This window comes from Paenibacillus sp. LjRoot153 (assembly GCF_964253085.1).
Lineage (GTDB): Bacteria > Bacillota > Bacilli > Paenibacillales > NBRC-103111 > Paenibacillus_E.
Genome location: NZ_CAXUQH020000001.1, coordinates 207,501 through 265,171, shown reverse-complemented (window position 1 = coordinate 265,171; position 57,671 = coordinate 207,501). Strand labels below are relative to the sequence as shown.

The 57,671-nt window shown below is 46.6% G+C and carries 54 protein-coding genes, 2 rRNA genes, 1 pseudogene and 1 riboswitch (2 of these 58 cut by a window edge); of the genes and pseudogenes, 4 read left to right on the top strand and 53 right to left on the bottom strand.

The annotated features are described in order from the left end of the window. From ACSQ8P_RS01145 to ACSQ8P_RS00955, 39 genes and pseudogenes are all read right to left on the bottom strand, one after another. Positions 1-183 carry the 5' end (the start) of a peptidyl-prolyl cis-trans isomerase gene (locus ACSQ8P_RS01145; RefSeq protein ID WP_436233534.1) on the bottom strand. Its footprint begins 768 nt before the window's first position, so 183 of the gene's 951 nt are visible here — the first part of the coding sequence; its start codon is at positions 181-183; the stop codon falls past the left edge of the window. A gap of 74 nt (positions 184-257) precedes the next feature. Next, a complete protein-coding gene (gene hslO / locus ACSQ8P_RS01140; RefSeq protein WP_436233533.1) occupies positions 258-1,124 on the bottom strand; it encodes an Hsp33 family molecular chaperone HslO in 867 nt (288 codons plus the stop codon). 23 nt (positions 1,125-1,147) lie between these two features. Further along, a complete protein-coding gene (locus ACSQ8P_RS01135; protein ID WP_056617913.1) occupies positions 1,148-1,912 on the bottom strand; it encodes a type III pantothenate kinase in 765 nt (254 codons plus the stop codon). After that, positions 1,909-2,778 (bottom strand): carboxylating nicotinate-nucleotide diphosphorylase, encoded by an 870-nt coding sequence (gene nadC / locus ACSQ8P_RS01130; protein WP_436233532.1) that lies wholly within the window; start codon positions 2,776-2,778, stop codon positions 1,909-1,911. Before nadC ends, ACSQ8P_RS01135 begins: the two co-directional genes overlap by 4 nt. Position 2,779: 1 nt before the next feature. Then, complete coding sequence (nadB, locus tag ACSQ8P_RS01125; protein WP_436233531.1) at positions 2,780-4,390, bottom strand: L-aspartate oxidase; 1,611 nt, start codon at positions 4,388-4,390, stop codon at positions 2,780-2,782. A 223-nt stretch (positions 4,391-4,613) separates the two neighbouring features. Next, positions 4,614-5,552: a quinolinate synthase NadA gene (gene nadA / locus ACSQ8P_RS01120; RefSeq protein ID WP_056617922.1), complete on the bottom strand. Its 939-nt coding sequence runs from the start codon at positions 5,550-5,552 to the stop codon at positions 4,614-4,616. Positions 5,553-5,754: 202 nt separating this feature from the next. Beyond that, positions 5,755-7,716 carry an ATP-dependent zinc metalloprotease FtsH gene (gene ftsH, locus ACSQ8P_RS01115; protein ID WP_436233530.1) on the bottom strand — a complete coding sequence of 654 codons (1,962 nt, stop codon included), beginning with the start codon at positions 7,714-7,716 and terminating at the stop codon, positions 5,755-5,757. A gap of 97 nt (positions 7,717-7,813) precedes the next feature. Further along, positions 7,814-8,353, bottom strand: coding sequence for a hypoxanthine phosphoribosyltransferase (gene hpt, locus ACSQ8P_RS01110; RefSeq protein ID WP_436233529.1), 540 nt, complete (start codon positions 8,351-8,353; stop codon positions 7,814-7,816). Positions 8,354-8,414: 61 nt separating this feature from the next. Beyond that, complete coding sequence (gene tilS / locus ACSQ8P_RS01105; protein WP_436233528.1) at positions 8,415-9,842, bottom strand: tRNA lysidine(34) synthetase TilS; 1,428 nt, start codon at positions 9,840-9,842, stop codon at positions 8,415-8,417. A 33-nt stretch (positions 9,843-9,875) separates the two neighbouring features. Continuing rightward, entirely contained in the window at positions 9,876-10,781 is a 906-nt protein-coding gene (locus ACSQ8P_RS01100) for a protein kinase domain-containing protein (protein ID WP_436233527.1), read from the bottom strand. After that, positions 10,765-11,487: a vWA domain-containing protein gene (locus ACSQ8P_RS01095; protein WP_057313332.1), complete on the bottom strand. Its 723-nt coding sequence runs from the start codon at positions 11,485-11,487 to the stop codon at positions 10,765-10,767. The genes ACSQ8P_RS01100 and ACSQ8P_RS01095 overlap by 17 nt, the downstream gene beginning before the upstream one ends. 205 nt (positions 11,488-11,692) lie before the next feature. Beyond that, positions 11,693-14,974 (bottom strand): collagen binding domain-containing protein, encoded by a 3,282-nt coding sequence (locus ACSQ8P_RS01090; protein ID WP_436233526.1) that lies wholly within the window; start codon positions 14,972-14,974, stop codon positions 11,693-11,695. 157 nt (positions 14,975-15,131) lie between these two features. Next, positions 15,132-15,869, bottom strand: a complete 738-nt coding sequence (locus tag ACSQ8P_RS01085; RefSeq protein WP_436233525.1) for a class D sortase — start codon at positions 15,867-15,869, stop codon at positions 15,132-15,134. Between the two features lie 68 nt (positions 15,870-15,937). Further along, positions 15,938-18,430 carry a stage II sporulation protein E gene (spoIIE, locus tag ACSQ8P_RS01080; protein WP_436233524.1) on the bottom strand — a complete coding sequence of 831 codons (2,493 nt, stop codon included), beginning with the start codon at positions 18,428-18,430 and terminating at the stop codon, positions 15,938-15,940. 331 nt (positions 18,431-18,761) lie between these two features. Next, on the bottom strand, positions 18,762-19,361 hold the full coding sequence (locus tag ACSQ8P_RS01075; RefSeq protein ID WP_057313299.1) for a S1 domain-containing RNA-binding protein: 600 nt from the start codon (positions 19,359-19,361) through the stop codon (positions 18,762-18,764). A 108-nt stretch (positions 19,362-19,469) separates the two neighbouring features. Then, positions 19,470-19,793 (bottom strand): FtsB family cell division protein, encoded by a 324-nt coding sequence (locus ACSQ8P_RS01070; protein ID WP_056617947.1) that lies wholly within the window; start codon positions 19,791-19,793, stop codon positions 19,470-19,472. 15 nt (positions 19,794-19,808) lie between these two features. Beyond that, the gene (gene yabQ / locus ACSQ8P_RS01065; protein ID WP_436233523.1) at positions 19,809-20,384 is read right to left on the bottom strand and encodes a spore cortex biosynthesis protein YabQ; all 576 of its coding nucleotides are present in this window, start codon (positions 20,382-20,384) and stop codon (positions 19,809-19,811) included. Further along, positions 20,381-20,668 (bottom strand): sporulation protein YabP, encoded by a 288-nt coding sequence (yabP, locus tag ACSQ8P_RS01060; RefSeq protein ID WP_056617955.1) that lies wholly within the window; start codon positions 20,666-20,668, stop codon positions 20,381-20,383. Before yabP ends, yabQ begins: the two co-directional genes overlap by 4 nt. 139 nt (positions 20,669-20,807) lie before the next feature. Then, positions 20,808-21,071 carry an RNA-binding S4 domain-containing protein gene (locus ACSQ8P_RS01055; protein ID WP_056617957.1) on the bottom strand — a complete coding sequence of 88 codons (264 nt, stop codon included), beginning with the start codon at positions 21,069-21,071 and terminating at the stop codon, positions 20,808-20,810. Continuing rightward, on the bottom strand, positions 21,071-21,343 hold the full coding sequence (locus ACSQ8P_RS01050) for an HU family DNA-binding protein (RefSeq protein ID WP_028557378.1): 273 nt from the start codon (positions 21,341-21,343) through the stop codon (positions 21,071-21,073). The genes ACSQ8P_RS01055 and ACSQ8P_RS01050 overlap by 1 nt, the downstream gene beginning before the upstream one ends. A 119-nt stretch (positions 21,344-21,462) precedes the next feature. Then, positions 21,463-22,989 carry a nucleoside triphosphate pyrophosphohydrolase gene (gene mazG, locus ACSQ8P_RS01045; RefSeq protein ID WP_436233522.1) on the bottom strand — a complete coding sequence of 509 codons (1,527 nt, stop codon included), beginning with the start codon at positions 22,987-22,989 and terminating at the stop codon, positions 21,463-21,465. Positions 22,990-23,238: 249 nt separating this feature from the next. Beyond that, positions 23,239-25,011 (bottom strand): putative polysaccharide biosynthesis protein, encoded by a 1,773-nt coding sequence (locus ACSQ8P_RS01040; protein WP_436233521.1) that lies wholly within the window; start codon positions 25,009-25,011, stop codon positions 23,239-23,241. A 134-nt stretch (positions 25,012-25,145) separates the two neighbouring features. Beyond that, complete coding sequence (spoVT, locus tag ACSQ8P_RS01035) at positions 25,146-25,688, bottom strand: stage V sporulation protein T (protein WP_056617966.1); 543 nt, start codon at positions 25,686-25,688, stop codon at positions 25,146-25,148. Positions 25,689-25,932: 244 nt separating this feature from the next. Continuing rightward, positions 25,933-27,036: a foldase protein PrsA gene (locus ACSQ8P_RS01030; protein ID WP_436233520.1), complete on the bottom strand. Its 1,104-nt coding sequence runs from the start codon at positions 27,034-27,036 to the stop codon at positions 25,933-25,935. Further along, on the bottom strand, positions 27,023-30,544 hold the full coding sequence (gene mfd / locus ACSQ8P_RS01025) for a transcription-repair coupling factor (protein ID WP_436233519.1): 3,522 nt from the start codon (positions 30,542-30,544) through the stop codon (positions 27,023-27,025). Before mfd ends, ACSQ8P_RS01030 begins: the two co-directional genes overlap by 14 nt. 74 nt (positions 30,545-30,618) lie before the next feature. Next, a complete protein-coding gene (locus ACSQ8P_RS01020; RefSeq protein WP_310502535.1) occupies positions 30,619-30,846 on the bottom strand; it encodes an anti-sigma-F factor Fin family protein in 228 nt (75 codons plus the stop codon). Between the two features lie 135 nt (positions 30,847-30,981). After that, a complete protein-coding gene (pth, locus tag ACSQ8P_RS01015) occupies positions 30,982-31,542 on the bottom strand; it encodes an aminoacyl-tRNA hydrolase (RefSeq protein ID WP_436239426.1) in 561 nt (186 codons plus the stop codon). 169 nt (positions 31,543-31,711) lie between these two features. Further along, complete coding sequence (locus tag ACSQ8P_RS01010; protein ID WP_436233518.1) at positions 31,712-31,933, bottom strand: hypothetical protein; 222 nt, start codon at positions 31,931-31,933, stop codon at positions 31,712-31,714. 255 nt (positions 31,934-32,188) lie between these two features. Continuing rightward, complete coding sequence (gene glmU / locus ACSQ8P_RS01005) at positions 32,189-33,586, bottom strand: bifunctional UDP-N-acetylglucosamine diphosphorylase/glucosamine-1-phosphate N-acetyltransferase GlmU (RefSeq protein ID WP_436233517.1); 1,398 nt, start codon at positions 33,584-33,586, stop codon at positions 32,189-32,191. A 132-nt stretch (positions 33,587-33,718) separates the two neighbouring features. Further along, positions 33,719-34,003, bottom strand: coding sequence for a septation regulator SpoVG (spoVG, locus tag ACSQ8P_RS01000; protein WP_028557369.1), 285 nt, complete (start codon positions 34,001-34,003; stop codon positions 33,719-33,721). Between the two features lie 118 nt (positions 34,004-34,121). Beyond that, positions 34,122-34,505: a RidA family protein gene (locus ACSQ8P_RS00995; protein WP_436233516.1), complete on the bottom strand. Its 384-nt coding sequence runs from the start codon at positions 34,503-34,505 to the stop codon at positions 34,122-34,124. Between the two features lie 15 nt (positions 34,506-34,520). Next, positions 34,521-35,345, bottom strand: a complete 825-nt coding sequence (gene purR / locus ACSQ8P_RS00990; RefSeq protein WP_056617995.1) for a pur operon repressor — start codon at positions 35,343-35,345, stop codon at positions 34,521-34,523. A gap of 195 nt (positions 35,346-35,540) precedes the next feature. Next, entirely contained in the window at positions 35,541-36,395 is an 855-nt protein-coding gene (gene ispE / locus ACSQ8P_RS00985; protein WP_436233515.1) for a 4-(cytidine 5'-diphospho)-2-C-methyl-D-erythritol kinase, read from the bottom strand. Positions 36,396-36,689: 294 nt separating this feature from the next. Continuing rightward, positions 36,690-36,860 (bottom strand): annotated as a pseudogene (locus ACSQ8P_RS00980) (small, acid-soluble spore protein, alpha/beta type); the annotation flags it as partial. Between the two features lie 180 nt (positions 36,861-37,040). Further along, complete coding sequence (gene veg / locus ACSQ8P_RS00975; protein ID WP_028557365.1) at positions 37,041-37,316, bottom strand: biofilm formation stimulator Veg; 276 nt, start codon at positions 37,314-37,316, stop codon at positions 37,041-37,043. Between the two features lie 473 nt (positions 37,317-37,789). Continuing rightward, positions 37,790-38,671: a sporulation peptidase YabG gene (yabG, locus tag ACSQ8P_RS00970; protein ID WP_436233514.1), complete on the bottom strand. Its 882-nt coding sequence runs from the start codon at positions 38,669-38,671 to the stop codon at positions 37,790-37,792. Between the two features lie 56 nt (positions 38,672-38,727). Next, positions 38,728-39,636 carry a 16S rRNA (adenine(1518)-N(6)/adenine(1519)-N(6))-dimethyltransferase RsmA gene (gene rsmA / locus ACSQ8P_RS00965; protein WP_436233513.1) on the bottom strand — a complete coding sequence of 303 codons (909 nt, stop codon included), beginning with the start codon at positions 39,634-39,636 and terminating at the stop codon, positions 38,728-38,730. A 51-nt stretch (positions 39,637-39,687) separates the two neighbouring features. Then, positions 39,688-40,221, bottom strand: a complete 534-nt coding sequence (rnmV, locus tag ACSQ8P_RS00960) for a ribonuclease M5 (protein WP_436239425.1) — start codon at positions 40,219-40,221, stop codon at positions 39,688-39,690. 117 nt (positions 40,222-40,338) lie between these two features. Then, positions 40,339-41,478, bottom strand: a complete 1,140-nt coding sequence (locus ACSQ8P_RS00955) for a ubiquitin-like domain-containing protein (protein ID WP_436233512.1) — start codon at positions 41,476-41,478, stop codon at positions 40,339-40,341. Positions 41,479-41,760: 282 nt separating this feature from the next. Then, positions 41,761-41,954: riboswitch (cyclic di-AMP (ydaO/yuaA leader) on the bottom strand. Between the two features lie 283 nt (positions 41,955-42,237). Here ACSQ8P_RS00955 and ACSQ8P_RS00950 point away from each other — a divergent pair. Next, entirely contained in the window at positions 42,238-42,981 is a 744-nt protein-coding gene (locus ACSQ8P_RS00950; protein WP_436233511.1) for an ABC transporter ATP-binding protein, read from the top strand. Continuing rightward, complete coding sequence (locus tag ACSQ8P_RS00945) at positions 42,978-44,228, top strand: ABC transporter permease (RefSeq protein WP_436233510.1); 1,251 nt, start codon at positions 42,978-42,980, stop codon at positions 44,226-44,228. Before ACSQ8P_RS00950 ends, ACSQ8P_RS00945 begins: the two co-directional genes overlap by 4 nt. Here the strand turns inward: ACSQ8P_RS00945 and ACSQ8P_RS00940 are convergent. Further along, positions 44,211-44,978, bottom strand: a complete 768-nt coding sequence (locus ACSQ8P_RS00940) for a TatD family hydrolase (RefSeq protein WP_436233509.1) — start codon at positions 44,976-44,978, stop codon at positions 44,211-44,213. The genes ACSQ8P_RS00945 and ACSQ8P_RS00940 overlap by 18 nt on opposite strands. A gap of 70 nt (positions 44,979-45,048) precedes the next feature. Further along, complete coding sequence (locus ACSQ8P_RS00935) at positions 45,049-46,326, bottom strand: HD domain-containing protein (RefSeq protein ID WP_436233508.1); 1,278 nt, start codon at positions 46,324-46,326, stop codon at positions 45,049-45,051. Positions 46,327-46,694: 368 nt separating this feature from the next. Here ACSQ8P_RS00935 and ACSQ8P_RS00930 point away from each other — a divergent pair, with 368 nt between their 5' ends. After that, positions 46,695-46,949, top strand: a complete 255-nt coding sequence (locus tag ACSQ8P_RS00930; protein WP_028609554.1) for an AbrB/MazE/SpoVT family DNA-binding domain-containing protein — start codon at positions 46,695-46,697, stop codon at positions 46,947-46,949. A 241-nt stretch (positions 46,950-47,190) separates the two neighbouring features. Here the strand turns inward: ACSQ8P_RS00930 and rsmI are convergent, their stop codons facing one another. The 10 genes from rsmI to ACSQ8P_RS00880 all read right to left on the bottom strand — a co-directional run bounded on the left by rsmI (position 47,191) and on the right by ACSQ8P_RS00880 (position 54,533). After that, a complete protein-coding gene (rsmI, locus tag ACSQ8P_RS00925) occupies positions 47,191-48,078 on the bottom strand; it encodes a 16S rRNA (cytidine(1402)-2'-O)-methyltransferase (RefSeq protein WP_436233507.1) in 888 nt (295 codons plus the stop codon). A gap of 45 nt (positions 48,079-48,123) precedes the next feature. Continuing rightward, positions 48,124-48,885 (bottom strand): tRNA1(Val) (adenine(37)-N6)-methyltransferase, encoded by a 762-nt coding sequence (locus tag ACSQ8P_RS00920; RefSeq protein ID WP_436233506.1) that lies wholly within the window; start codon positions 48,883-48,885, stop codon positions 48,124-48,126. A gap of 72 nt (positions 48,886-48,957) precedes the next feature. Further along, complete coding sequence (yabA, locus tag ACSQ8P_RS00915; protein WP_436233505.1) at positions 48,958-49,302, bottom strand: DNA replication initiation control protein YabA; 345 nt, start codon at positions 49,300-49,302, stop codon at positions 48,958-48,960. A gap of 60 nt (positions 49,303-49,362) precedes the next feature. Next, the gene (locus tag ACSQ8P_RS00910) at positions 49,363-50,166 is read right to left on the bottom strand and encodes a PSP1 domain-containing protein (RefSeq protein ID WP_436233504.1); all 804 of its coding nucleotides are present in this window, start codon (positions 50,164-50,166) and stop codon (positions 49,363-49,365) included. Between the two features lies 1 nt (position 50,167). Then, the gene (holB, locus tag ACSQ8P_RS00905; RefSeq protein WP_171629537.1) at positions 50,168-51,145 is read right to left on the bottom strand and encodes a DNA polymerase III subunit delta'; all 978 of its coding nucleotides are present in this window, start codon (positions 51,143-51,145) and stop codon (positions 50,168-50,170) included. Between the two features lie 31 nt (positions 51,146-51,176). Then, positions 51,177-51,623, bottom strand: coding sequence for a YaaR family protein (locus tag ACSQ8P_RS00900; RefSeq protein WP_436233503.1), 447 nt, complete (start codon positions 51,621-51,623; stop codon positions 51,177-51,179). 33 nt (positions 51,624-51,656) lie between these two features. Beyond that, the gene (locus ACSQ8P_RS00895; RefSeq protein WP_056618038.1) at positions 51,657-51,986 is read right to left on the bottom strand and encodes a cyclic-di-AMP receptor; all 330 of its coding nucleotides are present in this window, start codon (positions 51,984-51,986) and stop codon (positions 51,657-51,659) included. 45 nt (positions 51,987-52,031) lie between these two features. After that, complete coding sequence (gene tmk / locus ACSQ8P_RS00890; RefSeq protein ID WP_436233502.1) at positions 52,032-52,688, bottom strand: dTMP kinase; 657 nt, start codon at positions 52,686-52,688, stop codon at positions 52,032-52,034. A gap of 21 nt (positions 52,689-52,709) precedes the next feature. Continuing rightward, positions 52,710-54,221, bottom strand: coding sequence for an aminotransferase class I/II-fold pyridoxal phosphate-dependent enzyme (locus ACSQ8P_RS00885; RefSeq protein WP_436233501.1), 1,512 nt, complete (start codon positions 54,219-54,221; stop codon positions 52,710-52,712). Positions 54,222-54,332: 111 nt separating this feature from the next. Continuing rightward, the gene (locus tag ACSQ8P_RS00880) at positions 54,333-54,533 is read right to left on the bottom strand and encodes a sigma factor G inhibitor Gin (RefSeq protein WP_436233500.1); all 201 of its coding nucleotides are present in this window, start codon (positions 54,531-54,533) and stop codon (positions 54,333-54,335) included. Between the two features lie 135 nt (positions 54,534-54,668). On the opposite strand from ACSQ8P_RS00880, the gene ACSQ8P_RS00875 reads away from it, so the two are divergent. After that, positions 54,669-55,196, top strand: a complete 528-nt coding sequence (locus ACSQ8P_RS00875; RefSeq protein ID WP_436233499.1) for a hypothetical protein — start codon at positions 54,669-54,671, stop codon at positions 55,194-55,196. A gap of 195 nt (positions 55,197-55,391) precedes the next feature. Here ACSQ8P_RS00875 and rrf read toward each other — a convergent pair. After that, positions 55,392-55,508: ribosomal RNA gene (gene rrf / locus ACSQ8P_RS00870) — 5S ribosomal RNA — on the bottom strand. Between the two features lie 138 nt (positions 55,509-55,646). Beyond that, positions 55,647-57,671: ribosomal RNA gene (locus tag ACSQ8P_RS00865) — 23S ribosomal RNA — on the bottom strand (it continues 892 nt past the right edge of the window).

Below are 57,671 nucleotides of genomic sequence, written 5' to 3'. Positions count from 1 at the left end.
AATTTCACGATTCCCAATTTTGGCGATAACTCGTGTATGCTTCTTCTCACCCTGCTGTTCAGGCTCCGGTGATTGTCTTGGTTCTGATTGGTTGATGGCATGACTGATCAGCAAGGATGCGAGCACGAGAATACATATCGCCATCGCGATGATGACTCCCCACAATCGCTTTACATTGCGCATCCTATTTCCCTCTTTTACTTCCATATTGCTGCTTGCACCTGTGTTCACTAGCTAAATCAAGCAGATTACCATGCTTACAGATCAATCATCCGTTGTAAATCTTCTCCTTCATACCGATAAGCTTCATTACAGAAATGACAGATGACTTCTGCAACTCCCTCTTCTTCCAGCATTTCTTGAAGCTCTTTTTTACCCAACGAAATCAGTGTAGATTCCACTTTCTCCCTGCTGCATTTACATCTGAACATGACGTCCATCTCGTCAAGCTTACGGAAGGAGGGAAGTACGGTTTGTAGAATTTCTTCTAAATTCAGTCCTCCGCCTAACATGTTCGTGAAAGTCGGGATTTGGCCTAACATCGCTTCAATCTCATCAATCTCACTATTCGTCAAACCTGGAAGCAACTGAATCACAAATCCCCCAGAAGCAATGATCGTATGGTCTTTATTCACCAAAACGCCAAGCGCAACAGCCGAAGGCGTTTGTTCAGACTTAGCAAAATAGTACGTAAAATCTTCTGCCAACTCACCTGAAATTAAAGGAACGCTTCCTTTATACGGCTCTTTCATGCCTAGATCTTTCGTTATGTATAAAAAACCGTCTGTGCCCACGGCAGCAGCAACATCTAATTTACCATTCTCTTTGAGCGGCGGATCTACCGAAGGATTATCTACGTATCCACGTACTTCACCCTTCGCATTCGCATCAACCACGATTTGCCCGATCGGGCCATCCCCTTTGACTTGCACAATGAGATGTTCCTCTCCCTTGAGCATAGCAGCTATAAGAAGAGCCGCCGCGGCTGTTCTTCCTAAGGCAGCTGTCGCTGTTGGTGTTGTTTGATGCCTTTGACTAAGCTCTTCCGTTAGGAGAGTCGTCTGAACAGCGAACGCACGTACGCGTCCATCTAGCGCTGTTCCTCGAATTAAATAATCAGTCATGTCCATGTCCTTCCTTATACAGCCTAAACATTTTTCTCATAAATCATTTGTAAACCTTGTAAGGTAAGCAATGGGTTGACGACTTGAATCGTCCGTGACTCACTGGAAATAAGCTCAGCTAATCCACCCGTGGCGATAACTGTAGGATTTACATTAAACTCTTGAATGACCCGTCCAACGATCCCATCAACCTGACCAACATACCCATAAATAATTCCTGCTTGCATCGCCGCAACGGTATTCCGACCGACAACACTTTTAGGCTTAACCAGCTCAATGCGGGGCAACTTCGCCGCTTTCTGATACAACGCCTCGGTGGAGATCCCAATACCAGGCGCAATGGCGCATCCCACTAGTTGTCCTGAGGAATCAATGTAATCGTAGGTTGTAGCTGTTCCGAAATCGACGATAATACACGGAGCTCCATATAGCTCCAACGCCGCTACCGCATTCACGATGCGATCTGCGCCAACTTCCTTCGGATTGTCCACACGAACGTTCAATCCTGTTTTGATTCCTGGTCCTACGATAAACGGCGCCCTTTTCAAGTAGTGTAAGCAGAGGTTCTCCATCGCATTCATCAACGGGGGCACAACAGAAGAAATAATGACACCTTCTACTTGCGCAAAGGAAATACCCGAGTGTTGGAACAAACTGTGCAGCTGCATGCCATATTCATCTACGGTAGCCGACCGATTCGTGCTTACCCGCCAATGATGCAAGAGCGTACGCTCTTGGTAGAGACCAAGCACAATGTTCGTATTCCCGACATCGATAACGAGAATCATCGTACTGTCTCCTTCCGCTCATTCAGATCTAGTGAAATATCGAGCGCTGCTACCGAGTACGTCAGTCGTCCAACAGAAATCACGTCTACACCCGTTTCTGCCATTGCTTTAATTGTTTGCGGGGTGACGGAACCTGACCCTTCTACTACAATATGCGGCGCTTTGCTTTTAATTATCGAAACTGCTTCTTTCATTTGAACTGGAGCCATATTGTCCAACATGATGATATCAGCACCCGCTTGAAGCGCTTCATGCAGCTGCTCGAAATTCTCAACTTCCACCTCGATCTTCATCGTGTGGGGAATGTTCTGACGAGCTGCTTGAACCGCTTGGGTAATGCCACCAGAGCCTTTAATATGATTATCTTTGATCATAACCGCATCATAGAGACCGAAACGATGATTATAACCTCCACCAACGCGCACCGCATATTTCTCGAGCAATCTGTGTCCAGGCGTTGTTTTGCGTGTGTCAACCAGTCTGGTGGGCAAGCCTTCTAATGCAACCACAAATTCATGCGTCTTCGTGGCGATCCCCGACAATCGTTGCATCAAATTCAGACTTAACCGCTCGCCCAATAGGATGCTTCGTGTATTGCCTTCCACTTCAGCTAGTATGGTCCCTTTATGAACAGACGATCCTTCGACCACTTTTGTTTCAAAACGAAGAGAAGCATCGACCACAGCAAAAACCTCCTGTGCGATGCGAAGCCCACAAACGATTCCATCTTCTTTGACGTGGATAATCCCTTTGGATACTTGTTCCAAAGGGATTGTTGTCAGAGTCGTGACATCGCCAGTGCCGATATCTTCTTCTAGCCAAAGGCGAATTTGCTTCCGAACTAATTCCATATTTATTTCTAACATGCTAGATCCACTCCTCAATCCTATCTTCCCCGCGTTGAAAAACTATATGCTTCCTCCATACCAAGTCATCCCGATCAGGGAAATCTTCTCGATAGTGACCACCGCGACTTTCCTCTCGGGTCAATGCCGCTGTCGTTGTTAACAGAGCTACGTTAAGCAAATTAGCAAACTCATACTCTTCGCGTTTGGTCATCAATGAATCAAAGATCGACAATTGTCTCGCCAGTTCCTCATAACCCTTTTGCAAGCCTTTGGCAGAGCGCTTGAGACCTGCGTAGCGGAGCATGACTTTCTGAAGCTTCAACTTTTTCTCTACAACGGCTTGATTTGGGATCTCCGTCCGAGGGGCTTCGGAAGCCGAACGGATCTGAATATCCCCTTGAAGGGCAGGCAACTCTTGGATTCGTTCAATAATTCGACGTCCGAATACGATGGCTTCCGATAACGAGTTGCTCGCTAGACGATTTGCACCATGTACACCTGTAGATGAAACTTCACCACATGCAAATAGGCGACGAACCTTGGTTTCTCCGTATAGATCCGTTTTTACGCCACCCATCATATAGTGCGCTGCTGGGGCAACTGGAATCCAATCGGTGCTCATATCAAGCCCATAATTCAGGCAATATTCATATATCGTTGGGAAGCGATGTTTAATCAATTCTTCTGATTCGTGCGTAATGTCAATGTAGACAAAGGTTGATTTACAGTTCTCCATCTCGTCAACAATGGCACGCGCAACAACGTCCCTTGGCGCTAGCTCTAATTGTGGATGATAGCGCTCCATGAAGCGCTCTCCTTTGATGTTGCGCAAATAGGCGCCTTCACCCCGCACCGCTTCGGAGATCAGAAACCGCGGTGCACCTGGGTAGCATAGCGCTGTTGGGTGGAATTGAATGAATTCCACATCCTGAATTTGCGCGCCAGCGCGGTGGGCAATCGCAATCCCATCACCTGTAGCGATGTCCGGGTTCGTTGTGTAACGGAACAGCTGTCCCGCGCCACCGGAGCAAAGGATTGTGGCGTTGCCGCGCACAAACACACGCTGTCCGTTAGGCTTCTGCACGAGTGCGCCATAACATTCGCCGTCTTGGGTAATCAGGTCGATCACAAAGTGGTCATCCCAGATTTCAATATTCGGATCTTGCTTTGTACGTTCTGAAAGAGCCCTGACAATTTCCGCACCAGTCGCATCGCCATTGGAGTGCAAAATTCGACGCTGACTATGCGCTCCTTCCTTCGTCAAAGCAAATTCACCATTCTCTAGATCAAACTGGGTTCCCATTCGGATCAAATCTTGAACGCCTTCAGGTCCTTCATGTACAAGAACATCAACGGCATCTGTCGAACAGAGTCCTGCACCTGCAATCACAGTATCCTGACGATGATATTCCGGTGAATCTTCGTCTGAGATAACAGCAGCAATCCCACCTTGCGCATAGCGTGTGTTGCTATCCAGGAGGGATTTCTTCGTAATCATGAGCACTTTCTTATTCTCGCTGGCACGAAGTGCCGCGAATAATCCTGCTATACCTGCTCCAATAACAATTACATCGGTATGTATATGAGGAATAGAATCTAAATCAACATCTACGAGATATCTAGGAATCATGACGGTTCACCTGTTCTTCACCATTAATACCTCGTAAAGTAACGTCAGTTCGTCCACAATTTACTTATGGATCGATTCTAGCCTTACTTCACGAGGGCACCTATTCAACGAGATGAAATAAACGGCTACACTGTCCTCTAAGGACGAGTGCGTTTATCCAAAAATATAGCCGTTGTATTATGTGAAACATATACTTTCTACTATTTCAAGAGAGTAGCGCATGCTACTTAACTTGTAACATGCGCTCCAAGGACAATCTTGCTTTATCTGCTACGTCTTCTGGTACATAAATCTCTGGTTGCATCGTCTCAAGACACTTCACGATTTTCTTCAAATTGTTCACCTTCATATTAGGGCAAACCAAGTACTTCGTAGCAAAATGAAATTTCTTATTAGGGCTATCTAGACGCAACTGATAACCAGTTCCATCTTCCGTCCCTACGATAAACTCCTGGCAGTCGGACTCTTTGCAATATTTAATAATCGCTGTCGTGCTACCCACAAAGTCCCCGAGCTTAACTACTTCTGGGCGACATTCAGGATGAACAACGAATTGTGCATTCGGATATTGCGCTCTCATTTCTTCCACATCTTTAACAGTAAGCATATCATGCGTGTTGCAATAGCCTTCCCAGATGATCACTTTTTTGCTTGTGAATTTTGATACATAGTCACCTAAATTTTTATCCGGCACCCAGATAATTTCATCTGAATCGACGGAATTAATGACATTGATCGCATTCGCGGACGTACAACAAATATCGGTTTCGGACTTCACATCAGCCGACGTATTAATATAAGCAACGACTTTGGCATTCGGATGCTGGCGTTTAAGGGCGCGTAGACCTTCAACATTAACCATATCTGCCATCGGGCAACCAGCCCGTTCGTCTGGAATAATTACAGTTTTATTGGGTGCAAGAATCTTTGCGCTCTCCCCCATAAAATGAACACCACAGAATACGATGACATCCGCATCGGTTTGCGCCGCCTTCTGAGCAAGCAAAAAGGAATCTCCTCGAAAATCCGCTACCTCTTGAACTTCGTCACGCTGATAATAGTGAGCAAGAATAATGGCATTCCGTTCTTTCTTCAATTGCAACAGTCGTTCTTTGAGCTCGCGGTTTTGTTCCGCTTTGCGCTCTAATGCTAAGGCTTCCATGGTGCTTCCTCCCCTATCTGGGACGTAAGAATCGTCTCAATCGTCTATCTAAAAGTAGTATGATCTAAAAGCAATAAAATTAGAGATTTACAACTAATTTACACATTCTCATATCGCCTGTCAATGCGCAAATACATTGAAAAAACTCGGAATTCCGCGCACACTGGATGTGTACAACGGATTTCCGAGTTCGCATTGCAACTTACTCTTCTGTTTGATCCGGTTTAATCTCTTTAACTTCTTTATCTTTGTCAAACTCCAGCTTATTGCTTTCGCTAGCTTGGCTTTGACCTTGAATAGTAACCTTCACATCTTCCTCATCGGTGCTAGCGTTAAGCTTGCCTTTTTCCAAGAGTTCGATAATTTCGTCTTTATCCAACGTTTCTTTCTCTAGCAATGTTTTGGCAACGAGGTGGATCTGATCCGCATGCTCCGTAAGAATCGCGCGTGCACGTTCGTAGCACGTACGTATAAAGCTTTGCATTTCCTGATCAATCTCATAAGCAATTGCATCACTATAATTCTGCTCGTGTCCAATATCGCGGCCCAAGAAAACTTGACCTTGGGAGCTGCCGAACTGCATCGGTCCAAGCTTATCGCTCATCCCGTATTCCATAATCATGCGACGAACGATTCCCGTTGCTTTCTGGAAGTCGCTGTATGCGCCTGTACCAATTTCTCCGATGAACAATTCCTCGGAAACACGACCGCCCAGGAGTCCAGTTACTTTATCCAGAAGCTCGTTCTTCGTTTGCATCATGCGATCTTCGCCTTCTTTAGGCAGCATCATCACATATCCGCCAGCGCGTCCGCGAGGTACGATCGTAACCTTGTGAACCATGTCTGCATTCTCCGCATGATAACCGATAATCGCGTGTCCCGCTTCGTGGTACGCTACGATACGTTTCTCAGCATCGGAGATGATACGGCTTTTCTTCTGAGTACCTACGATAATACGGTCAAATGCTTCTTCAACTTCCGCCATCGAAATATCTTTACGATTACGACGAGCTGCAATCAAAGCTGCTTCATTTAACAAGTTCTCAAGATCAGCACCCGTAAATCCAGTTGTATAACGTGAAAGTGAATCTAGCTTCACATCTTTAGCAAGCGGCTTGTTACGCGCATGAACTTTCAATACAGCTTCACGGCCTTTGATATCCGGTCGATCTACTGTGATTTGACGGTCGAAACGGCCTGGACGCAATAAGGCAGGGTCTAGAATATCAGGGCGGTTGGTTGCTGCTACGATGATAATACCTTCGTTCGCACCAAATCCGTCCATTTCAACAAGTAATTGGTTGAGTGTTTGCTCACGCTCGTCATGTCCGCCGCCTAAACCAGCGCCACGTTGACGACCAACCGCATCGATTTCATCGATAAAGATAATACAAGGTGAATTCTTCTTCGCATTCTCGAACAAGTCACGAACACGGGATGCGCCGACACCGACGAACATCTCAACAAAGTCAGAACCGGAGATACTGAAGAAAGGAACGCCTGCTTCACCGGCAACAGCACGAGCAAGTAGCGTTTTACCTGTCCCTGGAGGACCATTCAATAGAACACCCTTAGGAATTCTAGCGCCAACTGCTGCGAATTTGCGAGGATCCTTAAGGAACTCAACAACTTCGATCAATTCTTGCTTCTCTTCATCCGCACCTGCCACATCTTCAAATGTGACACGTTTCTTCTCCTCGTTATATAGGCGCGCACGGCTCTTGCCGAAGTTCATCACTTTACCGCCGCCGCCTTGCGCTTGATTCAATAAGAAGAAGAACAAAATGAAGATAATGACGAATGGAATAATGGACGTAAGAAAGCTAATCCAAACGCTATCGCGTTCCATCGGTCCGTACTCTTCCGAAGGTACGCCGTTCGCTTCAATCATTTGTACAACTAACGGCTCGTAAGGAGCATGTGTTTCGAAGCTCTTCTTATCCGCGCCATTAGGCGGGTTAATATACTTACCCTTAATCGAATAGGTATACCCATCGAACTTTAACACTACGGACTCTACATTTTTGTTTACAACCGCTTGTCGGAATTTATCGTAAGTGATTAACTCCTTCTGTTCATTCTGGGTACTGATGAAATGAACGATCCCCACGGTAACCAAAAATATAAGCAAATAAAAGCCGGTATTCCGGATAATTCGATTCATAACGAGCCTCCTCTCAAACGGCACACAATTATTATTTTACCACACCCCGGTAAAGCGCTACAACATTACTGCCTTAGTGCGCCTGCGGAACGTGACACTAGCTCGAATAGATCTCTGGTTTCAATATGCCGATAAATGGAAGGTTACGATACTTCTCTGCATAATCCAGACCATATCCGACAACGAACTCATCTGGTAGCACATAACCCGCATAATCAGGTTCAAGTTCTACCGTTCTGCGTGCCGGTTTATTAAACAGCGCAACAACCGAGATTGTCTTAGCATTGCGACGTTCTAGCACATCTATCAGATAACTTAGCGTTAAGCCACTATCGATAATATCTTCCACGATCAGAATATGACGTCCTTCTACGGGTACATCAAGATCTTTGATAATCTTAACAACTCCCGAGGATTTCGTGGATTGACCGTAACTGGATACCGCCATAAAATCAATTTCCAAAGGTACTCTCATTTGCTTCACAAGATCCGCCATGAAAATAAAAGCGCCCTTCAGCACACAAATAACCAATGGATTCTTACCTTCGTAATCAGTGGAAAGCAATTCCCCTAATTCTTTAATCTTGCCTTGAATTTGTTCTTCACTGTAAAGTACTTCTTGAATGTCGCTGTACAAGGATGAACCCCCTAGATTATATTATGAATCCTTATAAATTTACATTCTAGAAGAACGAAATTTACGTATGTTCCTGCAGCACTAGCTTCATATGAAGCACACGTTCTGTGTCTGGTCCGACCAAAGCGTGTTTGGACCTACGAAAACCAGCAATCCAGAGAATTCGTCCGGATGCGTCGACCAGTAGTGGGATAACCTCACGCCGAGTTGGCGGCATTTTGGCATCAATGAACATATCCTTTACCTTTTTGGACCCGTTTAAACCAAGTGGTTCCAATCGGTCTCCCGATCTGCGGCTTCTTAAACAAAGCGGCAATTCTACTTGGTCTACATCCAAAAAAACGTCGCCATTATGGTCTGGTGATGAAGCAGCTTGCTCATACGAGCTTAAAGGCATCCATGAGTAGATCAATTTAGCGTTCATGTCCGGCAGGTCCAGCTCATTTGAGGCTAACCGGATCTCATAAGCATAAGGCTTAGGATCTGGCGCAAAGGTCTGAAATTGAATAGATCCATATTCTCTCACAATATAAATCTGTTCATCCACTTGGAGGACTTGATTCGACATCTGATCTTTAACCATTAACTCACGTACGCGCTCAATCCGTGTAAATACCAGCCGTTCCCTTTCCAAACAAAGACAGTTTAATATTAATTTAATCAAACGCCTTTGTAAAGCAACGTGAAGCTCGGCGAAATCACACCGATTCAAGCGGCAGATGTTCGCCTGAAATGTCACGATTCGGCGAAAAACCTTATCGGTTTCTGCGTCCAAATAATCATTCTCAGCTTGCATCACATCCGTCAATCGATTGAGTGACTCTGGAAGTTGTTCATTATACTGTTTCAGCATCGGCATAAGATCTAGCCGAATCCGATTGCGGAAATACTTCCGCAGCTCATTGCTGCTGTCCTTACAATAGGCAATTTCATGCTGAGCGCAATAATTCACAATATCTGATTTGTATATACGTAAAAAAGGACGAATCAGTTCCACTTTTTTTTCGCGCCTGCGTTCCGGCATGCCAACTAGTCCTGACGGGCCTGTCCCACGCAAGATTCGCATCAACATCGTTTCAGCTTGATCATCGGCATGATGGGCCAACGCGATCCGTTGTGCACCATACTGGTCAGCGACTTGATGGAGAAATTCATATCTTTTCTCACGCGCTGCCACTTGCCCATTTAAAGAAGCTTCCTCTATATAAGCAGGTACATCGATAACACCAATTTCACAAGGAAGCGCCAGCCCTGCCGCAAGCTCCTTAACGAAATCCGCTTCCGCATCCGATTCGATGCCCCTGAATTGATGATTCACATGGGCAACAACGATCGTCCACTGGTGGGTATCTGCAAGACGAAAAAGGACATGCAACAGCGCCACTGAATCAGGTCCCCCTGAAACCGCGACGACAATCACATCCCCTGCATCTGCAAGCTTTTCTTCCTCAATTCGTCGTTCCACTCTGGCAACAAGATCCGTTTCCATCTCGCATTCCTTTCGGCCTTTTCTAACCCTGCTCTACCAATACATATAAATCGTTGCTCCAAAAATAAAGATAGATGCAGCAAAGCATATTTTAAGCCATGGCATTCTCAGCGTCGACGGTGCGACCTTCTTACCTGCAATCAGCTTTTTCCATTCCATAATCGCTTCTTCCGACGTACTAAACTCGCCGCGTAGGGCTTTATTCAGAAAAGGTGCCAACTGAGCAGCAACTGGATTTTCCCGCATAATTGACGTTAATTGATCTAACTCCCGGTTTTGAGGGAGTGTTTTGATAAAGCCAGCGAAGCGTTTGCGGTGATCTAGTGTTTTTAATAGTAAAATGGCAAATGAGAATAGATCGTAGCTTTCCTCCGCAACCCGCTCCCCCATATTCCAGAACCCGCGATCGTAGACTTCTGTTAATTGTTTAATCGCTCGTCCCTTGGGTGATACGCCTCCGAAATCAATGAGATCCACATCGCCATAGTTAGATACAATCATATTCTCAACCTTCAAATCTCCGAATACATACCCGCTCCTGTGGATTTCAGTGAGCTTCCGCAAAAGGTTCGTGCCTATCACAAATATCCAGTCTTGTCCGCGCTTATGTATAAAATCAGTTAGAGTCAAACCCTCAATATATCGCATGACATAGAAGGAAATCCCCTTTCCTTGAATCATCATATCATCTGAATCAATCAAAAAGTTCTTAAATGAATTCTCTTTCATTGAAATTGCAAGTAAGGAATTGATCTCTGACTGATGGTCAACCGTTTCATATCCTGCTTTAAGCGCAAATCTAGCGTTTCCCCTTCTTACAAGAGCAACAATTCCATTGGAGCCTGCACCTAATAAGCGTTCGACCACATACACATGGCCATTCCACTTCCCTTTAATTACAGCCCCCGGGCGAAAGGCCTCATCATACCACGTAGTCACTCAGCATCCCTTCCTCAGTCGTCTTTGGTGAGAAAGGCTTTTCTGTCACGAACTGCAACGTTTGCAGTAGCGCCGGACCGGTTGGCGTCGTACCCTTCATGTTTATTTTATAGAACATCTTGTCGACATTTGCAAGTTGATTCGTCCAACCATGATCCATTTCTAGTTCCTGATCACTCGATTTGGTAGATGGAAAATGGAAAACAGCAAGCTCACTCACGCCACTTCTGGCTCGTAGACTAAGTAAAAGATCATGGATGGCTTCACGTACCGCGGCAAGTTTCGGCTTCATACTAGCGCTTGCATCTATTAAAAGGGCAACACGTAGAGACGTGGTTTCACTCATATTATCAATAACTTGTACGACTTCAGCTCGTTTCTCCGGTGGCAATTGCTCTAATTGCGAAATCCCCAATATACTTTGCAACTCCTTGCCCACAGCATGTTGGATGGTCGCATTCACGGTTTTCCGGGTCATCATTTGTACCGTATGCGACAGCTGTTCGGAATTAACAATCCGACTCATGCCACCGCCTGCTGCTGCAATCTCTCGAATCTCTTCTGAGCCTAGCACGCCTAACTCCCCATGATCAATCACACCAATGACATTCACAGCAACACCTTCTGCCTGCGCTTGTGCCGCTGCTATCACGGGACTTACGCCAACATTGGAACAACCGTCTGTAATCAATAATATTTGTTTCATCATGATCTTCTGCCTCCCTGGCCGATAAGATTCGCTCTCTAGTAGTTTCTTATCCTAGTTTTTCCATTTATGAGAGTGTCTAATCATCTTGTAGGCAGGGATTGAGAAAGGTATTTACACTGAATTCTGAGAAGCATACGATAAGAACCAAATAAGCAGAGGGCATCCCCCTGCTTATTCGCAGCGCTATTCAATCGCGGTTAAGTTAGCGTCTCCTCCGAACTTTCCTTCCTAGCATCAAGCCAAAAAGTACGAACGTAAGACCAGCAAGCTTAATATAGAGATGACTAGACTCTCCAGTTACCGGCAGCGTTGCCGGCTCACCAGTTGGAGGAACCACTACGCCAGGATCAGACGGTTTCGGCGACGGAACCGTCACTAAAGGCGGTGTAGGCTTAGGCGCCGGCGTAATAGACGGACTTGGAGTTATACTTGGTGTCGGTGTTAATGATGGTGATGGTGACGGCGGCGATGTTGGTGTTGATGGTGGTGACGGCGTTGATGTTGATGTTGGTGTTGATGTCGGTGGCGGTGTTGGTGTTTGTGCTCTGTTATTCGTATACGTCACCTTCTTATTCTCTGCTGATTGTAGTGTGAATGGATGCTCACTTCCATCTAGCGAATATCCTGCAGGAGCCGTAATCTCCTTAATCACATAGTCCCCAGCAAGCAACCCTTGGAAAATAGCAATACCTGCTTCATTCGTCGTTTGCGTTTGAATTAAATTTTTTGTTTCGCCAGACTTCCGGTAAAGCTCATAGGTTGCACCCCTAAGCGGTAATTCTCTGTTCGAGGCATCAACCTTCTTCACTTCTAACGACCCGCGGACGCCGTTACCTGTGCCTGACCCCGTCGATACACCGACCACAATGTCTTTAACGGTTTCTTTCGTGACCGTTGTCACATTGTTTCCGCTGAAGCTCACCGCATTGGTAACAGACTCTTGGTCGCGGGCCGCAATGACCGACTGATATTCCAACACAAAGGCTGTCGAGATCGGACTCTTGAATTTTAAACGGAACGTCTGATTCCCATTTACATCCGTTTGAATATCAACTGTGTAGCCATTACCCTTTACTAATTCCACATCCTTAGTCAAATCACCATTAGCGGCGGCCCTCATACTGAACAAATGAAATGAATCCGATAGTAACACTTGATTCCTAGATGGCGTATCGAATATTTCCGCATCAGTTAGCTTTGATTGGCCCTGATTGACGGTAATCTGCCAGTTGATCTTATCACCATTTTGCGAACCATTCTTGCTCACGTATTCCCCGCCATGAGGGATATCAACAGCGGCTGTAAGATTTCCAGATACTTGGGTAGAACCATCAAATAGCTTTGCTGTATTCATCACCCGATTGGTTATTAATTGGTTCTCTAAACTTGTAGTAAAATCAATGGTATACGCCTCTGAAATAGGTTCCAGGAAAGTAATGATAAGTTTTTTCTGAGGCGTAACCTCATATTGGTACCGTGCAGGATCCACCAAATCACCTTGCGAATGGCTTCCGCTAGGAGCGATGACCATTTTATGAATAACCAACGAGTTATCTTGCAGGGTCTGACCAGACTCCAAAATGTCCTCGACTACGGCTTCAGAAATGCTTTTTCCATTGTAGTTAATCCCCACATGCCAAGAAATTTGTTTATTCACTGAGTTATATGTACCGCTTTTAAATCCATTTTTCTTCACTTCGTTGTAAGGATTGAAGTCCGCCGTTACGGTCTTCGTATGCTCATCATCTTGGCTAATCCAGTCGATTGTTGCCTGATTGGTAAATACATTTGCACTACCTAATGGGAGTGCTAAATCAAGGTTAAACGCAGTATCATAAGTGATTTTCACAGGCTGAGAAATCGTATCAGTAAATGTTAGGGTGAATCCAACATCTGCATCGATACTACTATCAAGGGTGTAGTCTCCTGGATTATGCAGGATAACATTCCCTTTCGTTACTACTAATGAGTCAGGTAGTAGTTGCAACCCCTTTCTAGGGAAAGTATCCGTCACAACGACGTGACTCATTACCTGACTGTCACCATTAATGACGATTTGCCATCCGACCTTCTTTGACTGATAATCTACAACTCCTCTTGCCTTAACAATCCCAACTTGCGTGAATGGCTTCGTGACTGTAACGCTGTTATTTTCTCCCGTACTAACCTTATTTGTAAGAACTCCATCCTCATAAATGGGACCTGTTGCTTTCGTTGAATAAATGATTTTATACGCAGAAGAGATATCTTCAAGAAATTGCAATTTAAAGCCTGTGCTTCCTTCTCCCGTTTGTAAGGAAACCGTATATCTATCAGCTGGCACTTCGCCAGCGAGTGTAGCAACACCGTTGCTATTGAATGTGACCTTATACACATGTAATGAATTTCCCACCAGCTGATGAATATCATTAAATAAATCCGTCAGTACAGCCTCTGATTGCGGGACTTCCTCTTCTCCACCGTTATATAAGATAGCCCATTGCATGGTCTGAGTTGTTGAATTATACGTTGTCCTTTCCTTCACCAGCATTTGCCCACGTGATATACTGACTGTTGAAGAAGCTCGAACAGGTTCAGCCATATTTGTTCCAAAGAAACTGGCTGTATTCGTAAATGAAACCTTGAACTTATCCGTAATAGGTGTTGTATATTGAATACGGTAGGCAGAGGTAATCGGACTATCCGTAAACTGAACGCGAAGAGCCCCACCTACTGTACTCACCGAATAGCTGCCACTATCCAATTCCGCCCCCTGTATGACTGATCCATTGAGTTGTACGTTTAATTGATAAACGGCAACCGTCACAGGAACCGATAATCCCTCAGGAATCGAATCCGTAACAACGGCATCCTGAACAGTATCCAGTGTCTTGTTCACATCCACCGTCCAAACAATCGACTTCGCATTATAGCCTAGAGGAGCACCAGATTTACTAATCGTTGAACCTACGGTAGGCCTGAACTTTATGGTAAATATTTGGTCGCCGCTTCGAATAGGAATGACAATAGTTTGTTCCGTAGTCCCTGTAATTTGGCTCTTATTAAATTGCGTAAGGAAGCTCAACGTTCCCTTCAAATCATCATGACTCTCAATAAATTGGTTAAACGTAATCACCACATGATGACTATCCTTATCGGCATGGAAATCCCCTACGGTTGAACTGTTATCTATGACAAGGGCACCGCTTACATTATTGAACAGCTGAAACTCCTGCGGCAGCGTAAAAGTAAATGTATCTCCGTTATGGTAGCCATGACCATTTGGCAAAGACCAAGTATAGTCCAGCTTCGCTTGTGCATTCTGATCATACACATTCCCCGTTACAACTTGACCGTTACTATCGTATACCGCTAATGAGACACTATCTAGGATGTTGCCCGATATTTCAGTAGCATTCACCTGGCTAGATAAGGTAATCCCATAAAGGCATTGCATAAACATCAAGAGCGCAATCAGCATGGCCTTCGTTTGTTTCTTCACCATCTTTGTTTAGACCTCCATTCCAGATATGTGCCTTTCCGTAGGCAAAAAAAAGTACTTTCAAAGATTAATGATACAAATTGTATCATAACAAGCAACGAAAAATACAGCATGTTTTGAAAATATGTCATTTCCATCCTTTCTATACGTGAACTTCTAACTATTCAACTAATTTCCCTTTCACAATTAAACGATGCGTCGGGTCTACCATGGGGTCACACGTAATTAATGTAATTTCCCGATTACTGCCACTACTTTGCAATACCCACACATCCGTTGGAAGAACATATAACTTTTCTTCTACACGGTAGACGAATTTCCGGCTCCCTGTATCTACTTCAATCACATCACCAGGGTCAACTTCATCTAAGCGATTAAAATTTTTACCGTAAGTCAAATTTCGATGCCCGGCAATCGCATAATTGCCTATTGCGCCCGCTTTTCCTGTATTCGCAATACTGGCAACTGCGATTTTCATATTATCCATGGTCGCACCCGATAGAATGGGGAGTTTCAAATCAATTTTGTCAATACTCAATACCCCCTCCATGTTCTTCGGTTTCGCAGGGGGTGGCTTTGCTGTCGCTATGACATTCACAGGCGCGTCACTACCGCTTGCGGGCTTCGTCGAAACGGACATTAACGACTCGACAGCACTTGCGCTTGCATTTGGTGTGGAAGTCACATCACTCCCAACGGGTGTAGCGTTCAAAACACCTACGCTATGCAGTTCCTCATTCTCCTCTCCACTCAACTGATCCATTGCTTGCATATTGTCTTGCCATTGTTGCAAAATCTGATGTTGTTGATAACTTTCATATCGATCATTCATCGTGGGATACAGAAACAGCCCTACACCCAGGAGTATGAGCAATAAGGCAAACCATCTCCTAATCATTCAACTACCCGCCTCTCTTTACCCAAAAACCGTGCCGGCAAATGAGCCGGCACGGCTTATTAGAACCTTTAACTAACTGTTTTCGGACGCTCCATACGTGTAATACCCGGCCAACGGAACGTCGCCCATTCCGGCTGCCGCTTCTCAATACGTGCTACAACAACCGTCATATCATCCTGAATCTCCCCGTGATGATGACGGAAAATACGCTCCAATAAGCAATCCGCAAAATCCTGTGGTAACGTCGTATCAATCTCCTGAATCATTCGCTTCATCCACATCTCCTTGTTCACAGCATGGCCCGGGGCATCAAAGATGCCATCGGTCATCATTACAAGGATATCCCCTGATTGCAGCGGTATGGAAACCAGATCGACATCAATCTCGCTCAAGATGCCTACCGGCAAATTATTTGCCGAGATCGGGATAACCTCCGTACCGCGCTTAATAAAGCTTGGTGTAGAGCCGATCTTCATGAATGTCGTATTCGCGCTATACATATCAATCAATGCCATATCCACCGTAGCGTACATCTCATCCGATGAACGCAGCATCAACACCGAGTTCAGCGACTTGATCGCCAGCTTCTCGTCCATCCCCGACTGCAGCAGCTGCTGCAGGATGCTAAGCGCCGTCTCGCTCTCCGCACGCGCTCGCTCGCCATTGCCCATGCCGTCGCTCAGCGCAACGGCATACTTGCCATTGCCCAGCTCCACCGTGGAGTAGCTGTCGCCCGAGAAGAGGTCGCCTCCCTTGGCAGCGCCGGCGACTCCGGTTTCCACCTCGTATTCCTTGGCAGAGCCGAATACGACCGTGCTGTAGCCCTCGCCGCGCGTGTGCATTTCCTCACGCATGACGGCGACGTTCTCGCCGATGATTTCGCTCAGAAGCGGCGCGATGATCTTACGACATTCATCAAATCCTTTCGTATATTGATGGATGATTTCGATTTCGATGTTGCCTTCGTCTAAGGAAATCACATCGATAGTATGAATAGATAAGCCCAGCTCCTCTAGGGCATTGCGAATTTGCTCTTCTTGGAGGAACAACTCCTGTCCTTCCCTTTTGATTTCCTTCGCTAAGTCTTCCATGACCTGCGAAACACCCGACAGTTGGTCGGCAACAAGATGCCGGCTATCCATGATCTGCTTTTTCCAATGCATATCATTCTTATATAAGCTATATTGCCCCTTCATCACATCTAGCACCTGTTCCGTACGAATGCACGCTTTCTTCCACTCTGGCGGAATCTGCTTCTTCGTCATGCTCTCCTTCGTCTCAATTTGGCTCATCATATCCGTCATATACGTATAAGTTTGATAGAATTTCTGATCCCAGCACTGGCTCTTCTTCCAACAAGACTCGCACGCCTTCTGGGTGACAGCATTCATGAAATGTCCGACATCTTCCTCCTTACGACTCACCTCATCTTCGGTCGTCAGTTGTTTGAAGCTACGCGCCAGCTGGCGGAATACTTCGGAGAATTGCTCCACGCGACCAGCCGTCACATCCCGCACACGCTTCGCATAATCCTGCTGTGACTTCAGATTCTCTTGAGTACCAGGTACATACTTAGCAAGCATGAGAATCACACTGCGCGGCGTAAGGAGGAACAGCGCAACGGCCGCAAGAGATTCCCAAGCCGAATTGATCATATCCACACTAGAACCCATATAGAAAGAGAGAATAGATGATCCTATCAGCATGCCGAAGGCAACCATCAATCGGTTCCCCTCTTTAAGGAGCCCTGCAAGCATACCAGAGAATGCAAGTAGACTCATCTGATAGATCGCATTGCTATTCGCAAGACTTAGGATAAGCCCTGTAACAACACCAACGGAAGCTCCGAACGGTGCTCCTCCTACCAATGCAAACAGTAGTATCAAATAACGAGATAGCACATGCTCTACCGTGACAGGACCCACAAGCCAACCCACAGTACCCGTCATGACCGATGCCAGCAAAATAATTAAACAAATGATCTCCTCATGTTTCAGATGATAGTTTTTGCGGGTAAGCGTGAATACAGGGATCGCTTGAATGAAAATGAGCGTCAGCACCAAACTTAGCAAAGCCTCAACGGTCAGCATCATCAATGAGTACCACGTCAAGTTAGAAACAACCAACTCGGCAAAGAGCTGCACAAGGAACGTTGAGCTGAAAACTAGCAGCGGTGCTAACGAAACGTCTGAGCGTTCATATTTCTCAAGTGCCTTCTGGATCAGTAAGAAAATAACGATTTCTGTCACCAGATAACCGGTGTTCCCATTCACCGCGAGCAAGCTTCCAGCAAACGCAGCAATACCCACCCAATGCAAAATATCTTTTCTTGTGAAATAAATAACTGCGACAAACGCCAAAGCAAATGGTGATAACTGTTCCAGAATCATCGCCCGACCGAGCAAGAAGCCCATAACGATGAGCAGTAACGACCATTTCTTAGCAACAAAAGCTTGAACCCACCGATTCTCCACAGCTGCACTGTGAACGCCTACTTTTGCTTTCTGCCAAATTCCCGACCATCCGCTACCCATCACCGCGCCTAAGCTTCGTCTTTGCATATTCTCGAACACCATCCATTTCTTCCCTTATTTGTTACTCTAGTATAGAGACAATCTAGCAGAAAGTTTGTCAGAATGAGTTGATAGATTCAAAGAAATTTCCGACATGTCCCGATGTCTTTGTCAACAGGTCCCAGCCCTTGCCTACTCTAGGTTCCTTGTATTGAAAACGTTTCCAAAAGTCTGATTACCTCGAAACTACGCGCCGCATATGAGGGAGATACCCGTAACTCCATGTCGATTGATTTTCATTGTTTTTGCCGGACTTGTCGCACATGACAAAGAAAAAACCACATTCGCCTAAGCGAATGTGGTTCATCATCTGCATCTATTAGTCTCTTCTTCCGCCTCGGCCACCGCGTTTGGACTCGGTGTTCTTCTTCAAGGACGAAATCCGCTCTTCACTATCTTTGAGGAAACGAGATACTTTATCTTCGAACGAAAACGGTCTAGCTCCGCCTTGCTGCTTGTTAAAGCCGCCGCGACCACCACCGCCGCCGCCACGATTGAAGCCACCGCCGCCACCTGGACGACCGCCACTACCACCTTGACCACCGCTTGGAGGACCACTACGGTCTCCGCCGCTGCTTGGGCGACCACCTTGGTAACCGCCGCTTGGACGATCTCCACTAGGGCGACCTTGATAGCTGCTGCCACCTGTACGTTCAGGACGAGCTGGTCTTTCCTCAACTGGCTTGTCAATCGTTTGCTTGATCGACAGTCCGATCTTGCCATCCTTGTCCACGTTAATTACTTTGACCGTTACCTTGTCTTCCAGCTTCAAGTGGTCATTAACGTCCTTCACATAATTGTCCGCGATCTCCGAAATGTGAACAAGACCGGTAACTCCTTCAGCAAGCTCGACGAATGCTCCAAAGTGAGTAATCCCCGTCACTCTTCCCTCTAACTTGGTGCCAACTTCAATTGCCATAAAGTAAAATGTTCCTCCCTTAAAATGTTGAAAACACTGGCTACGCCGATTATAACCGATGCAGAAACCACGGTCAACACGGCATTCGCCACTTCTTCATAACGTTTCTTATTGCGACTTCGAGACACTTAGTGGCGTCTCTCCCGTTTTACTGTAATGAAAGTCCCGGCGAATGATCTGATCCAAATATTCGTCGTTATGCAGCCGTGCGATTTCCTTCGTCGTGAGAGCATTGATCTTCTGCGCTTCAACGAGTTGTTGCTCCATATTCGCTACGACACTTTTCTTCTCGTGCAGCTTGGCGAACTGCCCCCAGATGTTAACAGCAGCCCAGCTCAGAAAACATAAGACGATGATCAAAAGGATACGCAGTCTTCGCTTCGAGCCTTCCCGACTGATGCGCTTGGTTGAAACGGTTGCTTGAGCATGCATGAATAGGAAATCCTCCTACTTCGAGAATATCCTGCGATAAAGTGCAATGATGCGTCCCTTCAGCTTCTTCAACCAATCAGGGATCACCAAGTACTTATGCACAGGCTTAGTCATCCAGAGGAATAATCTCCACACAGGATAGAGCAATTGTAGCACAATTCTGTAAAGGAATATAGCTACGGCTAGCAAAAAGCCTAAAATTATCACCGTTAGACGATATAAGCCAATAATCGGTTTAATGATTAAAATTTCGACAGTCCTCGTAAGGAAGCGGTAAATCGCCACAATAATTCGTATGAGAATGAGTGTTAGACGAATGACAAGGGAACTAAGCAGAGCGAAATAGAAACAAATTCCGATCCCCATTCCAAGAAAAATAAAAATACGAACTTGTCCTTCATTACTGTAAATGAGCATCTTAAACACTAGGATTATCGCCACAATCCAATAGATGCTATCTACAATGGGGATGGTCCATCGCGGCAATCGCAGCTTGCCCGAGAGTACATGAAAAATATCGAACAGAGCCCCTATGCAAATTCCACTCAGGAACATCATGAAAATCGTCTGAAATTGAACGTGAAGCGTCACTTAAATAGCTTACCAAGAAACCCTTTGGATTTCTCCTGGGTATTCCCGTCCACATAGGCTAATTCATGAATAATACCTTCAATGGCGACTAATCCTTGCTCCAAGCTCAAGTTCTTGATGTGCAAATTTTGCCCCTTAATCATCAAGTAGCCCATTTCCGTTTCTAGGAGGAATTCTTCGCTATCAAAGCTTTCTACGTTCAAAACTCCTGATATTTCCAAGAGCTTGCGATTCAGCATCTTAATTTCTTGCCTTTTGTTGCTATTTTTCACAGGTTCAATCATGGCCTGTACCCCTCCTTCACCTAATCTTACGATATGGGAGGATGTCCTTTTTTAGAACCAAGCCTTGCATCCTATGCCTATAAAAAAAGAAGCCTGAAATCCCCTCTGCAGGAATCTCAGGCTACTTCATCGTTATGCGTTATTCGGATTGAAAGGGCTCTTCCTTCAGCAGCGTGTACATCTGCGCAGCGTCTTCCTTACGGGTCGACTCTGTCAAAAGTTCAACGCGAATCGTCACTTTCTTTTGACCGAACTGAATGGATAGCTCATCTCCAACTTTCACATGCGTACTCGCTTTAGCATCCCTACCGTTAATCCACACGCGTCCTTGGTCGGACACATCCTTTGCAACCGTACGACGTTTGATCAGACGAGATACTTTGAGAAATTTATCGATACGCATTATTTTACAGCGTCTTTAAGCTTGTTGCCCGCTTTGAAAGCAGGAACATTGGATTCTGCGATTTCGATTGGGTTGCCCGTTTGCGGGTTGCGACCTGTACGGCCAGAACGCTTACGAGTTTCAAATGTACCGAAACCGATCAATTGTACTTTATCTCCGGATGAAAGAGCGTCTGTCACTTCACCAAGGAATCCGTTAAGGACAACTTCTACGTCTTTCTTAGTAAGTCCGCTTTTTTCAGCGATGTTGTTGATCAAGTCTGTTTTGTTCATGTGTTTTTTTACCTCCCAAAATGTTTGAAGATCAGGTCTTCTATGTACCAACTGTGGTTACATTTCATGATTATACCTTGCAACAAGTCTAGTATTCTGCTTTTTTCGGCAAAATCCTTCTATCGTTGATCAAGTTTTATAACTTTTTTTGCTTCTTGCCAGTAAACTTCCATCTCTGATAACCCAGTTTGTTCAAAAGATAAGCCCTTTAAACGTAACTGTTCCTCAATATATGAAAATCTTTGCATAAATTTCCGATTCGTTTGTGCTAGCGCCTCTTCGGGGTCTACTTTGAGGAATCTAGCAACATTGACGATAGAGAAGAGCACATCCCCCAACTCGTCACGACGCTCCTGAGCCCCATCTTCAGCCCCTAGCGCAATCGCTTCACGCAGCTCAGCGAGCTCCTCTTCTACCTTAGCAAGCACATCATCTAGCTCTGTCCAGTCAAAACCGACCGTTGCCGCTTTCTTCTGCAGCTTCATCGCCTTCATCAACCCTGGCAATTCACGCGGAATGCCATCCAGCACAGACTGCCGCGTAACATCGATGCCTTTCTTCCGCTTCTCTTCGACCTTGATCGCATTCCAGTTAACCAAAGCCTCATCGGCATCCTCTGCCTTCGACTCCCCAAACACATGCGGATGACGGCGAATCAACTTCTCATTTAACGTAGCGATCACATCATACACGGAGAACGTGCCGATCTCCTCTTCCATTTGCGCATGCAGCATGACTTGTAAAAGCAAATCACCAAGCTCCTCGCACATGTGATCCGGATCATCTTCATCAATGGTTTCCAGCACTTCGTAAGCTTCCTCAATCAGATTCTTGCGCAGACTCTCATGTGTCTGTTCACGATCCCACGGACAACCTTCTGGGCTGCGCAGGGTCTGAACGATCTCATGCAGCTTACCAAATGTCCGATTGTACGGCCCTTCCTGCTCACTGCGTGGCACCCACACTAGAGACAGATTGCCATAACCTTTGACATGATCGAGCTCGTGGAGCGGAACTTCGATGATCTGCTCTTGACCTGCCACCCCCAAGGAGTGACCAACAACGACCTTATACTCGTCTGGATAGGCATCCATCAGGCTGATTTTTAAATCAGAGGCTGTGTACGTATCGTATACCTGCCCAATCACCGTATGCAGTTGTGGATTCAATGCATAACGGCTGATGCTCGTCGCATCCAGCAACTGGAAGCCATCGATTGGATCGAAACCAAAACGCAAGAAGGCTTGGTCTAAGAAGCTCTCTCCACCTGTAATTTGGAGTTCGATACCTTCAGATGGGCAGCGTTGTTTCAGTAATTGCACCGTGTACTCTGCCACCATGGGATGACCAGGGACAGCGTAAAGCACTTCAAGCGTATGGCTTTTCGCTGCAGTGATTAATTCTTCTGCAATAGACTCATAGACTCCCTCGAACGTCTCATTCGACACGTAATTCGCATCAAACGTTGCATATGGAATCTCGCCCACATCCAACAGTTGTACCATCGGATGGTCTTTGGTCCGTAGGAACAGCTTGGCTTGCGACTTCGCCGCTAGTTGAAGCTTCTTCCATACACCTAAGGTTAATTGATCTTCGTCTCCTGTCCCGAGTCCAAGGACGGTAATTCGCGGGTTGCTTGTTGACATGGGATGACACCTCCTGATTAATAGTTATAGCGAGTAATGCGGCGAAATTCGCCAGTTATCTTCATCGAGTTGTACTTTGTACAACATGAAATCGTGTTTCACGTGCTGTTGGGATAGTATGTTGTATTTTGTACAACAACTCTGCCCGAATTGAGCACAATCCGTTGATTCTGGGCTAAATTGTTGCACAGCATACAATATTAGCAAGATATTCACCAATTCGGCTCCATAACAACAGATCCCTCGCGGCTACTTATCACGATTCGTCAGCCTCAGCTTCGCCAGGACCGACGCCAGCTTCCGGTCCAGCTCCGGCATCAGCCGCAGCTCCTCGCGGCTGATGCTGCCGCTTCGCAGCAGCGCAAGCGCGTAGACGGCCGCGCCGCCGGCTACGCCAACCAAAGCGATGGCGCTAGCGCTCCATCGCTCAGGCACGTGCCATGCCGCGCTAGCGAGCATGGCCAGCCCTTGCAGCGCTGCGAGGCCGCCGCCCATCAGCCCCACGCCCAGCGTGGGACTGACGGCGTACGGCCGCAGCGCGAAGCGCACCCCGGTGCTGCGGCGCAGCTGCACCAGATTCAGCCCCGCCGCAGCGGCGTAGGCGATCACCGCGCTGAGCGCGGCGCCGTCGATGCCCCAGCGGGGCATCAAAACGACGTTGCCGAGTGCTTTCAGCACGATGGCAACGAGCAGGGCATTAGCCGGCGTGCGGATCGCGCCGGCGCCCTGGAGAACGCTGGCACTGACAGCGTTCAGGGTACTAAATAAAGCTGTGAAGGCCAACACGGCCATTGTCCAGCTCGCCTCGGTGCTCGTATAGAGCATCAGGTTAATCGGCACCGCCAGGAAGGCGAGGCCAAACGAGGCGCCAAGCCCGATCAACCATGCGAGCCTGACGGACATCTCCGCGCGAAAGCGGATAATATCCACTCGTCCGCTTATCTTAGCTTCCGCAATAGCCGGTACTAAGACAGCCGACATCGAGGAGGCCACCATCACGACCAGCTGGACAAGTGGAAACCCACGGTTATAGAGGCCGAACTGACGCATAGCCTCCAACTCACTGCCCAATGAAGCTTCCAGCAAACGAGGCATGGTGAACGTATCCACAAGCGTGAGCAGCGGCACGACAATTGCACCTAGGCAGACAGGGATCGCATATAACGTAATCCGTTTCGCCCATTGCCAAGATGAGATCACTTGCTCAGTCTCTAAGCCGGCTGCTATCGCTTTCTTAGCATCTTGCTCTGACCCTGGCTCCATTCCACCCTTTTGCTCGATAGACGCTGGCAACTCTGATCTCACATGCTTCACACGCAAAGAACGACGTTCCCTGTGCCAAAATACAGCCATCACGACAAGACCCGCTCCAGAGCCTGTTACAGAGCCAAATGTAGCCCCCGCTGCGATCCATGCCTCATCGTAAGCGAGCGCCACCAGATACAGCAATAGCGCAACCATTGTAATCACACGAATGAGCTGTTCGATGACTTGCGAGACTGCGGTTGGTACCATATTTTGATACCCTTGGAAATACCCCCGCAGGACAGCAAGAACGGGAGATAAGAGCAGAGCAAAGGATACACTGCGGATCGCTGTCACGGTTTGCGAAATGCCAATCCAACCGGCAATCGTCTCCGCACCGAAATACAACAGGAGAAATAAGAGAAACCCCGTACTCATTAATAGCGCAGATGAGACAACCACAATCCGTTTCGCGCCTGGATGATCCTCTTCGATGACGCGTTCGGCTACAAATTTAGACACCGCCACTGGAAATCCAGCCGTGGCTGCAAATAAAATCAAAATATAGAGCGGATAAACCGCATTATAAATGCCAAAAGCCACATCTCCAGCTACGTTTTGCAAAGGAATCTTCTGCAGCGTCCCTAGTAGCTTCGAGAGCACAGCCGCCCCCCCAAGCAGGGCAGCACCTTTTAACAGCTTGTTCCCTTGTTTACCATCACCATTCCTCTGGAGCCCTTCTTTCTGCTGATTTTGCTCCTTGAAGGTAGCCCTCATTCCGATTTACTCCTCTACACAAGCATGATTCCTATGTACGTATTATAGCGAAATCTGCCAGTTCAGACAAAAAAAGCTTCGCTTACAGATGCGTCACCATCTCCGTAAGGAAGCCTTCGTTTTGGATTATGTGTTCATTGCTCCATCTGCTTCGCTAGAAATCCAGCGGCAGTCTCGACCATTTTAACTTCCATATTCCCCATTTTCACATTCTCGTCCTTCGAAATCAGGATAACCGAACCAATGGGATCTCCCCCTGCTACAATCGGTGCAGCTACGAAGGAAGTGAAGGTTTCATTGGTATCTTTGATAATCTCAAATTGACCCGAGCTGCTTTCAATGACAGCCTTACGGTTCTCCATGCAAGACTCAATGATTGCCCCAACGGATTTCTCTAAGTAATCTTTTTTAGATCCGCCAGCCATAGCAATAATATGATCTCGATCCGAAATCAAGGCAACATGATTGGTGCTTTCAAACAGTGACTCCGCATATTCCTTCGCAAAATCACCAAGTTCACCAATTGGTGAATATTTCTTCAAAATAACTTCTCCATCACGATCCACGAAAATTTCCAAAGGGTCACCTTCACGAATGCGTAGGGTGCGCCGTATTTCCTTGGGGATTACAACTCTCCCTAAATCATCTATCCGACGGACAATTCCAGTTGCTTTCATACCTCTAGATGCCTCACTTTCCGCTTTCGAATTAGATACGACACGAGCATGAAACCTTGTATGCTAGATCGGGATTTGGTGGGAACTTGAAATCTATCCATAGTATTCTTCACTTCCCATTCTTCTATGCAGACGCCTCGACTAAGCAATTTACTTTATTTAGCTCTGCACCCTGCTGCGCTTATCATGTCCAAAAATGAGAAATAAAAACAGGATGTCCATTATCGGACATCCTGGTAAGTTCTTACTTTGCAGCTGGGCTTGCCGCAGGACTAGCTGCTGGACTAGTAGCAGGGCTGGCTGCTGGAGCTGGGCTTGCTTCTACTTTAGGAAGGTTATTCGTTTCGATCAATTTCGGATACTCAGTTTCTGCAAATTCAGACAAGGATTTCTCTGCAAGCTGAGATTTGATTTGCGTTTTAAGCGTATCGTCCAGTTGCTTCGTGCTTCTGGATTCTACTTTCATCACGTGATAACCGAAAGTGGATTCTACAGGATCACTGATTTTGTTCAATGGAAGCGTGCTTGCTGCATCTTTGAACTCTGTTACCCATTCATTGATGTTAGCATCTTTGTACGTACCGCCTGTATCTTTGGAACCTGGATCATCGGAGTATTCTTTAGCAAGCGCCGCGAAATCTCCACCTGCATCCAATTTCGCTTTCACTTCTTTCGCTCTTTTGAGAGCATCTTCCTTCGTACGAAGATCTGCTTGTGTTGCAGAATCTTTCAAGGAGATAAGAATATGGCTTACAGTTGCAATGTCAAACGCATGTGCTGCCGCTTGCTCTTTGTAAGCATCTTGAACCGCTTGGTCTGTGATCTTGCTTTCCATGCTGCCCATTGTATAGAAGCTTAATTTCATCAGGGACTCGATATCCTTCAATTCGATACCGTTGTCTTTCAACTGCTTGTCCATTCCGCCTTCTTGTTTACCGAAGTAGTCGGTGATGGCTTTCATTTGCTCAGTAACTTGTTTGTCAGCATCCGCTTTCACTTTGTCGTCCGCTTTAGCGGAAAGAACACGGAAAGTGACCATTTGCTTCAACATATCTTGTTGAAAAGCTGGATCTGCCAAGTATTGCGCTAATTGCGGGGAGAACATTTTATTCACGTTGATGAACGAATCGAATTCACCGCGTGTAATTTTTCCGCCTTCTTTGTACGTAGCAATAATATCGCTTGGATTACCTGTAGCAGCCGCTGATGCGGAAGGCGAAGCTGTTGCAGCGCCTTCCTTTTTGTCTCCACACGCGCTGAGGACAGAGAATGCAAGGACTACTGTCACCAAACCTAATATCCATTTCTTCGAAGTAAGTCGTTGTTTGCTAGTTTCATTTGGCAACATCCTGTAATTCCCCTTTCGTTTTCAGAACATCCTTATATTGTACCAAGAATTTCTCCAACAATTCGATGGAGGCTTCCGGCTTCATGCCTTTAAAGCGGATAACAATAAGTAGCTGCGGATCTGCGTTCAATTTGATACGACCATCAAAGGCTTTGGACAAAGCGAGCAGCTTCTGGCCATCCAGCCTGCCATTTTGGTCGATATGCACCTTGATTAGGTAATCCTCTCCTTTTTGGCTAATCGTTTCAATCCGGTAATCCGAACCGTATGCTTTCAAACGAGCCACTGTCAGTAGGTTGAACACGGCCTGCGGCAGATCGCCGAAGCGATCAACGAGCTCATCATGCAGATCCGCGGCTTCTTCCAGCGTACGAATGGCGGCCACTTTTTTGTAAATTTCGATTTTTTGCATGCTGTCATAGATATAATCAGATGGCAGATACGCATCCAATTGAATGTCGATTGACGTATGCCATTCCGGTTCTGGAATGACTGCTTCTCCATCTATCTCCAGCTTCAGCTTTGCAATTTCTTCAGCTAACATTTGCGAGTACAAATCAAAGCCGACAGATGCAATAAAGCCGTGCTGTTCAGCACCCAATAAGTTTCCTGCGCCACGAATGGATAAGTCCCTCATCGCAATTTTAAAGCCTGAACCAAGTTCTGTAAACTCTTTAATCGCTTGAAGTCGTTTCTCGGCTACTTCTGTCAGTACTTTATCACGCTGGTACGTGAAATACGCATAAGCGACGCGATTCGACCTGCCTACACGTCCGCGCAGCTGGTAGAGCTGGGAAAGGCCCATTTTATCCGCATCATGGACAATAAGTGTATTCACGTTCGGGATGTCTACGCCGGTTTCAATAATGCTCGTGCTGACGAGAACATCGTACTCCCCGTCCAAGAAATCGAGAATCGTTTTCTCGAGCTCCTGCTCACCCATTTGACCATGTGCTACGGTTACTCGTGCATCCGGAATCATCATCGAGATTTGATCAGCGATTTGGGTAATGCCTTGCACGCGATTGTAAAGATAATAAACTTGCCCCTCACGCGCTAGCTCACGCTCGATAGCTTCTCTAACCAGCGTCGGCCCGTATTCCACCACATAGGTCTGAACTGGGAAGCGGTTCTCTGGCGGGGTTTCAATGACCGATAAGTCACGAACGCCCAGCATGGACATATGCAAGGTTCTTGGAATTGGCGTCGCAGTTAGCGTAAGCACGTCCACGTTCGTCTTCAGACGTTTGAGCTTCTCTTTGTGGGACACGCCAAAACGCTGCTCCTCATCCACGATGAGCAAGCCTAGATCCTTAAACTGAATATCTTGCGACAAGAGGCGGTGAGTACCAATCACGACGTCAACGACGCCTTTCTTGACCCCTTTCATGACCTCCGTCTGTTCTTTCTTAGAACGGAAACGACTTAATACTTTCACATTGAACGGATAGCCAGAGAAACGCTCTCGGAAAGTTTCATAATGCTGCTGCGCCAAAATCGTCGTGGGCACGAGAACAGCAACCTGCTTCCCATCAATCGCTGCCTTGAAGGCTGCACGAACGGCAACTTCGGTTTTGCCATAACCAACGTCTCCACATAACAATCGATCCATGGGACGTGCTTTTTCCATATCGGTTTTGATTTCTTCAATAGCACGAAGCTGATCCCGGGTTTCATCGTAAGGGAACATCGCTTCAAACTCATTCTGATACGAGCTGTCCTTACTAAATCCGTAACCCGTCGCAGCTTGACGCTCGGCATACAGCTTAATCAACTCATCTGCAATATCTTTGACAGATGCGCGTGCCTTGCTTTTTACCCGCGCCCAATCAGCGCCGCCTAGTTTATATACCTTCGGTTCCTTCTCTTCAGAACCGACATATTTCTGGATCAAATCAATTTGATCAATCGGAACAGACAGCTTATCGCCGCCGGCGTACATAATATGCAAATAATCCTTATGAATCCCGCCAACCTCTAATGTGCCGATACCTACGTATTTCCCGATGCCGTGATTGACGTGAACAACGTAGTCGCCGACCTTCAGCTCTTGATAGCTTTTGATCCGTTCTGCGTTCTCCAGTTTCTTCTCCACTTTACGTGCCTTACGCTGCTTCTGAGTGAAAATCTCACCCTCTGTAATCACGACGAGATGAATGGAAGGCATTTCGAATCCCGTTTGCAGATTGCCATCTACAATCTCAGGAACTTCAATCTGGTAGTCGCCAAGAACGCGACGTACACGTTCTGCACGGTCATCTCCATTTGCTAAAAGAATGACCTTACTGCCATTCTTCTTCCAGCGCTCCATCTCTGCCTTGAGGAGATTCATCTGCCCATGGAAGTTTTGCATAACACGACAAACGAAGTTAACGATATTCTGCGGCTGAATACCCGCTACCTGACGAAGGAAAAGGGACACATACAACGTCGGGAACGGTCTGCGGTGCAGCAGGGTTTCGTAAGATTTGGACAGCACAAAAGCCGGCAAGCTCTTCCCCTCAGTTAACGCATGCATCATCCACTCGGCTTCATCACGCTCAAGCTGCTTCGCTGTTTCCAGGAGGCGGGCAGGCTCGTCGATAATGAGAATCGAGTCTTTGGGCATGTAGTCCATGAGCGTCTGTCTTTCCGTGTATAGGAGAGAAATATATTTATAAATGCCTGGGAACGTCTGGCCCTCTCGCATAAGCTCGATATCGCGGCCTACGACCTCTAACAGCTTGTCTTTGGCTGAGCGCTCGGTCATCTTCGCCAATTGCGCCTGCAGCAGCTCATATGCGTGCTGTGCCGCCGACTGTAACCGCTTTCTATCCGCTTGAATCTCGCGGCATGGAGGGATCGTCACCGTTGTTAGTTTATCAATTGACCTCTGGTCACTTACATCGAAAGTCCGAATAGAGTCTACTTCGATATCAAAGAGCTCAATCCGAATCGCATTCTCCGACGTTAACGGAAATAAATCGAGAATACCGCCTCGCACACTCATTTCGCCTTTGGTTTCAACGCGTTCAACCCGTTCATAGCCTAAGCTGGATAAGGAGGCTAGCAGCTCGTCTAATTGAACCGTGTCACCGACATTAATCGTTACTCGGGATTCTTCGAACACCTGTTTAAGTGGCAGCAATCTTCGTACGCCAGCAAATGGCGCAATAACTACGCCGCGGAACCCGCCAGCCAGTTTGGTGAGAACGTCAATACGCTGCGCTAGCATCTCCGGGCTTGAAGCCGCTTCTTCCGTAGTCAGAAGCTCTTGAGATGGATAGAGCAGCACTTCGTCAGGGGACAGACACTCCAAGAGGTCTTCCGCTATTTTTTGAGCAGCGAACATATTGTGCGTAACAACGAAAAGCGGACGCTCAAGCTCACGCGCAAGTGAGGCCAGCATGATTTGCCTGGAGGAGCCAGTTAAACCGGCAATGAGCTGCTCTTTCATTTCGGACTTGAGGCCTGTCACGATCGTTTGAAAGTCGGAATCCGCAGAAAAAGCTTGAATTAAAGCTTGCAAACAAGTACACTCCCCTCACAAAAAGAAGCCTCGGCACACTTGCCTCGGCTATTAACTCTTTATCTTCATCATAATTATTGCAACGGACTGGCTAGCAGGGATAATTCAGGGTTTGCTTCTAATGCCTCATGACAGTAGTCGCAAACGACCCTAACCGTAACATCTCCGTTCGTATTATACGATATTATATCTCTACGCTCATCAGGGGTCAAGAAATGGAAGCCTAACTGCTGCTCGGTAATCGCATGCTGATTAATTTCCCCAACAAAGGTATGACAATGCCTGCAAATATACTTGATCATATGTATGCCTCCTTCGACAATTCGATTACATCCTAGTATGACCATTCTTCGGAATAATTAGCCGAATCTGCCATTGTCATTTTCGAATAGGGAGCTTACATATCATCATATATACAGCAGGTTAACGTGATGTGATTATTTATTAAACTTAGCCATCGTTTTCTCGAAGGACTCGCCCAAACTAAATTCCATGGCATCACAGGTTAAATCCAGTACATCGTTTATGGACTTCATCTCCTCTTTGGAAAAGTTAGACAGCACATAATCCGCAATGTTATAACCTGGTGCCGGGCGATTCACACCAATCCGAATCCGATTAAAGATCTGTGTGCCCCCATGCTGAATAATGGACTTAATACCGTTATGTCCGCCTGGGCTCCCTTGATAACGAAGACGAATTTGACCGAAGGATGTGTCCATATCATCATAAACAATCACGACGTCTTCCAATTTCGCTTTATAGAAATCAAGGAAGGCTCGCATGGATTCACCTGAAAGGTTCATGTACGTCATTGGCTTCAGTAAATACACCTTCGTCCCGTTCACATTACCTTCTGCGAGCAGCCCCTTCCCTTTATTCTGAAAAGAGGTAATCCCCCACTTGGCGGCAAAGCGATCAATTGCCATGAACCCAACATTGTGCCGATTTAGCTCATACTGCTTTCCCGGATTTCCCAGTCCGATAAAACATTTCATAATTTTCAAAATCCCCCCATAGATAAACGAATACGCCGTCTTTCGAAGGACAGCGTGTTTGTCAAGGTTGACTAGAAAGTAAAAATGAAAACTTTCTATTTCAACTAGCGATAAACTAAAAAACCTTTGCGGAACCCGCTTCTAAAGGTTATTGTTTACAATATACCTGTTACCTAATGATATCCATCCCATAAAAGCTGTAGGTGATAAAAGAACGATGTATCTTCATGGACAACAGCTTACAGAAGATGATCATTTTCAAGATCATATCGATGCGGACGTCCCCGTCCAAGTATACTATCAAAATCTGCACAAGGATATAGGCTTCGTTGAAATGTACAACCGTCATTTCGTTAAGATTAATCGTATCTTTTATAGCAGAAAGAAGCATACTTTTGTTTCGCGCCCGGGATATTAAGCGCTTTCATTGAAGGGACAGCTGTGACTCTCCCAGCTCTTCAACCGTCTTATGACTGCTGCAGGCGCACTAGCACGAGAAAAAGAACCTCTATCGGTCTCGCTCAGCCTGGACGCTTCCACGTAAACCAGGCTGAGTGGGCAGCACTTCATTTCTAGCGTACCCCGCCTCAAGAGGTTCCATTCCTATTGCTTAACTACTCCGTCGTATATGTTAACACGCAGTTCATCAACGACCTTTATTTTCTTTCTTCGCCTTCATCCGCGCTTTAATTTTATCAGCATAACCCGCTTTATTCTCTTGTCGTACACGAGCGATAGCTAGATCACCTTCGTTCACGTTATGTGTAATCGTGGTGCCAGCAACCACATAAGCTCCGTCCCCGATTTTCACAGGCGCGATCAAATTGACATTGCTGCCCACGAACGCATTATCGCCGATTTCTGTCAGGTTTTTATTAAACCCATCATAATTCACCGTTATGGCACCGCAGCCGATGTTCACATTCGTCCCAACTACCGCGTCACCTACGTAACTCAAATGAGAAACCTTCGTTCCTTCACCTAGCGTCGCATTTTTGATCTCAACGAAGTCGCCAACTTTCACTTGCTTGCCAAGCTTAGCACCAGGCCTTAAATAGGCGAATGGCCCAACGGATGTTTCACTATCCACATAAGCCTCTTGAAGAACGGATTGCTTAATTGTTACTTCGTCCTGAATCGTGGAATCGATGATTTCAGTTTGCGGTCCAATGGTACAAAGCTCACCAATCTTTGTGTTTCCGCGCAAAATCGTACCTGGCAGCAGAACCGTATCTGCGCCAATCGTAACATCCTTCTCGATGTACGTATTCAGTGGATCAATAATCGTAACCCCGTTCAACATATGCCCGCGGTTAATCCGCGCTTTGAACAGTTGCTCCGCTTCGGACAATGCCACACGATCGTTCACGCCAATCGATTCAGCTGGATCTGCCATACAGTAACCTTGCACAACTTCGCCAGCGCTGGTCATAATCCCGATAACATCGGTTAGGTAGTACTCATTCTGTACATTCTTGTTCGTAACTGACGCCAGTGCATTGAACATTTTGCGATTATCAAAAATGTACGTACCCGTGTTAATCTCCTGAACAGCCGCTTCCTCTTGTGTGCAATCCTTCTGCTCAACGATTCGAGCAACGGCTCCGTCTTCTCCGCGAATAATACGCCCGTAGCCTTGAGGCTCACCTAGCTTCGCAGTCAAAATTGTCGCCGCTGCACCCGATTGTTGGTGCAGCTCAATCGTCTCTTTCAGCGTAGCTGCTGTAATAAGGGGAGTATCGCCGCAAATGACAACCGTCATTCCCTCTTCCTCACCAAGCAGATCCTTTGCCTGAAGCACCGCATGTCCCGTTCCTAGTTGCTGCTCTTGCAGCGCATACTGGGCACGATCCCCTAAGTAGCCTTTTACAGCCTCCGCACCAAATCCAACCACCACCACGGTTTGCGTTACTTCTATATGTTGCAGCGTATCCACAACGTGACCCACCATCGGCTTACCAACAACCGGATGAAGCACCTTGTATAGCTTTGATTTCATTCGTTTCCCTTGTCCTGCAGCCAACACAATTGCCATGAGCTTCAACGAATATCCAACTCCTTTATAATGAATTCATGATTTCTCTTTATATCTCTAAACAATGAGTTCTTCCCCCAATATAGCATCATTACCTGCGAAAAGAAAAGAGAGCCCTAAGGGCTCTCTCAATAATCTGAATTATGCGCCTTCTTCAATAACTTCCTCTTCTACAGCCGCGCGATCGTATTCAGCGAGTACTGCTGCTTGAATTTTCTCACGAGTCGTGGACGAAATCGGATGAGCGATATCGCGGAATTCACCATCTGGTGTTCGCTTGCTCGGCATAGCAACGAACATTCCGTTATTGCCATCGATGACACGAATGTCGTGTACGACGAACTCGTTATCAATGGTAATAGAAGCAATCGCCTTCATCCTCCCCTCGGAGTTTACCCGGCGGAGTCTTACATCTGTAATTTGCACTTGTGTTCACCACCTTTTTCCATCTCTGAGACTTGGGTGATATATTCAACATCTCCATGCAAATTCCTTCTTATTTTTTTGAAATTTTTGATAATTTAATGTGTTCTTAATGTTTCTGTTAAATTTCGACAGGAATCACAGCAATTAGTTCAATTTCGACAAAAACATCACGTGGTAATCTCGCAACTTCAACGGTAGATCTAGCAGGTTTGTGATCACCGAAGTAGGTAGCGTAGATCTCATTCAGCTCGCCGAATTGGTTCATATCCTTCAAGAAGACAGTGGCCTTCACAACTTGCCCGAAAGATGAACCCGCTGCTTCAAGCACGCCTTTCAAATTTTCAAAAACTTGAACAGCCTGTTCCTTGATGCCGCCTTCTACGATTTGACCATCTAAGCCTAACGGGATTTGTCCGGAAGTGAACAACAGGTTTCCCAGTTTTACCGCTTGTGAGTAAGGCCCAATAGCAGCAGGTGCTGCTGAAGTTGAAATGAGTTCCATCTTTAGAGTTCTCCTTTATTTCGAATCAAAATAGTTGCCAGGCTCTACCGTAATTTGTTTCGTCTTGGAGTCTACGCCATATAACCGAGCTAGTGACACGTAGTTATCCACCAACTGCTCCTCGGCCTCGCAAGATTCCATGAATACGCCTACGCCTTGCACGGTCGCTTTAAACTCCGCCAACAGGTCCATCATGCCATGAATCGTTCCGCCAACATGCATGAAGTCATCGATGATCAGCACCTTGGATTCTTCCTTCAGTGCGCGCCTTGCTAATGACATGGTCTGGATCCGCTTGTTGGAGCCCGACACATAGTTAATGCTAACGGCCGAACCTTCCGTCACCCGGCTGTCTCTACGTACGATAACAACAGGCAAATTCATATAGGTGGCCGTCGCGTAAGCAAGCGGTATCCCTTTGGTTTCAACGGTCATAATCACGTCCACGTCGCGACCAGCGAAAGCGGATGCAAAGGTTTTGCCAATTTCGTTCAAATACTGGGGCTGTCCCATAATATCTGACATATACAAATATCCACCCGGAAGAATCCGTTCTGGTTGTTGAAGTTGCAAACATAGGTTCTGGATAAACTTCAGTGATATTTCTTTGGGTACCTTCGGTGAAAATTTCACGCCTCCGGCTGCTCCGGCCAGCGTATTCAGTTCGCCTAATCCTTCTTCTTCAAAAACTTCCTTAATGATGGCAAGATCTTCGCTTATGGAAGATTTCGCGGAGTTGTAACGCTCGGCAAAAGTCGTTAAAGGGATTAACGAGTGGGGGCGAAATAACAAATATTGTGTCATTTCTACCAGCCTAGCGCTCCTTTTCAACTTTTTCATCGCACTACCCCCCAAAATCCGAATATTATAATGAAAATATACCACTTTTATACGTATTTGTTCAAGCTAACCATGAAAAATATGTTAACACAAACTTAACATATATCTAACATCAAGTAGGATTCACGATCCTCCCTTTCCATTATACCCCTTTAGATGAAAAAGAGCCCCATCACGGGGCTCAAATAAGCTTCTTTAGGTCAGCATGCGCACAGCATAAACATCCTTACAAAAGCCTCGCAGCCCGTTATAGATGCGAGGCACTTTCGCCTCCTTGGAAACAAGGCCAAAGACGGTTGGCCCGCTGCCCGACATCAATACACCGTCTGCACCTAAGCGCTGCATACACTCTTTCAGATGTCTGACCTCTGGATACAGATCCAGCGTCACTTCCTCCAGTACATTGCCTAGATTATCGCACAAACGATCGAACTGCTTGTCCCGTATCGCACTTAATACACCCGCCGTGGAAGGATGATGCTTGATTTCACGCGCGTTCAGCTTTCCGTAGATCTCTGAGGTCGATACATTAATAGGAGGCTTCGCTAGGACAACCCAGCACTGAGGTGGAGCCGTGATATGCTCCAGCTTCTCGCCACGCCCTGTTGCAAGAGCCGTCCCTCCTGTCACACAGAAAGGCACATCCGAGCCTAGCTCTGCGCCAAGCACCTGAAGCTCCTCATTTGGGATATTAAGGTTCCAGAGACGGTTGAGACCTCTCAGTGTAGCCGCTGCGTCGCTGCTCCCGCCAGCCAAACCTGCAGCCACAGGTATCCGCTTGTCCAAGTGAATATAGACGCCCTGTTTGACGTCATAGCGGTCTTTAATGAGACGCGCAGCCTGAAAGGCTAGATTCTTCTCATCGAGTGGAATATACCCCGCCTGACTCGATATGATAATCGTGTCACGCGCCATCTCCTGCATTTCGATCCGATCAGCTAAATCCACCATCGTCATAACCATCTCAACTTCATGGTAGCCGTCTGGCCTTTTATGTAAAACATCAAGAGACAAATTAATTTTAGCCGGTGCTTTCTCAAAAATCTTCATCCGATCACCTTCTTTTGCTCGTTAGCCACCCCGATATTATAACAAAAGCATAAAAAAAAAGCTAAAGCATTTGCTTTAGCTGTAATACGGACGTTGCGTCCCTTGTCCGGACTGCTGGTAAGACTGCTGGTAACCAGTCGGCGGATAATTCATAGGACCCGTTTGTTGCTGATGATGACTGTTATATGACGGTGTATAGTTTGTATTGCCCTGTCCGTTAAATGCTGGCTGACTAGCAGTCGTCTGACGATAGTTAGACGGGGTGGTCTGCACGTTGTTCGGAGCTGAAACGTATTGCTTGGCCAGATGCTCCTGTGCAATTTGAATTGCCCGCTTCACCATATTCCCTGCATCCTTCGTGCGAATCCCTGACCAGCCTTCTCGCTGTACAACATCGTAGAAACCAAGATCCTTCGCTAGCTCGTATTTAAAGTTCTCAGACATCACACTTCTTCTTCGACTCATACCAAATCCTCCTTATCATTTGCGCACAATGAACGCTGCAACCATCATAAGCAGTGATTGATGACGATTTCTATTAGTATGCCCTAGTATTTGAGGGATCTATGCTAAAGGTTAGATAAAGGTCAGATACAAAGCAAAAACAGACCACAAGGGCCTGTTCAATATCGGAACGCTATTAAGCTAATGCTGTATGTAAGTGATGCGAACCTGACCATCATCGTTGCATACGGTAACTTCGACGGACTCGGTGAGGATATCGGCGTAGCTGTATGACACTCGTTTGAAGGCGTGGGATTCTTGATCTAATTTCACAATAAACACAGAAGGGTAGGTTTCTTCTAAAACACCGGAACGCTCGACAGTCTTACGACGGCCGCCATTCGCTCTCAACATGATCTTCTGCCCAACATGGGGCTCCAAACTGCGTTTGATTTCCAATAGCGCATTTTTTGCCATTGTCAACTACCACCTCTTTCCTAGTCAATTATAACCCATTCACCCCATCATGTCAAATGAGGTCAAATATTATATCAGCACCATAATCCCGTTGTCAACGGCATTTTTATAGGTTTTCTGATTTCCCCTCCCTTCAGGTTGTCACCAATGTTCGCAAATTATTCACACTTTTCCAGTTAAGGAGAAACTTCTTCCCTAGAAGTTACGAACATTGAGCAAACACAGGCAAAATAAACGTCTACGCCGTCCTTCAAAGACGGAGCGTTTATGAAGAAATATAGTTAAAGTAAAACTTTAACTCATATATTTGATCAACAGCCTGCTGAGGACAAAAAAAAGAACACTTTCTGTCATCCTCCCATACGGAGTTCATGACAAGAAAGCGTTTCTTTGAATCGCACAATTCAGGTAGGCATTCACTCGTATAAAATGTCTACAAACCATATTTCGTCCTCTTGGGGCGCCTAATTCAGCTACACAGACTCTTCTGTGTGCTGAATACCAGGAACACCCATCCGATAACTGCCGCGCGTCTCAACCCCGCCTAGCCCTTCTAGGCCTGTCACCGTCAAATCCATAATATCCAACATCGAAATTGTTTCTCTTGTTGGGGTATAGGATAGCTTAGCAGCGATGCATAGCGGATCTAAGGCGTGAATGAGTATGCGCGCAGGAGAACTAGCAAAATTAGCCCCAGCCCGCAATAAGGCTTCGAAATGCGACTGACAAGCGCCTGCCACAATAATTAAAGAATCACGATTCCTCTCATATTGTCTGGCTACACGAACCGCATTCACAAAGTTTTGGGAATTCTTATAGCTCGACAGATTACTTGGGCTCACGCTTTGTCGATTTTTTAAAATACCATCATGACCCGTAATGACGACAATGTCCGGTTTATATTGAGGAAGCAATCTTTGCAGTGCTTCCGCCATTTGCGCCTCAGGAATGAAGAAACCTTCTGCCGGTACGCGTAATTCGCCGTAGAGCTGCATACTTTTTCGCAGATAGCTCGGATCGCCATCCAAGTGTAGGACTCTCCCTGGCACTTCAAAATAGCTGTTATGAGTCGGTTGTGACTTTTGTTTATGGTTGACGGCTATTTGATTCTTCTCCTGCAATTGCACTTGGGACACCGCCAGTCGACGCAGCGACTCACGAAATTCAGGCGAGCTTGACCGTGGATGATCTAAGGTCTCCTTAGGATTCGTTTTCGTCAGATCCGTGAGCGGCGCATCTGCTAGTAACCGAAAATCGACACCCCTCAGAATGGCCTTGAGATGTTCAATTCGTTCAATTTTAAACACGACGTCGCCGCCATAGGAAATACGGGTAACAAAATCTCCTTGCCTCATCGCACAAATCCCCTCCTAAGGGTATCCTATGGCGAGACTAGGCATTTGGTGCGGGTTTATTTGCAGCCGTGCGCACGAAGTGCCGTTGATAAGCGTGCGAACTCTTCCATGCTGAGCGTTTCGCCTCGGCGTGAAGGCTCGATCTGAATGCCGTGCAGCAACGCTTCCAGCTCAGGCTTGTTCTCTTTCGTAAAGAACCTCGCCGCGAGGTTGTTATAGAGTGTTTTGCGACGCTGAACGAAGGACGCTTGGACGACAGCGAAGAAGAAGTCCACGTCCGCCACTTCGACTGGCGGCGTTTGACGCACTCGCAGTCGAATGACAGCGGAATCGACGTTCGGCTGTGGCACAAAGACGGTGCGAGGCACGATGGTGACAAGCTCCGGCTCGCAATAGAACTGCACGGCAATGCTAAGGCTGCCGTAGTCCTTGGTGCCCGGGCGAGCCGCCATGCGGTCGGCCACTTCTTTTTGAATCATCACGACGATATTCTCCAGGGGAAGCTTCTCTTCAAGAAGCTTCATGATGATCGGCGTCGTGATGTAGTAAGGCAGGTTGGCGACAACGCTGACGCCTTCCATGCCTTCGAAATGCTGCCGGAACAGCTCCGGCAGGTTGGTCTTCAAGATATCCCCATGAACGACAGTGGCATGGGGGTAAGGCTCCAGCGTCTCGTCCAGGATGGGCAGCAGACGCTGATCGATCTCGACGGCCAGCACGCGGCCAGCGAGCTTGGCTAGCTGCTGTGTGAGCGCGCCGATGCCGGGGCCGATCTCAAGCGCAGCTTTCGTAGGCCCGAGCTCAGCGGCCAAGACGATTTTGCTCAATATATTTTGATCAATCAAGAAGTTCTGGCCCAAGCTTTTTTTCAGCACGAGACCATTTTTCTTAATAATTTGTTTTGTTTTACTGGGTGTTGCTACATCTTCTGCAGTCACAACTACTTCTTGCCCGGATATCGTCATAGGTTAGACCTCATTATCTATTAGGTTCTCTTTCTCGTCATTCAGGTGTGTTCAATTCAAATGTTCGAGCGCCGCCTCAAATTCCTCTCGCGAAATCTGAAACATCGCACAACGCTTATAAAATTGCTTGCCATTGCAATAACCAATGCCCAGCGCATTGCCTACGGCCAAGCGGCGAGCTGCCGCATCCGGATGCACGATGAGACCGGCAGCGATCAGGTCCTCCATCGTCAACTGCGAGACTGCCGCATCATACTCAGTTCGCAGGCTCTGAAGCGCCTGGCGGATTGTCTCTGGCGTCGCATTCTCGACGCCGATGTCGCCTTTATACGCAGCTTGCTCCTGCGTAATGAAGGCATGCTTGCAGCCAGGCACCTTGGCTGCCACGATTTTGCGAATCCGTTCCCCTGCGTGATCCGGATCCGTGAATATTATGACGCCTCTGCGCTGCTGAGCCAGCGCAATTCGCTTGAGTACGGCTTGTCCGATAGCGGAGCCGCCTGTTTCTATCGTATCCGCCTGCACAGCCCGCCTGATAGCAGCTGTATCGTCCTTACCTTCCACTACGATCATTTCTTTTATCATCACCGTTTTCCTTCCCCAGTACGCAGAAAAAGAAGAGGGGTCTCCTCTTCTTTCGCGCAGGCAGATGCCAAGCTACGTGTATTTAGTAGTGTTCCCGCCGGAACTACCGTTTACACGTTAGTTTTGGGACGGTTTTGTAGGGCCAACCACATACACGGTGTACCCTTGCTTCGTGCCGAATTTATTTGCATAACCGTGATCTTCGTAGTAAACATCGATCATTTGGCCTTTCACGGCGCTGCCAATATCCTCAGCACGACGGAAACCAATCCCTTCAATGTACACCCACCAACCAAGCGGAATAACCTTCGGATCGACGGCAATTGTACGCCCTTCAGTCACGGTAGTACCTGTGTAGGTTTTACCATACCCAGAGGAGCCCTCAGTTTTGCCTGTCGACGCAGCGTCCGCTGAATAAGCAGTAAGCTTCACGTTTTTGAGAATTTGTTTGTAGCCGAATGTCACACCGTTCTTGGAAACCTCATCCACGCTCGGCGAAGAGGCAGAGAGCACAACCACGGGATTTTTCGTGCCTACCGATACTACTTTTTTAACACTTTCTGTTTGTACTTCTTCACCCACAACTGCTTCCGCGACTAAAACACCGTCCTCGAAAGTCTTTTCTTTCTTCTTGACCAATACGCCTTCTTTACCTTCTTGGACTACTTGCTCTTTCCCTTTAAGTAAAGATGCGTCATTCTTTTTCTCTGTCTCGAATGCGATCGGTTCAGAGACTTCCTCCGTCTCTTTTTTCACACGGACGATCTTGATTTCATCGCCAGTTGTAAGAGCGGACGTCGGTTCGGGAGAAATTCGATCGTTCTCCCCAAGTGCAATATTTAAACGTTGCAATGCACTTTCTACCGTTCTTGCAGTTGTGTAAACAGTGGTGGTCTTTCCATCAGCAGTCAATTGAATCGGTGAGGCATGCTCGATAACAATTTTGTCTCCACCCTTGAGCTTGGTCGTGAGTGAAGCTGAAATTTCATCGTGCTCACCAATCGTTATGGCTTGTTCATCCAGTAGGCGTTGCAGGACCCATTGCTTCGTGTGCACAATAGTTTCTTGTCCATTAACAACCACGGATACGCTCTTGGTAGCCGTTCCGTACAACAACACCAAAAACATGAAAGTCATTGCGATTGAGATTATAGCTAGGCTTAAAATCAAACGCAAGTTTTCATGCTTCCATCGCAATGCGAAGGACATGCTGGATGATCGTTTTACATGGGTCTCGCTAATTGAGATACTGCCCACTTCTTCGGTCCTCCTTCAAAGCCTCGCCGCCAGGTTACAGCATGATTAATTTGACGCGACTAAGGTTTTTAGTTTAACTTAACACGCTCGCCATCATCAGCCTTGTTGCCTTGCTGAATCTGGTCGCCCCCCCTTTTACCTATTCATCATCCTATGAATTCCGGGTTGTTTTATGTCTTATGATCTGTGTAAAACCCTATATGAGGACAAAAAGCCAGCAAGAAGAGGACTCTTCTCGCTGGCTTAGTTTGCATAGTGAAATACAAATAGCACGCACGACAATCGTTACCTCTCTTACGCTTACGAGGTTAGCTGACGGATTCGGACGTGAGAGTCGCCCTACGTAGACGCAAACTGCTTGTTTGACGTCTATGATTCACCCCTGTTACTCTCTGCTTACTTAACCGCATTGGAATGCTCATTAAGCTTGCAGTGGTTCCCCCGTTTCCACATTTGGAACTCAGCGAATGGAAAATTGGCAAATTGGATATTAAGTTATTATGAAAAGTATATTACGCTGTTAATCTCAACCTGTAAAGGGATTAACACCCGTTAAAAAGGGCTAAATCGATTAAATTTCGATTATTTTTCACATATAACCCACTTATATCTACATGTGTCTAACTTTAACGTACGTATACTCTATTTTTCAGTATATAATGGTCAAAACTAGGCTAAAAATGCAAATTTGTTTATAATGATTCTGGAAGTATTTGATTGATAAATACCAATAATTTGCTATTTAGGGAGGCAATTGAGATGGGTCCCATCTTGCAAGTAAACGCTTTATTCGGTGGATATTTACCCAACAAACCTGTTCTACATAACCTTACCTTCTCGATCCGCCAAGGTGAAATGATGGGGCTAATCGGACTTAATGGTGCAGGAAAAAGTACCACCATCAAAAATATTCTCGGACTGCTTCAACCCCAAAAAGGGTCCATTCGCATTAACGGTTTGACGCTAGCCGAAAATCCGCTGCCATACCGCGCGACATACGCTTATGTGCCTGAAAGTCCGGAATTATACGAAGAGCTTACGATTCGCGAACACCTCGAGCTTACAGCGATGGCTTACGGTATTTCTAAGGCGGATTATGAAACCCGTTCCCAATCTTTGTTAGAGCAGTTTCAAATGAAAGACAAGCTCAATAGCTTCGCAAGTCATTTATCCAAAGGGATGAAGCAGAAGGTCATGATCATGAACGCCTTCCTGATCGAACCCTCTTTATATATAATCGATGAACCATTTCTCGGACTCGATCCCTTAGCCATTCGTTCCTTGCTTGATCTCATGGTTCAAATGAAGAAGAAAGGCGCATCATTTCTCATTTCCTCACACATTTTGTCTACAATTGAAAAATATTGCGATGCTTATGTCGTTCTCCACGAAGGCCATATGGTTGCCCAGGGAGATTTAGTCGAATTGCGCACCCAGACGGCTTTGCCTCAGGCGTCATTAGACGACATCTTCTACAAGCTCGTTCAAGGAGACATGGCATGAGTCACTTAACAAATAGTACGCATGCATTTAACACACATGCATTATGGAAGCAGCGTTTTCAACATTATATGAAGGAATCCATGGGGTATTGGCAGTATGCCGCACGCAGTAATTTTATCGGCTTCTTGTTGTTTCTTGTCATCGTTTCTTCCTATTATTATGCAAAAACATTACAGCGTCTTCCGACAGATTATCCGTACCTATGGATCGTGCTGCTCGTGCTCGTTCCACTCGTCGCTTCAAGCTCCATTCGAACGCTGACTCGCAGTGCCGACCGGATGTTTCTATTGCGGATTGAACATGAAATGGGTGCCTATTTCCGAAGCAGCTTCCTGTATAGCTTTTCACTTCAGAGTGTTTGGTTATTTCTCGGTTGGGTCGCATTAAGCCCCCTTTATAAACACTGTCTAGGTACTGAAAATCAGCCATTTCTTCTCATTTTCGCTCTATTACTTCTATTAAAAGTAGCGAACCTATTAGCGAGTTGGCAGGAAGGAAGATTTGCCGTTGAGCGAACTCGATTCATCTCTGTTTGTTTTCGATGGGTGGCATCCCTTGCCTTAATTACGATCCAATTTCACTATAGCAGTTTATGGGCAAGCCTAGCTGCGATACTTCTTGTATTCGTTTGGCTGATTGCATTCCGATACGTGGCTAGATATGTGATCGGATGGGACTACCTGATTGCCAAAGAGAAACAGCAGCAAGCTAGACTCTACGCCTTCTTCAACTGGTTCGTGGATGTACCTCAATTGCCAACGCGAATAACCCGCCGAGGTTGGATCAGCGGGATTACCCGAACAATTCCATTTCGACAGGATTCGGCGTTTCTCTACTTATATATGAAGACTTTGCTGCGCACTGAGATGTTCGCTATTGTGCTCCGTTTGACTGTGATCGGCATCTTAGCTATTGCCGTTGCAGACTCCACTACTGCACGAAGCGTCATCCTGTTCATCGCACTTGTGATCTCGATGGTTCAGCTTACTTCATTGGAACGTGCGCATCGCTATACGTTTTGGCTCCATATGTATCCATTGGAGCCTCAAGCCAGAGCAGGTTCCCTAGCCTTTATCATCTGGCTAACCCTCCTACTAGAGTTTGTCATCCTAACGATTCCATTTATGATGGGAACCCCCATCCTGTATATCGTAGTCCCCTTGTTCGGTCTTGCCTTCATTTCTTTCGCATGCGGCGTAGTCCTACGCCGGAAGTTTAAGAAAAACGCCTTACTTGAGGCCGAGTAACCGAATTGCATTGTTGGTTGTAATTTCAGCTATTTCTTCCAGCGTCATTCCCCGAATTTCCGCGGCAGTCTCGGCCACCAAGCGAACATAACCGGTTTCGTTGCGCTTACCGCGGAAAGGATGTGGCGTTAAGTACGGCGCATCCGTTTCGATCAATAAACGATCAAGCGGAACCTGCGCCAGCACCTCTTTCGGTTGCACCGCATTTTTAAACGTAACAGGGCCTCCAAAGGAAATATGGAAATTCATATTCAGACACTGCTTCGCTGTCTCCCAACTGCCCGAGAAACAATGCATGATACCTCCAACCTCTGCTGCCTTCTCTTCTTTGAGAATCGTTAGAATGTCTTGATGTGCATCCCGATTATGAATCACAATCGGCATCCCCAGCTTGCGCGCAAGACGAATTTGCTCCCGAAAGACACGTTGCTGAACATCCTTAGGCGACTTGTCCCAGTAATAATCCAGACCAATCTCTCCGATCGCAACCACCTTCTCATGCTGGCATAAGGACTCAATCCATTCCAAATCGCCAGGCATCATATCTATCGCATCTACGGGATGCCAGCCAACCGTCGAATAAATAAAATCGTATTTCTCAGCAAGCTCTATTGAGCTAGGAATCGTTTCTCGATTAAAGCCGACATTCACAATTCTCGTAACGCCGGCCTCTAACGCTCGCTGAATGACTTCATCTTGATCATCTTTAAATTGCTCGGCATTTAAATGTGTGTGTGAATCCGTTAACATGACTGTTCTCCCTTATGTAACTGAATATGAATGATGTTCTGTCATCTTGCTTATACCTGCTTACTCCTTCTTACTCCTGCTCCCCCAACATCTCCCAAACATCTGGATAATCTTCGGCATTCAATCGTTCAAGCAACTCCTCTGGATAGTACACATGATGCTTACCCATCTGGAAACCACTAATCGACTGTACAATTTCAGACCGATGCGTAATTTCAGTTAACGTCTCCTTATGATCCAGCAAGAGGATTGGCAAATTATCATCATTCTCACCAGCTCTGTACACGTCATAGGATTGATTCGAAGGGAAATCAATTTCCATATAGTACGTCGGGTCGAAACCAACTTCTCTCATCACTTTTTCCATGCGCTGAATGAGCTGCTCCTGATCTCCATCGAAGGTACTGTACTTGTACAATTTACGATCCAAGAATCGTTTGCACATATCCCCCAGCATACCATCCTTCTCTTGACTCCAAAAAGTCAGCATCGTTTGCATGACCGACTCATCTAACAGCAAATAATCTTCTAAGGATATTTGATTCTGAATGAGATGAAGAATCGGCTCAACCATAAATCCGAACGTATAGCCTTCCTCATACAAATGCTTCGCGCGCGCAAACACTTTATGCAAAAGAATTTCAGCGCTTCTGGTTACTGGATGAAAATAAACCTGCCAGTACATCTGATAGCGAGACATCAGATAATCCTCAACGGCATGCATGCCGCTCTCTTTGACAACAATATGCCCTTTGTATGGCCTAATCACACGAAGGATTCGCTCCAGATCGAACGTTCCGTAGTTAACCCCCGTAAAGTAGGCATCACGCAGCAAATAATCCATGCGGTCTGCATCCAACTGACTGGAAACCAGGCTGACGACAATTTCTTCGCTATAGGATTTACAGATGACACCTGCCACCTTCTTCGGAAAATCAGGCGAGACACGGCTCAGCACTTCGTTCACTTCGGTATCCCCTAACACGATGCGGCAGGACCAGTCCTCATGCCTTGTGCCGAAAGCCTTCTCAATGGAGTGTGAAAACGGACCATGTCCCAAATCATGCAGCAATGCTGCGCATAGACATAGCAGACGCTCTTCCTTTGGCCAATCCTCATAAAGATTGCGTTCAAATTGCGAAATAATTTTCCGCGTAATTTCATAGACACCAAGCGAGTGGGAGAAGCGGCTATGCTCAGCACCATGAAAAGTTAAATAGGACGTACCTAATTGACGAATGCGGCGCAAACGTTGAAACTCACGGGTATTAATTAAATCCCAAATCGTATCGTCTTGCACATATATGTATTTGTGAACGGGATCTTTAAATACCTTCTCTTCATTCATACAGCTCGAACCTCCCTTAATCTAGTTAAATACTTTCGACATTTCCGACATGAAATCCTTCGATATGTCGATTAATGTCGAATATCAAATTCCAATTTATTCAGAGCTCAAGCGCCTATTTTCCAGCACCTCTTAGTAATTAGACATTTGAAAAGTACGTAATATAATCCTTACAACCCCTTGTAGATAGCGCCACCATCGTTTTTTACCGTATCATAAAAATAATCAAATTAGAGATGAAACTACTCGTTTTCAGTGAAAATATGGTTGACTATTTTGGGAATCGTTGGTATCATAAGTCATAAGCAAATGTCGAAACATGACGATATTGATAAAAAATTGATAAAATCGAAAGGGGTTTTATATATATGATGAAATCTACCGGAATTGTTAGAAAAGTGGACGAACTAGGACGCGTTGTTATTCCAATCGAGCTGCGCCGCACGTTGGGTATTGGCGAGAAAGACGCTTTGGAAATATATGTAGACGGTGAGCGCATCATGCTGAAGAAATATGAGCCAGCTTGTATCTTCTGTGGCAATGCGGAGAATGTATCGTACTTCAAAGGAAAAATTGTTTGTCATATTTGTTTATCAGAAATGCCAACACCTGTGACAAAATAAGAAAAGTAGTATATAATAGAAGTAGCACTTATCCTATTGGTAATTCTAACCTTTTTCATATCTCCTTTCATCTCTAACTTTGTTGGCTTCGGCCACGGGTTAGAGATCTTTTTTTGTATAGACGCCAGAAGATAGAAGACCCCACATTGGAATGTGAATCGAAGATATCGCAATCCTATATATGATAGATGGATTGGCCCCTTAGAAGGGCCTTTCCCTTTGATATCTCTTGCTTGGCACCTTAGCGCTCCAGCAACGCATTGTATACATCACGCTTCGATAATCCGCGATCCGTCGCAACCAGCTTCAGCGCATCCTTGCGATCAATCCCGCGCTCCTCATAGTGGGCGACATGCTCGCCGAGCGACTTCGCCTCCCACCAACCGTCAGCCGCTTCTTGCACGGCCGCGTCGGATGCGCCTTCGGCGATGACGCAGTACTCGCCCTGCGGCGGGAACTGCTCCAAGTGCGCGAGGCACTCTGCGATCGTACCTCGCAGGAACTCCTCGTACCGCTTCGTCAGCTCGCGGGCGAGGCAAACCCTGCGCTCCGCCCCCCACACTTCCGCCATGCGCAGAAGTGTTTTCTCCACGCGGTGCGGCGATTCATAGAACAGCAATGTGTCTTGCACATGCTGCAGCCCTTCGAGCAACTTCGTCTGGTCCTTTTTCTCCCTGGGGAGAAAACCGACGAAGGAGAAACGCTCTGTCGGCAAGCCTGATGCAATCAGCGCCGACAGGGCCGCATTCGCGCCGGGGATGGGCACCACCGGCACGCCCTCGTCTACGGCCATCCGCACCAGGTCATAACCTGGGTCGGATATGGCCGGCAGGCCAGCATCGCTGACTAGCGCGATGCTCTGCCCTTCAAGCAGCAAGCGGACCAGTTCTGGGCCGCTTGCTTGCTTGTTGTGTTCGTGATAGCTGACCAGTCGCGTAGCGACTTCGAAATGGGTCAGCAGCTTGCGTGTTTGCCGCGTGTCTTCCGCGGCAATCATGCTCACTTCCTTCAGCGTGCGGATCGCTCGGAAGGTCATATCTTCGAGGTTGCCGATCGGTGTGGCAACCAGGTATAGCGTGCCTACACCGCTAGGATCCTCGCGGTAGCTTTTCTGTATTGTTACACTCACAGTTAAATCCCTCATCACTTTATATTAATCGTACAGTTAGCCTATTTATGAGAACTCAAGAGCGCTCCTGCCTCCATAATAGATGTCTTTCAGTTCTTGGCAGTATTCCTCGTTCTCTGTGTATACGATTAGAGGCGGCAGCGTACGGATCTCTGGCTTGCCATCCTTCATCCCTTCGATCAGCACCATCATCGCTTCTTCTCCCGCACGTGCGTGCACATAGCGGATTCGCTTCGGTTCGATGCGGTACTGCCTCATCAGGCAGCAGATGTCGATAAGCCGCGTAGCACGGTGTACCATGGCTACTTTACCGCCTGCTTTCACTAGCTTTGCGCTTGCCGCAATCACGTCCTCCAGCGTGCAATAAATCTCATGACGCGCCGCCGCAAAATGCGCATTGCTATTCTGCTCCCCACCCAGCACAGGCAGATAGGGCGGATTCACAGTGACACCATCGAATTGTCCGTGTCCCAGGGTTTTGTGAATTGTTTTCAAATCACCCTGCACCATATGCAGCCGCTCCGATAGATCGTTAATCTCCGCATTACGCACAGCCATATCCGCCAAACGTTCCTGGATTTCAACACCCCAGATCTCTGCACGGGTCCTTGTTGATAACAATAGAGGTACCACACCATTACCTGTACATAAATCTACGATTCGCCCCTTAGGCGGAACACTGCTGAACCTCCCTAAGAGTACTGCATCCATCGAGAAGCTGAACACTTCGTCACTTTGGATAATTTTCAAATCATATGTCAATAAATCATCAATTCGTTCAGTCGGTAGTAAGGGAACTTGCTTCATACGTCTTTCCTTTCTCTTTGTTGCTTATTATGGAAAAAAACCGTAAGGGATACACCCCTACGGCCAAACGACTTATTTATTTAAAAAGGATAAGCAAAACAAACAATCTCCCTCGGTCCGAAGGTGTCCATAATACACATTGCAAATATGAAATCCTTCATTGTATAAGCGGGTTAAATTATCATATCCGGCTCCTGGTAGCTGCACCGGTTCCTCAGCAGTATCTCTTGTCGGCTCCTCGACCACGGTCTCCTCATGGCGGATGAGCTTACGGAGTTGCTGATTCTCTATGCTTAATCTCTTATTTTCTTCGATGAGGGTAATAATCCGTTTCTTCAAGGCACCTAATTCAGCATACGTGGTACCCATTCGTTCTTCGATCCCATCTATTTGTCCAAAAATATCTTGTTTATCCACGCTTTCACCTCTAGTGCCATGCATGCTTACTGGCCAGCGCCTCCTTGGATTCTCGATCTTCTACTCTTGTTCAACAACATCATCGAATGGTAGATCTAGCGCTTTCCCAAGATCAAACAATTGAACCTTTGCCGTACGTTCTTTAATATTGAGCCCCAATACTTTTCCACTGCCAAAAGAAGTAATCACTAATCGGCCAACCGTCGGCAGCGAATCTTTGGCACTTTCATAGTTATCATGTTCATATTTCAAGCAGCACATTAATCTTCCGCATAACCCTGATATTTTAGTCGGATTCAAGGACAGATTCTGATCTTTCGCCATCTTAATGGAGACTGGCTCGAAATCACCTAAAAATGAAGAACAACATAGAATTCGCCCACACGGACCTATGCCACCTAGCATCTTCGCTTCATCGCGCACACCAATTTGACGGAGCTCAATTCTTGTCCGAAAAATACTCGCTAAATCCTTCACAAGCTCACGGAAATCGACGCGTCCTTCAGCCGTAAAATAAAAAATAATTTTATTTCGGTCAAAGGTATACTCTACGTCCACTAGCTTCATCTTAAGACTGTGGTCTTTAATTTTATCATGACACGTTTGGAAAGCATCCTTGGCTGCTTTTTTATTCTCTTCAACCAAATTAGCATCCGTATCATCCGCAATGCGAATGACCTTTTTGAGCGGTAGAACCACATCATTTTCTTTGACGATCTTTTTGCCCACCACGACCTTGCCGTATTCTACACCGCGTGCAGTCTCGACAATAACGGCACTTTCTTTCTCGATCGGTAAATCAATGGGATCAAAATAATATATTTTACCCGCCTTCTTAAAGCGGACGCCAACCACTGAGTACATCTTACACCCCCTGCATCTCCACGAGCATTTTCTCTATAACCAGCTGAGAATTGGCATTGGAACGCAGTCGCTTTTGTAAATCTACGGCTTGCTCCATCATACGCACCCAGACCGAGACATCTCGACTTAACGCGAGGGAGCTCATCCAGTCTAGCTGGTCATTATATACAAGCTTGTCTCTGCGCTCAAGACGCAACTGCACCATATCTTTAAACCAGAGGATCAATAAGTCGAACAAAGCCGAAACATGATCCGCAAGTTCTGTTTTCACAATCCGTTGTTGTACGGTAATCATAGAAGTAGGGAAACGTGTGAGCGTCTCCTTCGCTAATTGTAACATTACGGTTCTCATTTCTGCAAACCAATTTGCTGCAATTAAATCTCTAGCCGCTTGCAAACCAGCCGTTACATGCGCTGCAGGTTGTACTAATGCTGCAGGAAGCCCTTCTTCCAGCAATGTTAGCACCATTTGCTCACGTGCCATTGGCGTAAATTGGATCCACTGTGCCCGCGATTGAATCGTAGGTAACAGCGCATTACCGTTCTCGGTGATCAGAATGGCTACCACACGAGAGTTTGGTTCCTCTAGAAATTTCAACAAACTATTCGCTGCCTGTACGGTCATTTTCTCTGCATGGTACAGGACATATATTTTCGTTCCGGATGCTGTTGCCCTGTAGGCGAACTCTTTTTGCAACTCCCGAATCTGCTCAATTTTAATTGAAGCGCCTTCAGGAGCGACCATATGGAGATCTGGATGATTGCCATGCTCGACCTTACGGCATTCTAAGCATTCACCGCATGCATCATCCGTCCCATTCTGACAATAGATCGCTTTGGCGAGTGCGATTGCCATTTCGGAACGCCCTGTACCAACAGGACCACTAAAAATATACGCATGCGACAGCCTGTCTTGACGTAGTCCATTCTGCAGCAGCCTTTTGGCCGCCGCTTGTCCCGGTATAGCTTGGAAGGACATTTATTTTCGCCCCATTACACACTTTTATTTTTTAAAATAACAAGTTGATCAGCATACCTCGGATTTCTCCGATTCTATGCAAAATTTCGATCCGCCCCTGCTCATTCTCTAATAATTCATCAGCTAACAAGAGGAGCTCTTGATCGATTTCTTCCAAAAGCTTATATCTCTTCGAACGGCCGCGACGATCCCAGCCCTTCGTATCTCTTAAGTTAACCCCTCGACGAGCTGTTTCTTCGAGAAACTGACGAATGAGCAGCTTATATTGCAGAAGCTCTCTAACTGTCATGCCTCTCGACAAGCGATCGCCTTGAAGTGTAATTTGCTGTACCATTTTGGCCAGCTGCTCCTGCGTATACTTCTCATCGTGCTGTTGCATGATGTCAGAGAAATTCCGCGGAGCTATCTGTGGCGGTGGAACATTCTCGCCAACTTTAATATTCTTACCGATGGGCTGCAGCCCCGGGTTAATTTTCAAGACGCATCCATCCTTGTGTAGAGCTGATTATGTTTAGAAATGCTCGAATCGTTCGACTGGCAACACGAAAACTGCCGCTCCACCCACTTGCACTTCCACTGGGAATGGAATGTACGAATCCGTCGTTCCTCCCATTGGAGAAACAGGTGTCACCAACTGCTCGCGAATTTTACAATTTGCTCGAATCACCTGCATCACCTCTTGCACTCGATCATCTTCCGTACCAATCATAAAGGTTGTATTCCCCGCACGCAAAAATCCACCGGTACTTGCCAGCTTCGTGGCTCGAAACCCTTCCTTAATTAAAGCGTTAGAGAGACGGTTACTGTCTTTATCCTGAACAACGGCTACGACTAGTTTCATGGGTGATGCCTCCTTATATTATAAACTAAGAATTGGTTTTCCGCTTTAGACGGAAATATGTTCCTCAAGCAACTGCTTGCAGTCCTGCCATATATCCGCGGCTATGCGTTCTACATCTCGATTAGCATCAATAATGATGACTCGTTCTGGATGATCGGTTGCAATTTGGTGAAAGCCCGCACGTACTCTGCTGTGATAGTCGACATTTTTCTGCTCAATACGATCCAACTGCTGTGTAAACTCAGTAGCACCTGCTCGCTGATTTAATCGCTCCAAACTCACTTCTACGGGAACGTCCATCATATAAGTCCTAGTTGCCTGCAGACCTGAGCTCGCATATTTCGAAATACTCTTCACCATCTCGATATCAACACCAAGCCCATAAGATTGGTAGGCTACACTAGCATCAATAAATCGATCGCATAGCACAATTCGACCAGCTTTCAGCGCTGGAAGGATAAGCTCGTGAACATGTTGCGCACGCGATGCTGCATAAAGCAATACCTCTGCTTGATCCACCATCTCCTCATTCACAGGATCGAGAATGATACTGCGGATTTTATCGCTAATTGCAGTGCCACCCGGTTCTCTTGTAACAAGTACGTCATGTCCTAACTTTTGTAGCTGCTGCGCTACCTTTTTAAGCTGCGTTGTTTTTCCGGACCCGTCCGGCCCTTCAAACGTAATGAATATTCCGTTCACGTCTTCCTCCTGCTTACTGCCTCACGAAGTTCCTTCGTGATCTGTGTATATAGTTAATTTGTACGTCTGTCCAAAATTGGTTCCTTGGAACCTGATGCCCTGTCTAGCCAAAAATACGAGTGCCTCAGCTACAGAAGCCGTTATTACTTCACCTGGATATAAGTAAGGAATACCTGGCGGATAAGGAATGACCATCTCACCTGAACGCTTCCCAATCGCTTCCTCTATATTAACCATTTGAGTTGTCCCTTGAAACAAGACACGATGGTCAAACCTTATTGGTGAGGAGATGGGTGTGTAGGTGGGTAATTTAATTATATTCGAGATAGGCGCCTGAAGTTCCTGCTTACGGTTCGTGATGTCCAAACAAATGTTGCTTAATACTTGGACTACACGCAGCATATCCTCCCTTGAGTTAGCAGGGGAAAACACCAGTAGTACAAGATACCCATCTGTCATCTCAACAAAGCAGCCTTTCGCTTCCAACCGTTCTTTGAGCTCGGCTCCGGATATGCGGTAATTGGGATCATAGATCGCAATTTTAAAAGGATCCCTCGTTTCGACGACTCCCGTGCCGCTTGACTGCTGATTTTCCCGTGGATAGACACGGAGACATTGCAACGCCTCTACCCCTTCTCTGAATTCTTTCATGATATGAAGTCCTTGTTCCAACCATGCCTGGCCTTCTGTATGCATTCGCTTTCGCGCTAAGTCTAACGAGGCCATAATCGGATAGGATGGGCTTGAGCTTTGCAGCATCGCCAACAATTGTCTGAGGGCTTTACGGTTGATCCTCGGACCTTGCACATGGAGCATCGCTCCCATCGTCATAGCCGTTAGCATCTTATGTGTAGACTGCACGACAGCGTCCGCGCCTTGGGATAAAGCTGATACAGGTACCTCCTCGTGGAAGCCGAAATGCGCACCATGCGCTTCATCCACTAGCAGGAGCTTTCCTTTCTCATGCATCAGCTCTGCAAAAGGTTTCAAATCCGTGCCGATACCATAATAATTGGGATTTGTTATAAATAACGCCTTCGCCGTTGGATACTGCTCTATCGCTTGTTTAACAACTTCGATAAGTAAACCTGTTGCAACGCCTGTTTCTTCGTCAACCTCTGGCGCTAAGAATACAGCTTGCGCACCCGCCAGCATGAGCCCATGAATAACTGACTTATGTACATTTCTTTGAACAAGAATGAGGTCGTCCCTCTGACAAATAGCTCCGATCATGGCTAAATTACCAACCGTACTGCCCCCCACGAGAAAATACGTCTCTTCCGCGCCAAAACATTCTGCCGCGAGCTGCTCTGCCTCCCTGATAACACCCTCTGGATGATGCAAATCATCCAGTCCCGTTATTTCTGTATAATCAATGGACATGATTGATTGTAGAAAGCTTGTTCCTTCTTCCAGCAGCCCTTGGCCTGATTTATGACCTGGAACATGCAGGCTAATAGATTTCGTAGCGTGATGGGCAACCATAGCCTCAAAAAGCGGGGCTCGAGCCTTTTGTAAATGTACGCTGCACACACAGATCAAACTCCTTGAGCTACATTAGCCTTCAAATTTCAATTTACCCTTCTATAGTAGTGGATTACCGGTAAAAAAACAAAAAAGCTTCTATAAAAGAAGCTTCTCCTCTTAATTCATATACTGTCTCGAATTCCCCATGTAAAATGCCTTCTTCATCTGACTCACAAAAAACGGGTATTTCTGGTCTGAAACATTCGTTTTGACGATCTCTTTACTACATTCATCACATATGAACGCCGTCACAATATGAATGCCGCCAATCCGCTGTTGCTCACAAATCATACATAGCCCAAACCGATTCTCCTCCATATGATCACCCCACGATCTTTTATGACTAGTATGTCCGATTCTCGATTCTCCTAAACTAGCTAAACGCTCATATTTTGGAAGGGAAATGCCGATAATACCTTCATAACACGTTACCGCAGTGCGGAGGTCTCTTTCATGTCAATTAAACAAGAATCCAATTTATCCAAACAATCTACGATTTACAGCTACACGTTAATGAGGCGATTTTATCATTCTATATATAAAATAGTTCTCTATTATACGTCCCTTATTCTACTAGTCTTGTACAAGTTTGACCCATCTCATTGGCTTCCACTACTAGTTAGCTACCCACTGGTGCTCATCTTCCACACCCTGCTCATTCGCGCTTATTTCCACTTCACCATTGGAATGGCCATGCGTGGTTGGTCCTATCGCTGGGGAATCTTCTGGTCCGGCTTCTTACCTGAAGGCAATGCGTCTGTTCGTCTCGTTACCAAAGTACAGCTTCACCTGTTCTGCATCGGACTTGCCTTGATCCTCATCATGTATCCCTGGATCCCAGGTACTTGGCTGGTCCACTTGATGATCTTCCACTGCTGGATGCTTCTCCCGCGGTTGTGGATGCTGTTCCGTTTCCAACCTTACCGTAAAGCTGGTTTAGTGAAAATATCGAGTAAGGACACGTCCTGTTACATACAATAACCGAGGTTAAGCTAAACAATTAGCTAGCTTAAAAAAATGTCGTGAACTGAATTGGCTGTATTTACTACAGCTAATTTGGGTTTCATGGCTCTTCCTTCGTGGATAAATGCAAAAAAAGAGCCTTACCTGGATTTCTCCAAGTAAGACTCTTTCATAGCTGAGAGACTTTTGGCTCCACCAAAAGATCCCTATGTAGTTTGGCAACGTTCTACTCTCCCAGAACCCTGCGGTTCAAGTACCATCGACGCTGGAAGGCTTAACGGTCGTGTTCGAGATGGGAACGCGTGGATCCCTTCCGCCATCATCACCAAACGTTGATGCTTCTGCCAGGAAACATCGAAAATTCATTCAGGCTGTCTTGCACCCTGAAAACTAGATACGAAACTCTACGTAAAGTATGCTACTTAGGATAGCAGAGAGACTTTAATCTACGATTAAAGATCCCTATATTAGGTTAAGCCCTCGACCGATTAGTATTCGTCAGCTGCATACGTTGCCGCACTTCCACCTCGAACCTATCAACCTCGTCGTCTACAAGGGGTCTTACATACTGGGAAATCTCATCTTGAGGGGGGCTTCGCGCTTAGATGCTTTCAGCGCTTATCCCCTCCGTACATAGCTACCCAGCGATGCCTCTGGCGAGACAACTGGTACACCAGCGGTACGTCCATCCCGGTCCTCTCGTACTAAGGACAGCTCCTCTCAAATTTCCTACGCCCGCGACAGATAGGGACCGAACTGTCTCACGACGTTCTGAACCCAGCTCGCGTACCGCTTTAATGGGCGAACAGCCCAACCCTTGGGACCTACTTCAGCCCCAGGATGCGATGAGCCGACATCGAGGTGCCAAACCTCCCCGTCGATGTGGACTCTTGGGGGAGATAAGCCTGTTATCCCCAGGGTAGCTTTTATCCGTTGAGCGATGGCCCTTCCATTCGGTACCACCGGATCACTAAGTCCGACTTTCGTCCCTGCTCGACTTGTAGGTCTCGCAGTCAAGCTCCCTTATGCCTTTGCACTCTGCGAATGATTTCCAACCATTCTGAGGGAACCTTTAAACGCCTCCGTTACATTTTAGGAGGCGACCGCCCCAGTCAAACTGCCCACCTGACACTGTCCCCATACCGGATCACGGTACTAGGTTAGAACTCCGATACGATCAGGGTGGTATCCCAACGGCGCCTCCACCCAAGCTGGCGCTCAGGCTTCAAAGGCTCCCACCTATCCTGTACAGATCGTACCAAAGTCCAATATCAAGCTGCAGTAAAGCTCCATGGGGTCTTTCCGTCTTGTCGCGGGTAACCTGCATCTTCACAGGTATTAAAATTTCACCGGATCTCTCGTTGAGACAGCGCCCAAGTCGTTACGCCATTCGTGCGGGTCAGAATTTACCTGACAAGGAATTTCGCTACCTTAGGACCGTTATAGTTACGGCCGCCGTTTACTGGGGCTTCAATTCATAGCTTCGGGGTTGCCCCCTAACCACTCCTCTTAACCTTCCAGCACCGGGCAGGCGTCAGCCCGTATACTTCGCCTTGCGGCTTCGCACAGACCTGTGTTTTTGCTAAACAGTCGCTTGGGCCTTTTCACTGCGGCCCCCTCGGGCTATTCACCCTACCGAGGCACCCCTTCTCCCGAAGTTACGGGGTCATTTTGCCGAGTTCCTTAACGAGAGTTCTTCCGCGCGCCTTAGAATTCTCTTCTCACCCACCTGTGTCGGTTTGCGGTACGGGCACCTTCGCCTGGCTAGAAGCTTTTCTTGGCAGTGTGAACTCATGACCTTCGGTACTTAAATTTCCCTCCCCATCACAGCCCAGCCTTACGGTTAGCGGATTTGCCTACTAACCAGCCTCACTGCTTGGACGAGCATCCATCAGCTCGCGTCACTATCCTTCTGCGTCACTCCATTGCTCATAACGGCTACGGTGGTACAGGAATTTCCACCTGTTGTCCATCGACTACGCCTTTCGGCCTCGCCTTAGGTCCCGACTTACCCTGAGCGGACGAGCCTTCCTCAGGAACCCTTAGGTTTTCGGCGGATCAGATTCTCACTGATCTTTTCGTTACTTATACCGGCATTCTCACTTGTATGCGCTCCACCTGTCCTTACGGTCAGAATTCAACGTACATACAACGCTCCCCTACCCATGCACATACGTGCAAGCCATAGCTTCGGTGGCGTGTTTAGCCCCGTTACATTTTCGGCGCAGAGTCACTCGACCAGTGAGCTATTACGCACTCTTTCAATGGTGGCTGCTTCTAAGCCAACATCCTGGTTGTCTGTGCAACTCCACATCCTTTCCCACTTAACACACACTTGGGGACCTTAGCTGATGGTCTGGGCTGTTTCCCTTTTGACAATGGATCTTAGCACTCACTGTCTGACTCCCGGATTTAAGTTTGTGGCATTCAGAGTTTGACTGGACTTGGTAACCCTTGGCGGGCCCCGCACCCAATCAGTGCTTTACCTCCACA

What these genes read in the sequence shown, in the direction of transcription:
- hslO (WP_436233533.1), bottom strand. Translation starts at nt 1,124, where the DNA reads ATGACTGATTATTTAATTCGAGGAACAGCGCTAGATGGACGCGTACGT.
- ACSQ8P_RS01135 (WP_056617913.1), bottom strand. Translation starts at nt 1,912, where the DNA reads ATGATTCTCGTTATCGATGTCGGGAATACGAACATTGTGCTTGGTCTC.
- nadC (WP_436233532.1), bottom strand. Translation starts at nt 2,778, where the DNA reads ATGTTAGAAATAAATATGGAATTAGTTCGGAAGCAAATTCGCCTTTGG.
- nadB (WP_436233531.1), bottom strand. Translation starts at nt 4,390, where the DNA reads ATGATTCCTAGATATCTCGTAGATGTTGATTTAGATTCTATTCCTCAT.
- nadA (WP_056617922.1), bottom strand. Translation starts at nt 5,552, where the DNA reads ATGGAAGCCTTAGCATTAGAGCGCAAAGCGGAACAAAACCGCGAGCTC.
- ftsH (WP_436233530.1), bottom strand. Translation starts at nt 7,716, where the DNA reads ATGAATCGAATTATCCGGAATACCGGCTTTTATTTGCTTATATTTTTG.
- tilS (WP_436233528.1), bottom strand. Translation starts at nt 9,842, where the DNA reads ATGGAAACGGATCTTGTTGCCAGAGTGGAACGACGAATTGAGGAAGAA.
- ACSQ8P_RS01095 (WP_057313332.1), bottom strand. Translation starts at nt 11,487, where the DNA reads ATGAAACAAATATTATTGATTACAGACGGTTGTTCCAATGTTGGCGTA.
- ACSQ8P_RS01090 (WP_436233526.1), bottom strand. Translation starts at nt 14,974, where the DNA reads ATGGTGAAGAAACAAACGAAGGCCATGCTGATTGCGCTCTTGATGTTT.
- ACSQ8P_RS01085 (WP_436233525.1), bottom strand. Translation starts at nt 15,869, where the DNA reads ATGATTAGGAGATGGTTTGCCTTATTGCTCATACTCCTGGGTGTAGGG.
- spoIIE (WP_436233524.1), bottom strand. Translation starts at nt 18,430, where the DNA reads ATGCAAAGACGAAGCTTAGGCGCGGTGATGGGTAGCGGATGGTCGGGA.
- ACSQ8P_RS01075 (WP_057313299.1), bottom strand. Translation starts at nt 19,361, where the DNA reads ATGGCAATTGAAGTTGGCACCAAGTTAGAGGGAAGAGTGACGGGGATT.
- ACSQ8P_RS01070 (WP_056617947.1), bottom strand. Translation starts at nt 19,793, where the DNA reads ATGCATGCTCAAGCAACCGTTTCAACCAAGCGCATCAGTCGGGAAGGC.
- yabP (WP_056617955.1), bottom strand. Translation starts at nt 20,668, where the DNA reads ATGATTGAACCTGTGAAAAATAGCAACAAAAGGCAAGAAATTAAGATG.
- ACSQ8P_RS01055 (WP_056617957.1), bottom strand. Translation starts at nt 21,071, where the DNA reads ATGCGTATCGATAAATTTCTCAAAGTATCTCGTCTGATCAAACGTCGT.
- ACSQ8P_RS01050 (WP_028557378.1), bottom strand. Translation starts at nt 21,343, where the DNA reads ATGAACAAAACAGACTTGATCAACAACATCGCTGAAAAAAGCGGACTT.
- mazG (WP_436233522.1), bottom strand. Translation starts at nt 22,989, where the DNA reads ATGTCAACAAGCAACCCGCGAATTACCGTCCTTGGACTCGGGACAGGA.
- ACSQ8P_RS01040 (WP_436233521.1), bottom strand. Translation starts at nt 25,011, where the DNA reads ATGAGGGCTACCTTCAAGGAGCAAAATCAGCAGAAAGAAGGGCTCCAG.
- spoVT (WP_056617966.1), bottom strand. Translation starts at nt 25,688, where the DNA reads ATGAAAGCAACTGGAATTGTCCGTCGGATAGATGATTTAGGGAGAGTT.
- ACSQ8P_RS01030 (WP_436233520.1), bottom strand. Translation starts at nt 27,036, where the DNA reads ATGTTGCCAAATGAAACTAGCAAACAACGACTTACTTCGAAGAAATGG.
- ACSQ8P_RS01020 (WP_310502535.1), bottom strand. Translation starts at nt 30,846, where the DNA reads ATGATCAAGTATATTTGCAGGCATTGTCATACCTTTGTTGGGGAAATT.
- pth (WP_436239426.1), bottom strand. Translation starts at nt 31,542, where the DNA reads ATGAAATGTTTTATCGGACTGGGAAATCCGGGAAAGCAGTATGAGCTA.
- ACSQ8P_RS01010 (WP_436233518.1), bottom strand. Translation starts at nt 31,933, where the DNA reads ATGCTTCTTTCTGCTATAAAAGATACGATTAATCTTAACGAAATGACG.
- ACSQ8P_RS00995 (WP_436233516.1), bottom strand. Translation starts at nt 34,505, where the DNA reads ATGGAACTCATTTCAACTTCAGCAGCACCTGCTGCTATTGGGCCTTAC.
- purR (WP_056617995.1), bottom strand. Translation starts at nt 35,345, where the DNA reads ATGAAAAAGTTGAAAAGGAGCGCTAGGCTGGTAGAAATGACACAATAT.
- ispE (WP_436233515.1), bottom strand. Translation starts at nt 36,395, where the DNA reads ATGAAGATTTTTGAGAAAGCACCGGCTAAAATTAATTTGTCTCTTGAT.
- veg (WP_028557365.1), bottom strand. Translation starts at nt 37,316, where the DNA reads ATGGCAAAAAATGCGCTATTGGAAATCAAACGCAGTTTGGAGCCCCAT.
- yabG (WP_436233514.1), bottom strand. Translation starts at nt 38,671, where the DNA reads ATGAGGCAAGGAGATTTTGTTACCCGTATTTCCTATGGCGGCGACGTC.
- rsmA (WP_436233513.1), bottom strand. Translation starts at nt 39,636, where the DNA reads ATGACGATATCCGGGCAAGAAGTAGTTGTGACTGCAGAAGATGTAGCA.
- rnmV (WP_436239425.1), bottom strand. Translation starts at nt 40,221, where the DNA reads ATGATAAAAGAAATGATCGTAGTGGAAGGTAAGGACGATACAGCTGCT.
- ACSQ8P_RS00950 (WP_436233511.1), top strand. Translation starts at nt 42,238, where the DNA reads ATGGGTCCCATCTTGCAAGTAAACGCTTTATTCGGTGGATATTTACCC.
- ACSQ8P_RS00945 (WP_436233510.1), top strand. Translation starts at nt 42,978, where the DNA reads ATGAGTCACTTAACAAATAGTACGCATGCATTTAACACACATGCATTA.
- ACSQ8P_RS00940 (WP_436233509.1), bottom strand. Translation starts at nt 44,978, where the DNA reads ATGTTAACGGATTCACACACACATTTAAATGCCGAGCAATTTAAAGAT.
- ACSQ8P_RS00935 (WP_436233508.1), bottom strand. Translation starts at nt 46,326, where the DNA reads ATGAATGAAGAGAAGGTATTTAAAGATCCCGTTCACAAATACATATAT.
- ACSQ8P_RS00930 (WP_028609554.1), top strand. Translation starts at nt 46,695, where the DNA reads ATGATGAAATCTACCGGAATTGTTAGAAAAGTGGACGAACTAGGACGC.
- ACSQ8P_RS00920 (WP_436233506.1), bottom strand. Translation starts at nt 48,885, where the DNA reads ATGAAGCAAGTTCCCTTACTACCGACTGAACGAATTGATGATTTATTG.
- ACSQ8P_RS00910 (WP_436233504.1), bottom strand. Translation starts at nt 50,166, where the DNA reads ATGTACTCAGTGGTTGGCGTCCGCTTTAAGAAGGCGGGTAAAATATAT.
- holB (WP_171629537.1), bottom strand. Translation starts at nt 51,145, where the DNA reads ATGTCCTTCCAAGCTATACCGGGACAAGCGGCGGCCAAAAGGCTGCTG.
- ACSQ8P_RS00895 (WP_056618038.1), bottom strand. Translation starts at nt 51,986, where the DNA reads ATGAAACTAGTCGTAGCCGTTGTTCAGGATAAAGACAGTAACCGTCTC.
- ACSQ8P_RS00880 (WP_436233500.1), bottom strand. Translation starts at nt 54,533, where the DNA reads ATGGAGGAGAATCGGTTTGGGCTATGTATGATTTGTGAGCAACAGCGG.
- ACSQ8P_RS00875 (WP_436233499.1), top strand. Translation starts at nt 54,669, where the DNA reads ATGTCAATTAAACAAGAATCCAATTTATCCAAACAATCTACGATTTAC.